Here is a 56,634-nt window from a genome sequence, read left to right as displayed (position 1 = left end):
GGAACTGGAACAACTGACCCGCACCCGCAGCCTGCGGGAGCGCATCATCCAACTGTTGGGACCGTTGCTCAACGGCGGCCGGGAACCCGACCTGGAAGAAGTGGCGGCTCGCCTGAAGCTGCCGACCTGGACCCTGCGTCGCAAGTTGGCCGAGGAAGGCACGCAGTTTCGCGCCATCCTCAACGACACCCGCCGCGACCTGGCCATGACCTACATACGCGATACCGAACTGGCGTTCGGCGAAATCGCTTATCTATTGGGATTCGCCTCAGCCGAGGCATTTCAACGAGCCTTCAAGCGCTGGAACAACCAGACGCCCGGAGAGTTTCGTCGTAGTCACCGAGGGGTTTAAGCTTCAAGCGCCAAGCTTGGCGCTTACCACTTGTAGCGTGTCGCGATCCTCACAACTCCGTCGCATCTTCGGCGGGTTCCAACGGGTCCAGTTCGTACGCCTGGTATTCCAGCAGCTCTTCCTGATAATCATCCATTACGTGTCCTTCCCCTGTCATTGAAACCAATGCCTGATGGCGCTGACTTCAGCATAAAGCTGCTTTATGAACAAAACATGAAGCAAAGGCTTCATGAATTAAACGTAGCACAGGGTCGGGAAATTACCGTGTGAAGTGTGACAGGGCGTAACTCCCTGCCACTGGACCTCAGGATGCCGGCAGCGGCTGAATAGGCTCGGTCGGGGCCGGCAACGAGCTGGGCGGTGGTGGTGTAACGGTTTCCGTCGTCGGTGCAGACTCCGACTCGAACGACTCGGGCGCAATTGGCGTCGGCTCGCTCGGCGGCACGACGGGCTCCGACACCGTGGGGGCAGTTTCGACGGGGGCCGGCGCAGCCTCCTCTACCGGTGGGGCTGCTGCGGGAGCAGGCGCAACAGGCTCTGGCTCTGGCTCTGGCGCTGGAACTGGAACTGGAACCGGCATCAGCGCAGCCGATTCAGCCTTGATTTCCGGAATACCCAGCTCAGCTTTCGGCTTGTCGGTATTCTCAGCCTTCTCGGCAGCCTTCTTCGCTTCGGGTGGCAGGAACAGCTCGACCAACGCAAAGAAACGCTCATAGAACTTGGCCGCCGACACGGTTTCGCTGGCGACTTTGACCATCGAATCATCCGAGGAACCGATCGGCATCGATACCGAACCCAGCACGCCCACGCCCAGGCTGGCGGAGTTGTTGATTTTCTTCAGCGCATAGCGGTCCTGCAGGGCGTTGGCGAACATGGTCGCACGGTGCCCCATCCCACCATCTTCAGCACAGACCAGGTTGAAACTGATCTCCATGTGGGTGTCGCCGGTTTGCTGGAAGCTCTTATGACCGCTGACCAGCTTCGGATCGCTGCTGGTGATGATGTAGCCCTGGCTGAGCAATGCCCGGCGCCCGGCCTCGCAGGTCGCCGCGTCGCTCACTGGATAAGTGCGCGAGAACGTGCCGGAGTCGTCGAAGTTCTCGTGCTCGTAAATGGCGGCCTTCTTCGACGAGCAACCGGCTGCGGCGGCCAGCACCAATGCAAGCCCGACGGTGCGCATGTGAATTGATTTGAACATTGAACATCCTGAGAAAAACGGTCCGGGGCGTATTGTGCAACAGAACGCGACCTGGCAGCGTGGCTAATCTTGTTTCAAGGGGGTTACAAATTTACTGGGGGTTGTTTGCAGGAAAAAGACGCTAATCCGGTAGATCGACGAATACCCGCTTCTGGGCAACACGCATGATTCTGATATTCCGTTCCGAGGGCGTAGTTTTTTACGTAAGGTTGGTGTGTATATCCGTTTCTGCGGTAACGGCCACTGGCGGTTCCGCGCTTACAGCGGCTCACTTTTGGAAGAGCGCCAAAAGTAAGCAAAAGCGCTTTGCCCCACCACTTGGCACCTCGCCTAGGCTCGGTGTGCCCCAGATCAAAAGCCAAAGCGAGGCGGCCTAACAGCCGGCCTGATTTTGACGGAACCGCGTCCCCCTGTGGGCGAGCTTGCTCGCGATGACGTCGGCACAGCCAACATCATCGTTGACTGGAACACCGCCTTCGCGAGCAAGCTTTGCCCCCACAGATCTAATGGGTGTACGACCGGGAGAGCCAGGCCGGCTGTTAGGCCACCTCGCGGTGGACGTTGATCTCGGCGCCCCGTTAACCACGCTGGCTGAACGAAGGTATGCGCAGAGGACAACCCGGCATGGATGCCGAGCCTAGACGAGGCACCGAGTGGTGGGGCAGAAGCGCTTTGGTTACTTTCGCCTGGGCCGGCATTCCGGCTTTTCGAAAGTGACCCGCTGTTAGAGCGGAACCATAAGTAGCCATCACCGAAAAACGCATATGCCCCCCAAAAAAAAGAAGCCAAAAAAAACGACGCTTCCCATTTCTGAAAGAAGCGCCGTTTTTTCTAACTGAACAGCATCACAACCAGGTTTGAAAAAGCATCAAGCAATTAGAAACGCTTGATTTCCGCCTGATTCTCCAACTGCTTGCGATACGCCGCAAAGTCCTGCTGACCAACACGGGACGCTAGGTAGCGGCGATACTCCGCCTTCTCTTCGTCAGTCGGTGCCGCCGCTTCATTCACGCCGTCCAGACGTACGACCATCAGGCTGCCATCAGGCAAGGTCACGCTGGTGAACGTCGGCTGGTCCTTGGACTCAGGCTTGGGCATGCGGAACAGTGCTTGCAACACCGCCGGGTCGATGCCTTCCTGGTTGCGGGTTGCCGCCTGGGTGGCTTTCCAGCCTTGGCCGTCGACCGGCTTGTCCAGTGCAACCTTGCCGTCGCGCAGACTGGCGATCAGCTCGTCGGCCCGGGTCTTGGCTGCCGCGCTGGCGTGCTCCTTGGTCAACTGAGCACGAATCGGTCCTGCCACGCTTTCCAGCGGCAGTTGCTCAGGCTTGTGGTGCTCCTTGGCACGCAGCACCACGACGGTTTCCGGATCCAGCTCGATGGCGGTGCTGTTGGCACCCTCATCCAGCACTTCCGGGCTGAACGCAGCAGTCACTACGGCACGATTGGCCGCAATCCCTTCACCACCTTCACGACCGAACGGGGCCGACGTGTGGACGGTTAGCTTCAGGTCTTGGGCCGGTTGCGCCAAGTCGGACGCTTCGAACGAGTCATCCTCCAGTTGCTTGGTCGCCTCAACGAAACGCTGCTCCACCTGCTGGGTCTTCAGGTCGCGGGTCAGCTTGTCCTTGAGACTGGCAAACGTAGGCACTTCAGGCGCTTCGACACCCAGCAGCTTGATCAGGTGCAGACCGAAATCGGTGCGTATCGGCGCCGAGACCTGGTCCTTGTTCAAGGCGTACAAGGCCTTTTCAAATTCCGGATCGTAGACGCCAGGACCGGCGTAACCCAGGTCGCCGCCGTTGCTAGCCGAACCCGGATCCTGGGAAAACTCCTTCGCCAACGCTTCAAACGACTCGCCTTTGGCCAGGCGAGCCTGGATCTCTTCGATCTTCGCCTTGGCCTGAGCTTCGGTCATCTTGTCGTTCACTTCGATCAAGATGTGCGCTGCCCGACGCTGTTCGGACAGGTTGGCGATTTCTTTCTGATAGGCCGCCTGCAAGTCTTCGTCCTTGACGCTGACCTGATCGAAGAAAGAGGTTTTCTTGAGTTCGAGGTAATCGATGACCACCTGGTCAGGCGTCATAAATTCCTTGGAGTGTTGGTCGTAGTAAGCCTTGACCTCATCATCAGTCAGCTTGACGGAGGCCAGGTCGGCCTTGATGTTCAAGGTGGAGAAATCACGAGTCTGTTTTTCCAGGCGTGCAAATGCCAATACTTGGGCATCAGTGACGAAACCACTGCCTGCCAGACCGGCGCGCAACTGACCGATGAGCATTTCCTGAGCCAGCATCTGACGGAACTGCATACGGCCGTAACCCAGCTGGCGGATCACCTGATCGAAACGCTCAGGGCTGAATTTGCCATCGACCTGAAACTCAGGCGTTTGCAGGATCACTTGATCAAGCGCAGCTTCGGAAAAAGCGAATTTCGCATCGTGTGCGCCTTGCAGCAACAACTTGCGGTCGATCAGGCCCTTGAGCGCCGAATCGCGCAGCATCTTTTCGTCCAGCAGGGAGGCGTCAAAATCCTTGCCCAACTGTTGCATGAGCTGACGACGTTGCATGTCGACCGCCTGGCTCAGCTCGTTCTGGCTGATGTTCTCGCCGTTGACCTTGGCCGCTTCGTTGCTGTTGGTAGTGGCATTGAAAATGGCATCGAAACCAGTCAACGCCATCAATGCGACGATAACCCCGATGATGGTCTTGGCAATCCAGCCTTGTGAATTGTCCCTGATATTCTGCAGCATGCGTCCCCCAGAAACGGTTGAACTTCAAATTTAGGCAACCGTGGAGCGTGGGTAGAATCCGGATAGAAGAAAGGCGCATCCGAGGATGCGCCTTCTCGTAACTGGCGGAGCGGACCGGGCTCTAACCTGCAAGCCCTGGTGTACCAGACCGGTTGCAACCGGCCGTATTATCGCTCCGCTGCCAAGCCAGGCATGACCCCGACCCGGATAAACTCAACGAAACCTTAGTTAACGGCTTCTTTCAGTGCTTTACCAGCTTTGAAGCCTGGCTTTTTGGCAGCAGCGATTTCCAGCGTCTTACCGGTCTGCGGGTTGCGACCGATACGAGCAGGGCGATCGGTCACGGAGAAGGTGCCGAAACCCACCAGAACAACGGAGTCGCCAGCCTTCAGAGCGCCAGTGACGGATTCGATTACAGCGTCCAGCGCACGGCCAGCAGCAGCTTTCGGGATATCAGCGGATGCAGCGATAGCATCAATCAGTTCCGACTTGTTCACTCTAAGTCCCCTTATATCTATTTGAGATGATTCTAAGTTTTTTGGTGAAAGCAAAAACGAGTGCTGAATGGCCTGCAGACACTTAAGAGCCGCTTTATAACAAGGGCTCTAAAAAACTGTCAAGAAAGCCCCCCAGCCAAATGCGTATTAATGCGTGCTAATTCTTTCCTTAGAGTCAGACTCTCGCTTTTCTTCCTTCGCGACAATCTCCGGAGCCACATCCGGCAAGGGCTCCGGCGCGTATTGCAGCGCAATTTGCAGGACCTCGTCAATCCATTTAACGGGTTTGATCTGAAGATCTTGCTTAATGTTGTCAGGAATTTCCTTCAGGTCGCGGACATTCTCTTCGGGAATGATCACGATCTTGATCCCGCCACGGTGTGCCGCCAGCAGTTTTTCCTTCAGACCGCCAATCGCCAGGACCTGGCCGCGCAGCGTGATTTCACCCGTCATGGCAACGTCGGCGCGCACAGGAATACCGGTCAATGCCGAAACCAGGGCCGTGCACATGCCTACACCAGCGCTTGGGCCGTCCTTGGGCGTAGCCCCTTCAGGCATGTGGATATGCGTGTCGCGCTTCTCATGGAAGTCCAGGGGTATGCCCAGGCTCCGGGCGCGGCTGCGAACCACCGTCAGCGCAGCGGTGATCGATTCGACCATTACGTCGCCCAGGGAACCGGTCTTGATCAGTTGACCCTTGCCCGGCACCACGGCCGCTTCGATGGTCAGCAACTCACCACCGACCTGGGTCCAGGCCAGGCCAGTCACCTGGCCGATCTGGTCCTGTTGCTCGGCGAGACCGTAGCGGAACTTGCGCACGCCCAGGAAGTGCTCCAGCAGGTCCGAAGTGACCTTGACCGCGAAGCGCTTCTCCAGCGCATGTTCCTTGACCGCCTTGCGGCAGACCTTGGCAATCTGCCGTTCCAGGCCACGTACACCGGCTTCGCGGGTGTAGTAGCGGATGATGTCGCGAATCGCTTCCTCGTCGAATTCCAGCTCGCCTTTTTTCAGGCCGTTGGCCTGGATCTGCTTAGACGAAAGGTATTTCACCGCGATGTTGATCTTCTCGTCCTCGGTATAGCCCGGCAGACGAATCACCTCCATCCGGTCCAGCAACGCTGGCGGAATATTCATGGAGTTGGAGGTGCAGAGGAACATCACGTCCGACAGGTCGTAATCGACCTCCAGGTAGTGATCGTTGAAATTATGATTCTGCTCAGGATCAAGGACTTCGAGCAACGCAGAGGCGGGATCCCCGCGCATGTCGCTACCCATCTTGTCTATTTCGTCCAAAAGGAACAGCGGATTACGCACGCCGACCTTTGTCATCTTTTGAATCAATCTTCCTGGCATCGAACCAATGTAGGTCCGGCGATGGCCCCGAATTTCCGCCTCGTCGCGCACACCGCCAAGGGCCATGCGTACGAATTTTCGGTTGGTGGCGTGGGCAATCGACTCCGCAAGGGAGGTTTTACCGACCCCAGGAGGACCGACCAGGCACAGGACCGGGCCACGAATCTTCTTCACGCGCTTCTGCACGGCGAGGTATTCAAGGATGCGTTCCTTGACCTCTTCCAGGCCGTAGTGGTCGGCGTCGAGGATGTCTTCGGCACGCGCCAAGTCCAGACGCACCTTGCTCTGGGCTTTCCACGGCACCTGGACCAGCCAGTCGATGTAGGTGCGCACCACGGTGGCCTCAGCAGACATCGGTGACATTTGCTTAAGCTTGTTCAGCTCGGCCTGGGCCTTGACCAGTGCATCCTTAGGCAAGCCGGCGGCATCGATGCGCTTTTTCAGCTCTTCGATTTCGTTGTGACCTTCGTCACCATCGCCCAGCTCTTTCTGAATGGCCTTCATCTGCTCATTCAGGTAGTACTCGCGCTGGCTGCGCTCCATCTGCTTCTTGACGCGACCGCGAATGCGTTTCTCGACCTGCAGCAGATCGATTTCGCCGTCGAGCAATGCCAGTACGTGCTCGACACGGGCCGACAAATCAATGATTTCGAGAATTTCCTGCTTCTGCTCGATCTTGAGGGCCATGTGGGCCGCCATCGTATCGACCAGCCGCCCAGGTTCATCGATGCTGTTAAGCGACGACAGGACCTCCGCAGGCACCTTCTTGCCCAGTTGCACGTATTGTTCGAACTGCGACAGCAGACTGCGGACAAACACCTCTGACTCACGCTCGGGCGCATCGACCTCTTCGATCAGCGACACCTCGGCCCGGCAATGGCCGTCCACTTCGCTGAAACGCTCGATAGCACCGCGCTGCTCGCCTTCGACCAGAACCTTGACGGTGCCGTCGGGCAGTTTGAGCAATTGCAGAACCGTTGCAATCGTACCTACGCGATACAGTGCGTCTTCGCCGGGATCATCGTCGGCCGGGTTTCTCTGAGCCAGCAGAAGAATCTGCTTGTCACCCGTCATCGCAGCCTCAAGGGCTTCGATGGACTTCTCGCGCCCCACGAACAGCGGGATAACCATGTGCGGATACACCACGACATCGCGCAATGGCAGGAGAGGCAATTCGATGGTTGTCTTCATGATTTCGCCTCTACGGCGGCCCTAGGGCCGGAAACAGATGGAAGTAAGCTTGAAACCAAGATGGGGGCAGCCTTGAAAAAAAACAAGCGCTAAGGCACGTCTAAAATGCGCTAAAAGCAAAGGGGCCCGAAGGCCCCTTCTTTATTCCGGCAGCGGGACGCTTAAGCGTCCGGTGCGGCCTTGGCAGCCGGCTCACTGTTTTCATAGATATACAGTGGCTTGGACTTGCCTTCTATAACGCTTTCATCGATCACGACTTTACTCACCTCGGACTGCGAGGGGATCTCATACATCGTGTCGAGCAATACACCTTCGAGAATCGAACGCAGTCCACGGGCACCGGTCTTACGCTCCAGGGCACGTTTTGCAACCGATTTCAGCGCATCGGAACGGAACTCCAGGTCTACACCTTCCATTTCGAACAGCTTGGCATACTGCTTGGTCAGGGCGTTTTTCGGCTCGGTCAGGATCTGCATCAACGCCGCTTCATCCAACTCGTCCAGCGTCGCCAGGACCGGCAGACGACCGACAAATTCCGGGATCAGACCGAACTTGACCAAATCGTCAGGCTCGACTTCACGCAGGGATTCACCGACTTTCTTGCCTTCTTCCTTGCTGCGCACTTCGGCGTTGAAACCAATGCCACCACGGGTGGAACGGTTTTGAATAACCTTTTCCAGGCCGGAGAACGCACCACCGCAGATGAACAGAATGTTACGGGTATCGACTTGCAGGAATTCCTGCTGCGGATGCTTGCGACCACCTTGAGGTGGAACGGAAGCGACCGTACCTTCAATCAACTTGAGCAAGGCCTGTTGCACACCCTCACCGGAAACATCCCGAGTGATGGATGGGTTGTCGGACTTGCGGGAAATCTTGTCGATTTCGTCGATGTAGACAATGCCCATCTGGGCCTTTTCCACATCGTAGTCGCACTTCTGCAACAACTTCTGAATGATGTTCTCGACGTCTTCACCTACATAACCAGCCTCAGTGAGGGTGGTTGCGTCGGCGATGGTGAACGGAACGTTCAGCAAGCGGGCCAGCGTCTCGGCAAGCAGGGTCTTACCCGAGCCTGTCGGGCCGATCAGCAAGATGTTGCTCTTGCCGAGTTCGACTTCGTCATTCTTCTTGTCACGTTGGTTCAGGCGCTTGTAGTGGTTGTACACCGCTACGGCCAGTACCTTTTTCGCACGTTCCTGACCAATCACATACTGATCAAGGATGCCGCTGATTTCTTTAGGCGAAGGCAATTTATGCGCGCTGCTCTCGGCCTGGGCTTCCTGCACCTCCTCGCGGATGATGTCATTGCACAGGTCGACGCACTCGTCGCAAATGAAGACCGAGGGGCCGGCAATCAATTTGCGCACTTCATGCTGGCTTTTGCCACAGAAGGAGCAATAAAGCAGTTTGCCGTTGTCCTCGCCGTTGCGGGTGTCAGTCATTCGATCGATCCAAATCCGATAGGCTTGCAACACAAGATGAAGGCAATTGCGGGCTTTTTCAAGCCCGCAGGCGGCCGGTCATCCCAACCACCTGCATTTTGAGCGGCTTAAGCAGGCATTTGACGCTTGTTGATCACGGAGTCGATCAAGCCGTATTCGGCTGCACGCTCGGCGCTCATGAAGTTGTCACGCTCGGTGTCACGCTCAATGGTTTCGAGGCTTTGGCCGGTATGATGGGCCAGCAACGAGTTCAGGCGCGAACGAATGTGGAGGATTTCCTTGGCATGGATGTCGATATCCGACGCCTGGCCCTGGAAGCCGCCCAATGGCTGGTGAATCATCATCCGAGAGTTAGGCAGGCAGTGACGCTTGCCCGCTGCGCCGCCGGCGAGCAGGAAAGCGCCCATGCTGCAGGCCTGGCCGATGCAGATGGTGGAAACGTCGGGCTTGATGAACTGCATGGTGTCGTAGATCGACATGCCCGCAGTCACCGAACCACCAGGTGAGTTGATGTACAGATGGATATCCTTGTCCGGGTTTTCCGCTTCCAGGAACAACAGCTGCGCCGCGACCAGGTTGGCCATGTAGTCTTCAACGGGGCCGATCAGGAAGATGACGCGTTCCTTGAGCAGACGCGAGTAGATGTCATAGGCACGTTCGCCGCGGGCGGACTGCTCGATAACCATCGGGACCAGGCCGCCTGCGGCCTGGATGTCAGAGCTCTGCTGATAAAAAGAATTGCGGGACATGTCTCGCAGTCACTCCCAAATAGTTATGTCTTGAATACGCATAAGCCAGCGCGAAGGCTGGCTTATGGGTGTTTATTTCTTACCGCAGAACCATCAATCGGCTTGTGGAGCTTCCACCGGCTTGACCGCTTCTTCGTAAGAGACCGCTTTATCGGTCACGCTAGCTTTCTGCAGAACAGTATCCACAACTTGTTCTTCCAGCACAACCGAACGGACTTCGTTCAGTTGCTGGTCGTTCTTGTAGTACCAGGACACAACTTGCTCAGGCTCTTGGTAGGCCGAGGCCATTTCCTGGATCAGCTCGCGAACACGGGCTTCGTCAGGCTTGAGCTCAAACTGCTTAACCACTTCGGCAACGATCAGGCCCAGCACGACGCGGCGCTTGGCTTGCTCTTCGAACAGTTCGGCAGGCAGCTGGTCCGGCTTGATGTTGCCGCCGAACTGCTGAACAGCCTGCACGCGCAGACGGTTCACTTCGTTGTCCAGCAGAGCCTTTGGCACTTCGATCGGGTTGGAGGCCAGCAGACCATCCATGACCTGGTTCTTGACCTTCGACTTGATGGCCTGGCGCAGCTCACGCTCCATGTTCTTGCGAACTTCGGTGCGGAAACCTTCCAGACCGGTTTCCTTGATGCCGAACTGGGTGAAGAACTCTTCGTTCAGCTCAGGCAGCTTTGGCTCGGAAACAGTGTTGACGGTCACGGTGAACTCGGCGGCTTTGCCAGCCAGGTCCAGGTTCTGATAGTCCTCAGGGAAGGTCACGTTCAGAACGCGCTCTTCACCAGCCTTGGCGCCAACCAGGCCATCTTCGAAGCCAGGAATCATGCGACCGGAACCCAGTACCAACTGGGAGGCCTTGGCGGAACCGCCCGCGAACACTTCACCGTCGACCTTGCCGACGAAATCGATGTTCAGTTGGTCTTCGTTCTGTGCAGCACGCTCAGTCACTTCGAAACGGGTGTTCTGCTTGCGCAGGATGTCCAGCATCTTGTCCAGGTCGGCATCCGACACGTCAGCGCTCAGGCGCTCGACAGCGATGGATTCGAAACCGGCAACCGTGAACTCAGGGAACACTTCGAACGTGGCGACGAACTCCAGATCCTTGCCTTTTTCCAGCACTTTAGGCTCGACAGACGGAGCGCCGGCCGGGTTTAGCTTCTGCTCGACGACCGCTTCGTAGAACGAAGACTGGATCACGTCGCCCACGGCTTCCTGACGCGCATCAGCCTCGTAACGCTGACGGATCACGCTCATTGGCACTTTGCCTGGGCGGAAACCTGGGATTTTGGCCTTTTGGGCAGTCTGCTGCAGACGCTTGTTGACCTGAGTCTCGATGCGCTCAGCCGGCACCGTGATGCTCATGCGGCGCTCAAGAACAGAAGTATTTTCAACAGAAACTTGCATGGATATTCCTCGTTGCACAGACGTTGGCCGGGCGTTTCCGACCCCAGAATCAAGGGCATGCATTCTAGTAGGTCAAACTCAAGAAGTCACCCTACTGAAAACGCGCTGGAAACAGGCGCCGGATTTAGGACGGGACAAACGGTCATGCCCCACCCGGATTGCAAATACAGTCGATTCAGCCCAGGGCTCTGCGCCAACGCCTCTATATATAGAAGCGTCATGTCCGATCGCGCGATGCCCACCCCAAAAGGAGACCGACGGACATGTCGCGCATCATCACGAAACATATTCGCAACGAACCGACCGCCGCGCGCAGCGCCAAAACCGTACCGACGCCAAACACAGAACCACCGAAAACAAAAACGGCGCAGCCCCTTTCAGGTACTGCGCCGTTTTCTGCTATTTAAATAGCGACTTGTATGGTGCGGACGGAGAGACTCGAACTCTCACACCTTGCGGCGCTGGAACCTAAATCCAGTGTGTCTACCAATTCCACCACATCCGCGTATCAAGCTTTTAAAGCAAAGGCGCCAGATTGTTAGATCTGGCGCCTTTCTAGAATATGGGGTGGACGATGGGGATCGAACCCACGACAACGGGAGTCACAATCCCGTGCTCTACCAACTGAGCTACGCCCACCATATTGCCTTGTTGCCTTACTTGTGCCAAAGCTGCCTAATTGGCGCACCCGGCAGGACTCGAACCTGCGACCATCCGCTTAGAAGGCGGATGCTCTATCCAGCTGAGCTACGGGCGCCTTTTTAATCTGTATTCTTGGACGATTACAAACTAAGTGCTTTCAGTTTTGCCGAATTGAAACAACCAACTCTGCTCCACCTTCTTAACCAGTGCTAGGCTGTGCCCGACAAGTGCGACGAATGTTATAGACGGCTTGATAGGTCGTCAACTCTTTTTTAAAAAAAATTCATTTAATTAAAGGGGTTAGGGGAATTTGCAGACCAAGCGCCTTTGCCCTCACGCCCCGGCATGCGAGAATGCGCTCTCTTTTTTTCCCCTCTCGATGGTTAACCACGCGCAATGACTGCACAACTTATCGACGGCAAATCGATCGCCGCCAGCCTGCGCCAGCAGATCGCCCAACGAGTCACCGAGCGCCGCCAGCAAGGCCTGCGCACGCCCGGCCTTGCGGTGATCCTGGTCGGCAGCGATCCCGCCTCTCAGGTTTATGTCTCGCACAAGCGTAAAGACTGTGAAGAGGTCGGCTTCCTTTCCCAGGCCTACGACCTGCCTTCCGAAACCACCCAGCAAGCGTTGGCCGATCTGATCGATCGCCTGAACGACGACCCGAACATCGACGGCGTTCTGCTCCAACTGCCACTGCCTGAGCACCTCGACGCCTCCAAACTGTTGGAGCGCATCCGCCCGGACAAAGACGTCGATGGCTTCCATCCTTATAACGTCGGTCGCCTGGCCCAGCGTATCCCGTTGCTTCGTCCCTGCACCCCGAAAGGCATCATGACGCTACTGGAAAGCACTGGCGTGGATCTCTATGGCCTCGACGCCGTAGTGGTGGGTGCGTCCAACATCGTTGGCCGGCCGATGGCCATGGAACTGCTACTGGCCGGCTGCACCGTGACCGTGACCCATCGCTTCACCAAGGACCTGGCCGGCCATGTTGGCCGTGCCGACCTGGTGGTGGTGGCCGCCGGCAAACCCGGCCTGGTACGGGGTGAGTGGATCAAGGAAGGTGCCATCGTCATCGACGTGGGCATCAATCGCCAGGAAGATGGCAAGCTGGTGGGCGATGTGGTCTACGAGACCGCCCTGCCCCGCGCTGGCTGGATCACGCCGGTACCTGGCGGCGTAGGCCCGATGACCCGCGCCTGCCTACTGGAAAACACGTTGTATGCGGCCGAAACGCTGCACAGCTGATACGCATCAATCAAAACCCTGTGGGAGCGCGCTTGCTCGCGATCGCTGTGAACCGGTCAACCTCCAAGTTGACTGACACACTGCCATCGCGAGCAAGCGCGCTCCCACAGGCGTTTCTGGCGACCGGACTTTAGCCGTCAAATTACGATTTTTTCAGATTCGTATCGCCAAAATCCCCCTCTATGAAACTTTATTTATTCACAAGCCCCAGCGGTACAGGCGTATAGCGCTGCTGTCGCCCATACTCCTAAAATGCGACGTTTTTTTTGAAAGTCGTTGCTCAACGACACCTTCAACTCTATCGAGCCTACTCGCGTGAAAATCCGTCTTTCGATCATCAGCCTGTTCATCGCTTTCACAGGCAGCTTTATCACGCAAAATGTCGCTGCACAGGAAACCATCGCGCCCCCACGGGATACGGCCAAGCTGCAAGTCGCGTCGGGTAGCGCGATGTTGCTGGACCTGCAGACGGATAAAGTCGTCTATTCAAGCAACCCGGATGTGGTGGTCCCCATCGCATCGGTGACCAAAATGATGACCGGGCTGATCGTGCTGGATGCCAAACAGAACCTGGATGAGTACATCACCATCACCATCGCCAACACCCCAGAGATGAAGGGCGTGTTTTCCCGGGTCAAGCTCAACAGCGAGCTGTCGCGCCGGGACGTGCTGCTGATCGCCCTGATGTCTTCGGAAAACCGCGCCGCCGCCAGCCTCGCCCACCACTATCCAGGAGGCTATGCGGCGTTCATTGCCGCCATGAACGCCAAGGCGAAGGCGCTGGGCATGACCAGCACGCATTACGTCGAACCGACGGGCCTGTCGATCCACAACGTCTCGACCGCCAGGGACCTGACCAAGCTACTGATCGCCGCTCGCAAGTATCCACTGCTGAGCGAACTGAGCACCACCAAGGAAAAGACCGTTACCTTCCGCAAGCCTGCGTATAGCCTGGGTTTTCGCAACACTGACCACTTGGTCCACAAGGCCAACTGGGATATCCAGCTGACCAAGACCGGTTTCACCAACGAGGCCGGCCACTGCCTGGTGCTGGTGACGAAGATGGGCAATCGCCCGATGGCACTGGTGATCCTCGATGCATTCGGCAAGTACACACACTTCGCCGATGCCAGCCGGATTCGTAGCTGGGTGGAAACCGGAAAAAGCGCCGCAGTGCCGGCGGCGGCCCTGCAATACAAGGCTGCCAAGAATCTCAAGAGCCGCCAGAGTGGTGTGGTGGAAGCTTCCAAGTAATCCGCGAACCCTAAAAGCCCTGACTCGTCGAAATGCTGTTCACTTAGAAAAAGCGGCGTTTCTTTCAGAAATGGGAAGCGCCGTTTTTTTGGCTTTTTTGCGGTACTTGTTTTGGTGTGTATATCCGTTACCGCAGAAACGGATATACACACCAACCCACGGTAATCTCTAGACCTTCAGGTCACCCAGCGGATCATAAGGCTTGGGCTTGCGCTCATCCTTCTTGTCCAGAGGCGCCTTGGCCGGCCCTATCGGATCAACCTGAGGATCCTCAAGGTCCGGCGAATCCGGATCAAACCCCAGGTCATCACCACTGGAATGCTCTGACGAATGTGGCCCCGTAGGTGTTTTCGACTGTGCCATGCCTGCCCTCCTCCAATCACGGTCAGAAATGCCCAACCCTGATGATAAGAGCCTCAGGCCTGCCAGATTGTGCCCGGCAAGTGACGAACGGGGTGAACGATCAATGCGCCGCTTCCAAGGTCTTGGTGGCCCGTGCCGCAGCTCGTTCCTGCCCTGCCCCGGCCAATTCGTCCGCTGCTTTGAGCCACCGCGGCGAGTCGACATTGGCCGGAAGCTGCGTGGGTCGCTGGAGCAGCACAGCCCAGCCGCCCGCGCTCTTGAAGGCCGATTCGAAGGCACTGAAGCTCATCAACTGCCGCCGACTCATGCCTGAGCGCAGCAATACCGTCTGCTTCTGACGATTGTAGCCGGCGAGAATCCCATACCGAGGCTCGGCCCAGAACGCCGAACCGTCGATATAGCGCACCAGCACCGGGTAGCCTGCCGCGACCTGCTCCAACAACGCGGGCAGCTTGGCGTCGAGCGGATACACCAGCAACCCGTATTCGCGCGCCAGGGTTTGCATATTCTGCTGCAAACCGGCTTCGCCACCCGGCAGGTGCAACGGTTTCTCCAGCAGCCCCGGCGTGATCACCGTGCCTTGCAACGTCAGCAGGGCCGCTAGAGACTGTGGGGCGCCCTGGTACGTTTCGCCGCGAAAGAACGGCACGCTGTTGAGCCCCACCCGTTCGGGCAGGCGCTGGATCTGTGGCGAAACAATGCCCGCACACCCCACCACGGCAACGAGGCAGGAGACCGTCAGGACCAGTGATCGAAAAGATGAAATGACCGGCGACATGATGACTCTCCTGTTCAGGCACCCGACATCCGGGCCAGGCTTGGGTCGACGATCATAAGGTGCGCACAGTCCTGGGTATAGCCATAACGGCAGTTTTACGAGCGCGATAGAACGAACCGATCCGGGCCCAACCGTCACGGATCGATTACCTGCAACACTTGAGCGACTAGACTGTCCATGTACTAGGTGCGTTATCCCGGACCAGGGGTAAGAGGAGGCACAGATGAGCCTGACCACGACAATTCTGATGCTGATATTTGGCTGGCTGAGCGTAGCCACGGCCATGCTGTGGGGCGTACTTCGGATCACTCGGCGCCATCATCACGCGCCAGCTGCGCAATCGGAAAAAACCACAAAATCCGCGCGACGCCACGCCACCGCACACTGAGCATTCGCTTTTCACTCCCCTCAAAAAAAGCCACCCGGACCTGGACCCGGGTGGCCTCTGCCTGCCTGGAATCAGGCGTTGTCGGCCAACGCCCTTTCCCTGGCCCGACGGGACAACATGTTCAACACCTCGATCGCCGCCGAGAACGCCATGGCCGCGTAGATATAGCCCTTGGGCACATGGGCACCGAAACCCTCAGCGATCAGCGTCATGCCGATCATGATCAGGAAGCCCAGGGCCAGCATCACCACGGTCGGGTTGTCATTGATGAACTTGGCCAGCGGTTCGGCCGCCAGCAGCATCACCAATACCGATACGACAACGGCGATGATCATGATCGGCAAATGCTCGGTCATGCCCACGGCGGTGATGATGCTGTCGATGGAGAACACCAAGTCCAACATCAGGATCTGACCGATTGCCGCGGCAAAGCCCAGGGTCACGCCGGACGTGGCCGACTTGGGATCATCCGGTGCTGGGTCCATGCTGTGGTGGATTTCAGTGGTCGCTTTCCACAGCAGGAACAGGCCGCCGGCGATCAGGATCATGTCTTTCCAGGACAACGCCTGGCCCAGGATTTCGATGACGGGTTCGGTCAACTGCACAATGAAGGCAATGGTGCTCAACAAGCCCAGGCGCAGGATCAGCGCCATGCCGATACCGATCCGCCGCGCCTTGGCACGATGCTGTTGGGGCAGCTTGTTGGTCAGAATCGAAATGAAGATCAGGTTATCGATGCCAAGCACGATTTCCATCACGACCAGAGTCGCCAGGGCGATCCACGCGGTGGGGCTGGCGGCGAGCTGTAAAAGATAATCCATGGGGCAGTCCTGACTGATGTGACGCGTTAGATGGTTTTAGTAGGGATTTGGGTTTCGTCAGCTTCGTCCGCCGGCTCTTTCTTCGGGCTGATCAAGCCGCCGGTGGCTTCGCTGATCGCCTGCTCGGCGGCCTTGTGGGTGTCGTCGATGGCCTGCTTGGCGGTTTCTGCAGCCTGCCCCATCAGTTGCTGGGCACTTTTTTCAGCCTGTTCACAACCCGCCAGCGTGGTGGCGGACATCACCAACAGTGCTGCAAGCCCCAGGGATTTGTACGTCATGGAATGAATACCTCTTGAGAAAATAGAAGGCGCACAAAAGTGGCCCGCCAATGGCCAGGCATTCTAGAGACGCGAACACTTCAGGAAAATTCGTATTTTCAGCGGTTATACTTCGATTTTTACGAACATCGGTGAACCCATGCTCAACTACCGACAATTGCATTACTTCTGGGTGGTGGCAAAAACCGGCAGCATCGTGCGAGCGTGCGAGCAGTTGAACCTGACCCCACAGACCATCAGCGGGCAGATCTCCCTGTTCGAGCAGACCTATAACCTCAAGCTGTTTCGCCGTGTCGGGCGACAATTGGAACTGACCGAGGCCGGCCGCCAGACCTTGCCCTACGCCGAACACATGTTCCAGTTGGGCGGTGAACTGGAACTGATGCTGCGGGCCCAGCCCAACGAACAGCAAACCCTGTTTCGGGTCGGGGTGGCGGATGTGGTGCCCAAATCCATCGTCTATCGGCTGCTGGCGCCGACCATGGAGTTGAACGAGCCGCTGCGCATCACCTGTCGCGAGGACAAGCTCGAACGACTGCTGGCGGACCTGGCGATCCAGCGCCTGGACCTGGTGATTTCCGACAGCCCGATGCCGACCCACCTGGACATCAAGGGCTACAGCCAGAAACTGGGGGAATGCGGGATCAGCTTTTTCGCCACCGCCGCGCTGGCCGAACGCTACGGGCAGGACTTCCCCCACGGCCTGCATGACGCTCCGCTGCTGATTCCCGGGCCGGAAACCGTGGTACGCAGCCGCTTGCAGCGCTGGTTCGCCGAGCAACAGATCCAGCCGCGTATCGTCGGCGAGTTCGACGACAGCGCATTGATGCAGGCCTTCGGCCAATCAGGCAGCGGGATTTTCATCGGCCCGAGCGTGATCGCCGAAGAGGTCAAGCGCCAGTACGGCGTAGAAGTGATCGGCCAAACCGATGCGGTGAGCGAATCCTTCTATGCCATTTCCGTGGAGCGCAAGGTCAGCCACCCCGGCATTGTCGCGATTGCCGAAGGCGCGCGTCGCGAGTTGTTCAGCGCTTAGCAGGTGACACGAGGTTTGAAGGTCATCAGCAGCAACGCCAGCAGGATCGATACGAAGATGAACCCGGCCGCCGCAAACCCGACACTGCCCAAGCCCAGGGTATCGATGACCCGGCCACCGACCATCGCCCCCAGGCCAATCCCCAGGTTGGCCCCGGCAATGTTCAACGATGCGGCAAAGGCTGGGGCCTGCGGGGCCGCCTTCATCAGCCGCACATGGCTGACCAGGAACAAGGCCGCCTGGGTCACGCCCCAGATGCCCATCGCCGCCGCCAGCGCGAGGGGCGAATGAATGCTCGGCACCAACGCCACCATGCCGCCGATCAGGAACAGGCAGAAAACCATCGATGCGATCAAAGGATGCCGGTCCACCGCCCGACCGCCCAGGGAATTGCCCAGCAGCCCGACGGCGCCGAAGCCCATCAGGCACCAGCCCACCAGAGTGCCATCGAACCCAGCGAGGCGTTCGAGGATATCCGCCAGATAGGTGTAGGCGGTGAACATGCCGCTGAACACCAGGATCGACAACAGCACATGCCCTTGCATCAACGGGCTGCGCAGGATCTTGAATTGCGAACGAAAGCTCACCTGATGCTGGTGCAGGTTGGTTTTCGGCAAGTAGATAAACAGCAGCAACGCCTTGGCAAAAGCAATGACCGCCAGGATCGCGAATGCGCTGCGCCAGCCAAACGCATCGGAAATCAACGCGCCCACGGGAATGCCGAACACCGTGGCACAGACGATGCCAAAGCCGATCCGGGCAATGGCTCGCCCGGCCAACTGTGGCCCGACAATGTCCACCGCCGTTTCACTGGCCAGCGCCCAGAACACCGGCAGGCCCAGGGCCGGGATCAACCGGGCAACGGCCATCACCCAGATGTTGGGGGCGACGGCGGCGAGCATGTTGGCCAGGCCGAACATCACCAACACGCTGATAAACAACTTGCGCCGTTCGAAGCGGGCGAACCAGGCCGTCAGGAATGGCCCGAACGCCGCCACCGTAAACGCGAACAACGTCACCAGCAGCCCGGCCTGGGGAATGCTGACGTGCAGGTCGCGGGCGATGGAGGGCAACAGGCCAACGATGACGAATTCCGTGGTCAGCACGGTAAAACCGGCGGCCGACAACAGGAAAATGGGTAACAACATGCAGAACTCCAGCGAAACGACGACACCAGCGTTAGCCGAAAGGCCCGCTGGCGGTAAGAAAGTGAGAACGACAAAGCCTAACAGAATGCACGCGGCATACAACCGCACGCCATGACCCAGATAAGGATGACGGATCGTCACAGGTCCGTCAGATTTTTCATCGGGCTGTGATAGAGTCCGCGGCCTGAAAACGCCGTACTTTCTCTCGGTCCGCTCATGTGGTCTGCCCGCTTGTTGCCCTGACTCGTCGACCGTCGTACACAATAAAATCAGAGATGCCGCTATGACAGCTTCGTCCGCTACCCCTATGCAACGCCTCAAACGCACCAGCCTGGTGACGCAAATCATCATCGGTCTGATCGCCGGTATCGTCCTGGCATGGCTGGCGCCCGACCTGGCTAAGCCCACCGAGTTCATCGGCAAGGTCTTCGTGTCCGCGCTCAAGGCCGTGGCGCCGATCCTGGTGTTCGTGCTGGTCATGGCCTCGATCGCCAACCACAAGCATGGCCAGCAAACCCATATCCGGCCGATTCTGTTCCTGTACCTGCTGGGCACTTTCGCCGCAGCGGCGGTCGCGGTGGTTGCCAGTACGCTGTTTCCGTCCAGCCTGGTGCTGACGACACATGATGTGGCCGTTACTGCGCCCGGGGGCATCGGCGAGGTGCTGCAGAGCCTGTTGCTCAACGTGGTCGACAACCCGGTCCGAGCACTGCTCAACGGCAATTTCATCGGCATTCTGGCCTGGGCCATCGGCATGGGCATCGCCATTCGTCATGCTGGCCAGACCACCCGTACCGTGCTCGAAGACCTGTCCAACGGCGTGACTGCCATCGTGCGCGTGGTGATCCGCTTCGCCCCGCTGGGTATCTTCGGACTGGTGGCCTCGACGCTGGCCACCTCCGGCTTCGGTGCGCTGCTCGGCTACCTGCACCTGCTCACCGTACTGATCGGCTGCATGCTGTTCGTGGCATTGGTGGTCAACCCACTCATTGTGTTCTGGAAACTGCGTCGCAACCCCTACCCGCTGGTATTCACCTGCCTGCGCGAGAGCGGCATCACGGCGTTTTTCACGCGCAGCTCGGCGGCGAACATTCCGGTGAACCTGGAACTGAGCAAACGCCTGGGCCTGCACGAAGACACCTATTCGGTGTCGATCCCACTGGGCGCCACCATCAACATGGCGGGCGCCGCCATTACCATCACCGTTTTGGCCCTGGCGGCCGTGCATACAGTGGGTGTCGTAGTGGACATGCCTACGGCGGTGCTGCTGAGTGTTGTCGCGGCCATTTGCGCGTGTGGCGCATCCGGGGTGGCGGGCGGTTCGCTGCTGCTGATTCCCCTGGCGTGCAGCCTGTTTGGCATTCCCAACGAAATCGCCATGCAAGTGGTCGCGGTGGGTTTCATCATTGGCGTCCTGCAGGACTCGGCGGAGACGGCGCTGAACTCGTCTACGGATGTGCTGTTCACGGCGGCGGCATGCCTGGGCGAGGAAGAGAAGCTCGCGCGTACGGCGTAGTGGATTGGGGCAGACTCAACCCTATGTGACAGCTGATCCACTGCCGTCGCGAGCAAGCCCGTTCCCACATTGGTTTGTATTCACCACATAACCTTTGTGGGAGCGGGCTTGCTCGCGAAGCAGTCGCCTCGGTCAATCAGAACTACCCCAAATCCCAAGGCCAAAAAAAGCCCGGGAACGGCCCACACCGTCCCGGGCTTTTTCATGCCTGCGGGGTTAGAACGCGCCCATGTAGTCGCGCTTGCCCACTTCCACGCCATTGTGGCGCAGCAATGCGTAAGTGGTGGTGACGTGGAAGAAGAACTGCGGCAGGCCGTAGGTCAGCAGGTAATTCTGGCCGCTGAAGCGCTTTTCCTTCGGCGTACCCGGACGGGTGACGATTTCGATGCCTTCGTTGCCATCGATCTGCTCTGGGCGGATGCCGTCGATAAAGGCCAAGACTTTGGCGATCAAGGCTTGCAGCTCGGCGAAAGTGGTCTCGCTGTCCTCATATTTCGGCACGTCGATCTCGGCCAGGCGTGCAGACACACCTTTGGCGAAGTCCACCGCGATCTGCACCTGACGCACCAACGGGAACATGTCCGGGTACAGGCGGGCTTGCAAAAAGGCGTTCGGGTCGATGTTCTTCGCGGTGGCGTGGGCTTCGGCCTTGTTCAGAACGTCGCTCAACGCGTTGAGCATCTGCTTGAAAACCGGGACGGAAGCGGCGTACAGGGAAATAGTCATGGCGATCTCATGCAGGTGACAGGAAAGAATGAATCAAACGGCTGCGATTATAGCCACGGCTGGTTGCACAGCTTGTCTTTTATTGCGCAAGGATTAGGCTAGGCGGCTTCCACTGCATAGGGAACGCGCGATGAGCATCGAAGAACAACGCCAGGCTGAAGAACCACGGCTCAATAGCACGGAAATTCGCATCCTCGGCGCGCTGGTCGAGAAGCAGGCCACTAACCCCGAGACCTACCCGCTGACCCTCAACGCCCTGGTACTGGCCTGCAACCAGAAAACCAGCCGCGAACCGGTGATGAATCTCAATCCAGGTCAGGTCGGCCAGAGCCTGCGGGCGCTGGAAGGCCGCGGCTTTACCAAACTGGTAATGGGCAGCCGCGCCGACCGCTGGGAGCATCGGGTCGACAAAGCCCTGGAGCTGGTACCGGCCCAGGTGGTCCTGATGGGCCTGCTGTTCCTGCGTGGCCCGCAAACCGTCAATGAGCTACTGACCCGCAGCGGACGGATGCATGACTTCGAAGACGCCGAACAAGTGGTGCACCAGCTTGAACGCCTGATTGCCCGTGGGTTGGCGCTGCTGGTGCCACGCCAGGCCGGCCAGCGCGAAGACCGCTATGTGCACGCCATGGGCGACCCGGCGGACATCGAAGCGATTCTCGCCGCCCGCCAGCACCCGGTGGAGCGTGGTGCCGGCGGCGGTGTCTCGCTGGAGCGCATCGAAGAGCTCGAAGCGCGGATCGCGGCGCTGGAAGAACGCCTGGCAAGACTGGAGTCATTGCCAGGCGCTGTGTAGGAGCTGTCGAGTGCAACGAGGCTGCGATCTTTCCCCGAAAAATTGAATCTCAGGTGAAAAAGAAAGATCAAAAGATCACATCCTTCGAACGCGCCTACATGGACCGGGCGAAGGCCACGGCTTTTTCAAATTGCTCCGGATTGGGCCGCACGCCGGTGTACAGCACGAACTGTTCCAGGGCCTGGATCGCAATGACTTCCAGCCCCGTGATGACTCGCTTGCCTTCGGCCCGGGCGCGCACGATCAGTGGCGTTTGCGACGGGATCGCCACGACATCGAACACCGTCTCGGCCGCGACGATGGTTTCGGGCTTAAACGCCAACTGGTCGGCCTCCGGGCCGCCGGTCATGCCGATCGGCGTGACATTGATCAGCATCTGTGGCCGTCGGGTACCCAGGTCAGCTTGCCATTCATACCCCAGGGACTCGGCCAGAGCTCGCCCGGCGGCCTCATTGCGAGCAACGATCAGCCCATTCTTGTACCCCCCATCCCGCAAGGCACTGGCCACAGCCTTGGCCATGCCGCCGCTGCCACGCAAGGCAAAGGTCGAGTCCTTGGGCACCGCGTGGCTTTGCAACAACTGGGCGATGGCGATGTAGTCAGTGTTGTAGGCCTTCAGATGACCGTTGGTATTGACGATGGTGTTGATGGACTGGATCGCGGCAGCGGAAGGATCCAGCTCGTCCACCAAGGCAATGCAGGCTTCCTTGAACGGCATCGACACACCGCATCCACGAATCCCCAGGGCACGGATACCGCCCACAGCTCCAGGCAGGTCCTGGCTGCTGAACGCCTTGTAATAGAAATTCAGGCCCAATTGTTCATACAGGTGATTATGAAAGCGCAGGCCGAAGTTTCCGGGACGCCCCGATAGCGACATGCACAGCTGGGTGTCTTTGTTGGGATTGATCTGCATGCGTGTCTCCTTGCCATTCACTTTCGGACAGACGGAATCACCGCTGCGAAAGGTTTTATTCGATGAGGATACCGCCAGCCCCAGCCCGGTCTCAGGCTCCTGGATGACGCCGCGCGGTCAAGAAAAGCGCCACAGACCTTACACAATATTTACCCAACGGCGTCACAAATCCTGAGAAAATCGTTGTCAGAGCAAGTATCCCCGCGACCCTCATCGGGTCTGTTGCAGACCACAGGCGTTGGGGCCGAAACGAGGAATAGCCATGAATCGTAAACTTCCCATCATCGCCCTGCTCATGGGGGCACTCGCGGTCACCGGCCAGGCATCCGCCCACGGTCGTGGTGGTTGGGAGGGGCCCGCAGTGTTTGGCGCAATCGTCGGTTCGGCCATCGTTGGCTCGGCCCTCATCAATCGTGATCGGCCGGTGTATGTGCAGCAACCGGTCTACCTCCAGCCACAGCCGGTCTACTACCAGGCACCACCACCGGTCTACTACCAGCCGCAGCCGGTGTATGTAGAGCGACCGATCTACTATCGCCCGGCACCGGTGCATTACGGGCCACCACGGGGCCACTACTATGGCCCGCCTCGTGGTCATTACGGTCGCTGGTAACCAGCCACCCGCGTGGTACAAAAAAGCCTGTGATCAATGATCACAGGCTTTTTCATATTCGCTGGTTAACCGCTCCCACTGTGTAGGAGCTGTCGAGTGCAACGAGGCTGCGATCTTTCCCCAATCACTTGAATCTCAAGCGAAGGACCAAATCGTCCGAACGCGGCCCGAGCCGTCGCCAGCGCCTACAGAGCCCTGCGGGAGCAAGCTCTCTCGGCACAGAGGGTAATCGTCAGACGTGCTCACCGCTTTTCAGACGAATCGGCGCATGCTCCGGCGCCCCGTGAACAGGCTCCGCCACCACGGGAATCTCGTTGCCATCGCAGTCGTGCAGCTTGCCATCGCAGAAGTAATCACCTTCACGTAGCGCTGCCAGGTCCTGATAGCGCAACACCCGCTCAGTGCCGGCGGCAAAAACCGATTGCTGGTCGGAGTTACCCGCAGTGAAGTGGTTGAACGCCAGGTTCAGCGCGATCGCCATGATAGCCGAAGAACTGATGCCCGAATGAAAGATGGTCGCGAACCAGCTCGGGAAATGGTCATAGAAGTTCGGAGCGGCGATAGGAATCATGCCAAAACCAATGGAGGTGGCGACGATGATCAGGTTGACGTTGTTGCGGTAATCGACTTTGGACAGCGTGCGGATGCCACTGGCAGCCACCGTGCCAAACAGCACGATACCGGCACCGCCCAGTACCGAGGTCGGCACCGCAGCGATCACCCGGCCCATGAACGGCAGCAAACCGAGCACCACCAGGAACACCCCGCCGGTCGCCACCACGAAACGGCTCTTGATCCCGGTCACCGCCACCAGCCCGACGTTCTGGGCAAAGGCACTCTGGGTGAAGGAGCCGAAGATCGGCGCGATCATGCTCGACAGCATGTCGGCCCGCAAGCCGTTGCCCAGGCGCCTGGAGTCGACTTTGGTATCGATGATCTCGCCCACGGCCAGGATGTCGGCGGAGGTTTCCACCAGGGTCACCATGATCACAATGCACATCGACAGGATCGCGGCGATGTGGAAAGTCGGCATGCCGAAATGGAACGGTGTCGGGAAGCCGAACATCGGCCCCTGGCTGACCGATGAAAAGTCCGCCATGCCGAGGAACACGGCGATGACGGTACCAATGACCATCGCCAACAGAATCGACAACCGCGAGATGGTTGCACTGCCCATTTTGCTCAGCAATAGCACCAGCACCAGAGTCACTGCGGCCAGGCCAATGTTGGCCATGCTGCCGAAATCAGCGGCGTGGCTGTTTCCCCCCATGGCCCAACGTGCCGCTACCGGCATCAGAGTCAGGCCGATGGTGGTGATCACGATGCCGGTGACCAGTGGCGGAAAGAACCGGGTGATGCGCGAAAATACCGGGGTAATCAGCAGACCAATTAGGGACGCGGCGATCACCGCGCCAAGGATGGCTTGAAAGCCGCCTTCCCCGCCGCTGCCGACAATCGCCACCATGGTCGCCACGCCCGAGAACGATACACCCTGCACCAAGGGCAGTTGGCAGCCGAAGAACGGCAGGCCGAGGGTTTGCAGCAACGTTGCCAAGCCCCCCGCGAACAATGAAGCGGCAATCAACAGGCCGATGTCCGCGGGCGAGAGCCCGGCCGCCTGGCCGATGATCAACGGCACGGCGACGATACCACCGTACATGGTCAACACATGTTGCAGGCCGTAAGCCATATTCGCGCCGACGCCAAGGTTTTCGTCCTCGGGCCGTGGGAGTGAAACATGGGGCGTTTTCATGGTTCGGGGATTCCCTGTTTTTTGTTATGGGCACACTGTATTCAAAACTTAGAACAAATGTCCATAGAGTTGTATACAACTTATCACCATGCGCAGGAACAGGATTTCCCGGTCAACAGCCTTTTTATGACTGGAGCAACCCCACGACAGCCGGCCGCAACAGCTCGCGCGGCGGCACCCGCAGGCCAAACTCTTGCTCCAGCAAGTCGATCAACTCATCGGCATCGACGATCACGCGTCGCTCGCTCTCCTGCCCTATTCGGTGCACGGCATAGCTGTTGCCGTTGAGGGTCTTGCGCAACCCGTCACCGGTGCGGGCGACCATCAACCGGCCCATGAACGGGGATTCAGGGTGGCTGCTGACGTACCAATTACCGAGGGTGTAGTCGATGTCTTCCTGGCGTTGCAGATCGAACAGGTACATCGGCCGCCATTCGTCGGCAATGTTGGCGCGCAGCAGGTAACCGTCCGCATGGGTATCGATGCGGTACGGCTCATGGGGGGTGACTTGTGCCTCATGGCTGTCCAGCAGCAACGGCGCAGTGGGCACCATGCCACCAAAGCCGACGTCGGAGATGTAGCGCACGCCGTCGAACGTCACCAGGCTCAGCCGGTGGGTCCGGGCCGCCCAGGTGCCTTCAGGCGCATTCATCACCACGCGCCCGGTAATGCCGCGGGCATCGAAACCCAGTTCCAGCAACAACGCCAGGAACAATTGGTTGAGTTCATAGCAGTAGCCGCCGCGCCCTTGTTCGAACACTTTTCGCTCGACCGATTCAAGGTCGATGGGCACGGGTTGACGCAGTAACGTCGACAGAGTTTCAAAGGGGAATTCGGTTGTATGGCGCCCTTGCAGTCGACGCAACGTGTCGAGGCTCGGCGCAGGGGGCGCGTCGAAACCCAGGCGCCGCAGATAGCGGGCCGTGTCGCTCAGTTGGGGGTGACTCATGTGGGGTGTCCTTTTCCAGGGTCGGCGCTGCGCTCACAACAAGCGCACAGCTATTGGGCGCCAGATATAAGGCATTCCCCTCACAGAGACAACAATCGACCGGATGCCTCGGGTCACCGCCGTTTGCGGGAAGCCAGGCGGATCCAGGTGGGGGCATGGTCGCTGGGGTGGGGCTGGTTCCGGACCCAGGCGTCCACGCCGGCTTCGCTCAGGGAGGCGCTGGCCACCGGATTGAGCAGCAGGTGATCGATGCGCAGACCAGAGTTCTTCTGCCAGTGCTGGCGGAAATAATCCCAGAAGGTGTAGATCCGCTCGCCTGGATACAGGTGGCGCAACGAATCGGTCCAGCCCTGATCCAGCAGCCGCTGGTAGCACGCCCGGCTTTCGGGCTGCAACAGCGCATCCTTGAGCCAGGAGCGCGGGTTGTAGATGTCCATGTCCGTGGGGACCACATTGTAGTCGCCGGCCAGCACCACGGGATGACCGCTGGCCTGCAACCCTTGGGCGTATTCGATGAGCCGTTCGAACCAGGCCAGCTTGTAGTCGAACTTCGGACCTGGTTGCGGATTGCCGTTGGGCAGGTACAGGCAGCCCACCAGCACGCCATGCACCGCCGCCTCCAGATAGCGACTGTGACTGTCGTCATTCCCGCCGGGCAGGCCTCGGCGGCTCTCCAGTGGCTGCGCGTCACGGGCCAGGATCGCGACACCGTTCCAAGACGCCTGCCCATGCCAGATCGCCCCGTACCCCACCGATTCCAGCTCCGCCGCCGGGAAATCCTTGTCCACGGCCTTGAGCCCCTGCAAACAAACAATGTCGGGGTTTTCCCGCTCCAGCCATTCCAGCAGGTTGGGCAGCCGGGCCCGGATACCATTGATGTTGAAGGTCGCAATCCGAAGGTTTTTCATAGAACCAGAACTCGACATACCAAGTCACCGTTGTGACCGACAACCGGACTTGATGGTTGCAACAGGTTTTCAGGAACCCGTTTTCGGTAAGGGCGGGCCTTTCTCCAACAAGTGCGCAAAGGCTTGTTTGTCGATCGGCCGGCTGAGGAAATAACCCTGCACCTCATGGCATTGGTCCGAGCCCAATGAACCGAGCTGGGCCAGGGTTTCCACGCCCTCGGCAGTCACAGTCAGCCCCATGGCCTTGCCCAGGTTGATGATCGCCTGCACCACGGCGCGGTCATTGCTGCTGCTGCTCATGGAGGCAATGAAGCGCTTGTCGATCTTGATGCCATCGAATGGATAGGTGCGCAGATAACCGAGGGACGAATAACCGGTACCGAAATCGTCCATGTTCAAGCGCACGCCCAGTTCCTTCAGGGCATTCATAACCTGCAGTGCACCATCAACGTCGTTGAGCATCACGCTTTCAGTGATCTCGAGTTCCAGCCGACTCGCCGGGAAACGGGTTTCGATCAACACCTGTCGCACGTCCTCCACCACATCGCTGCGCTGGAACTGCGCCGGTGACAGGTTGACCGAGACCATCAGCTCCCCCGGCCAGGTCAGTGCGGTTTCGCAGGCCTCGCGCAATACCCAACGCGAAAGCGGGACAATCAGGTCAGTTTGCTCGGCCAAGGGAATAAAGGCGTCGGGGCTCAACAAGCCTTGGGTCGGATGCTGCCAGCGAACCAACGCCTCGACCGCCACGATCTCCCGACCATCGACGGTGTAGCGTGGCTGGAAATGCAGGACGAACTCGTTTTTTTTCACGGCCAGACGCAGGTCGCTTTCCAGTTGGCGACGATGCTGGATCTGATCGTTCATTTGCGTGGCGAAATAGCACCAGGTTTTCTTGCCCTCGGACTTGGCCTGGTACAAGGCGATGTCGGCACAGCGGATCAGTTCACCGGGGACATAACCCTGGCGGCGGCTGACAGCGATGCCAATGCTCGCACCGATGTGCAGCGAATGGGTTTCGTAAAGGATCGGTTGTTGCAAGCTGTCGATCAGCCGCTTACAGAAGCGATCGATCTCAGTGGTATGCTCCATCCCATTGAGCACCACCACAAACTCATCGCCCCCCAGGCGTGCCACCAGGTCATGCTCGCGGGTGCTGTCGCGCAGTCGCTGGGCCACTTCCAACAACACCGCGTCGCCGGCCGGGTGGCCGAGGGAGTCGTTGATCGGCTTGAAGTTGTCCAGGTCGACCATCAGCAACGTCAGCGGTGTCGAATGCTCCTTGGCCACCAGCGCATCATCAAGGTGCCGCGCCAGCTTGTTACGGTTCGGCAGGCCGGTCAGCGCATCGTGCATCGACAGATGCTGGACCTGGGCATGGGCCGCCACTTCATCGGTGATGTCACTGGCGGTGCCGCGATAGCCCACCACCTCGGCCTTACTGTGGATCGGGCGTGCCGACACACGACAGAAGCGCAATTGCCCGGAATAATCGCGATAGGAACAGCGCAAGTGGCTGGCGTTCTGTTCCTCCGTCAACTTGCCTAGCCATAGGGCAATCGGCGTGGTGTCGCAATACAGCAGTTGCTCAACATCCTGCCCCAGCCATTGTTGTTCGGAAAACCCGGTGACCGTATTGAAACGCCCCGACAGATAGGTGATGCGTTGCTGCCCGTCGATTTCCCAAATCCAGTCGGAAGCCGCCTCGGCCACGGCCCGGAAGCGCTCTTCGCTGGCCTCGAGGGCATGCGCCGACTGTTCCAGGCTGTCGTAACTGGCGTCCACATGCCGCGCCGTGCGCAACGCATAGCGAAAAAAGTAAGCGGTCAGCAGGGCCAGGATCAGCAACGCACCACCCAGCGGCGGCACCAGGGACCAAAGCAATTGCTGGCCCGGCCGCTCCAAGCGAGACACCAGGCTGAAGCCGGTACTGTCCAGCGGCACGGCCGGCTGGCCGGGCTCAAGCTCGGTGTCTTTCTTGAGGTTCAAGTCGGTGAGGCCATAACTCTTGCCCAGCTTGCGCAGCTTGACGGGCGTCAGTTGGTCGACGAACAGCAAAACCGAGGTGCCTTTGGATTCGACCTGGGGCCGCTCGTCATTGGGCACAATCACCGAGGCCGTGACGATGGCCGGCCAGCCCTCGAACAATGTGTAGCGGATCATCGACGTCGTCAGGTCGAGCTGTGCCTGGAGTTGGTCCACCAACTCTGCCAGCGGCGTGTCTATATAAACCGAGGCGTCACCCTGGACATTGCGCCCACGCACCACGGCATATTTGGTGCGTTGTCGATCGATGACAAACAGACCTTCGTATTCGTCATTGGTGAACAGGGTCTTGCCCATGTTCTGTTCGGCGTAGGCCCATTGCACGTCGACCTCGCCGTTGAGGTGGTCGTAGGCGGTGGTCCAGTAGGCGTAACTGGCGATGTAGTTTTTCGAGGCGGTGACGCGATTTTCGAGGGCGCGCTCGATATAGAAATGCGTCTTGCGCACATCCTCCGCGTCCAGCTTTTGCGCGATGTTGAACAGCGCGGCAATCGCCATCAGGACGCCCAGGACAAACAGCCCCCCGACTGCCACGACCAGGCGACGGGTAATTGGGGTGTGCCGCGCGATGCTCGAAGGGGTATCGGCAGTGGAATCCATTGGCCTGCTCCTGTCCTGTCAACGCTGGCTGCGGTGTCGAGAACGGCGAGGATCCGGGGCCAGTCGTGTTCCCAACCTTAGCGCCCACTGCCTGATCGGTTGGCGAGCCCAGGGTTTTTAGCGAAAAAGCCGACACACCTCGTGTACGTCGCCAGCGCAGTGTCTGAACAATGGACCTGACACGTTGCCGATGATTCCACCCGATCTCAACGATCCGAGCGCGCCAGCGTATCGAGCCCACCTTCCGTCGATAACACCGCCACACGGTTGCGGCCGCTGTGCTTGGCCTGGTAAAGCGCCGCATCGGCCCGCTGGATGAGGACTTCGATGCTGTCCAGGCTGCTGGGCACAAAGGCATAGCAGCCCAGGCTCACCGTGAGGTGGCCGGTCGGGGAGCCGGAATGGGTGATGTGCTTGTCAATGACGCTGTGGCGGATCTGCTCGGCCAACGCCATGGCCCCCAAAAGATTGGTGTCGGGCAACAGGACCGCGAACTCTTCACCGCCATAACGCACCGCCAGATCGGCCTTGCGATGGCAACAGTCCTTGAGCACCTTGGCCACTTCCGCCAGGCAATGATCCCCGGCCACGTGCCCATAGGCGTCGTTGTAGCGCTTGAAAAAATCAATATCGAGCATGATCAGGCTCAAGGGGCTGTGCTGACGGGCGCCCCGACCGAACTCGACGTACAGGGCCCGTTCGAACAGGCGCCGGTTCGCCAGCCCGGTGAGGCTGTCATGGGTGGCAATCTGCTCCAACGCTTCCTGAGCCTTGCGCAAGTCCGCTTCGATCCGTTCGCTGTTACGTACCTGGCGCACGAATACCCAGCCGAACAAGCAAATGCCCAGCACCACCAGGCCGACAATGAGGCTGGATTGGAAAGCCCTGTCATGCCACCCCGACAGAATCGCTTCTTCAGACATCGCAGCAGTGACCACCAACGGATAAGCCTGTAGATGTTGGTGCCCATACAGCCTGACGACACCGTCGATGGCCGAACGGATGAGTGCATCGCCAGACATCCCGCCGGCCAGAGCATGGTTGTAGATGTGTTCCTCGGCCAGCGGCTGACCGATCCGCCCCTCATCGAAAGGGCGCCGGGCCAGGAGTGTCCCATCAGACAAAGCCAGGGCCATCTCGCCTTGCTCATCCAGGCTGAAGCTTTTGAAGAATCGGTCGAAGTACGACATTTTGATGCCGGCCATCAACACGCCTTGGAAGTTGCCATCCTGGTCGTTCAAACGCCGGGAAACGGGAATGATCCATTCGCCGTTTTGTCGGCTGCGGATCGCCGGGCCGATATGAGCGATCAAAGAGGCATTCTGTTGGTGAAACACAAAATACTCCCGATCCGCCACCCCTGCTCCCCTGTGCAGGTTTTCAAAGGAGGTCACGATCCAATGACCGTGTTTGTCGAACAGGAACAGGCCATGCAATTGCTCAAGCGATTGCACACGTCGGGCAAAGGTTTGCTGCAAGCGTGGCTGTACGGCGCGGCCGTAGCCATCGACCTGAATCCAATCCGCCAGACTGGCCAACACCAGATCAGCCTGGAGAAAGGTGTCCTGGGCCTGTTGGGCCATGGCCCGGGTAAGCGTCGCAGAAGCGACGCGGGCCGACTCCTGGTCGTGGCTGCGCGACTGCTCCAGTTGCAGGTAAAGCAAACCGCAGAGGCACAGGCACACCGCCGCGATAAACGTAACCGCTGCCTTGAGCAACGGCAGGCGCTTCAAGGCACCGCCAGGGGGGTGGAAAGGATCGAGAATAGGGATAGACAAGCGAATTCCTGAAGGGGGCACAACATGAGCGAATTCGCTCAGAGTTTCTAATATTCGTGAGCTTAGCCTACCGCTTGTGAGGCGGCAATTTACCCGTGCAGCAGAGCCGATGGGTGGCTGCACTGGATCCAAAAAACCGCCTGCCAGCCGATAAAAATGCCCTCTTCAGAACGGTGAAATTCCCCGTGTAGGAGCTGCCGAAGGCTGCGATCTTTTGATTTTGATTTTTCACTTGGGATTCAAGTGTATTGGGGAAGATCGCAGCCTCGTTGCACTCGACAGTTCCTACACAGCTTCTACAGCCGGGAGCAACCTCCCTTCGCCACGGGTCAGGGTTGCCGCTCTCACCGTACCGGCGGCACCCGGATCTCCCCGGCCCGGCATTGGGTTCTGACGCCCCTGCCACACGCGGCGAACGCCAAATCCTTGTCCATGCACACCCGCACTTCCGACAGTTGCGGCCCGTTGCAAATCACCGCAATGCCGTCGGACGCGATGCCTGGATTGCTTTGGCGGAACAGCCGGACGATTTCATCAGCCTCAAAATAATACGAGGAATTGAACGGTTGCAGCTGCGGTGGGATTTTCACCGCGCCCAAGGCTTTGTCGGCAACCTCCAGGTAGCCCATGGCACCCAGGCCACTGCAAGTGCCGTGCTTGGACCATTCATGCGCCATCAACTTGCCAGAGGGAAACAAAGTCAGGCCCTTCTTCTGCTCCGCCACCGTCAACGGCACCTGGGGCACACAGGATTGCGGCCAGCCGCCCCGGGTGTATTGCGGCCAGAGACCATGGAGCACAAAGCCGTAGCCCTTGCCGGAACACTGCGCATCCTTCTGGTGAGTCAGGCAGAACGTCGGTGACCAGGACAGCGCCAGCAGGTAGTAATCGAACACCCCGGCCACGGATTGCGCCCGTGCATTGCCGGATTCGCGGGCATTGGCCGCGCCCGTGGAACCCAGTGTCAGTACGATCAGCATGACAATGGCAAGATGTTGTTTCATTGACCCACTCCTTGGGGCGATTGTGCGAAAGCGGGATGATTGGGCGATGACTGCTTCAACCTTGTGTTTCAAATCTCTGAAGGGTTGTTTTTTACAAGCAAACCTTGCCGGGGGGCTATCTAAATTGCGTAACGCCCCATAACGTAGATCGCCTTTGACTTTTACGTGCCCCGTCGCCCATGAGCAAACCGACCCGAACCGATGACGAACAGCCCCTGACCAGACCCGACGCCGTCAGCCTGCGAACGGCCTTCTGGTTCTGGCTCAAACTGGGCTTCATCAGCTTTGGCGGCCCTGCGGGGCAGATATCGATCATGCATCAGGAGTTGGTGGAGCGCCGTCGCTGGATTTCCGAGCGACGATTCCTGCATGCCCTAAATTACTGCATGTTGCTGCCGGGGCCCGAGGCTCAGCAACTGGCCACGTACCTGGGCTGGCTAATGCACCGAAGCTGGGGCGGGGTGATCGCCGGGGCGCTGTTCGTGCTGCCTTCGTTGTTCATCCTCATCGCGTTGTCCTGGCTGTACGTCGCCTTTGGCGAGGTGCCGATAGTGGCGGGCATTTTCTATGGCATCAAGCCGGCCGTGACGGCAATCGTCGTACATGCCGCCCACCGGATCGGCTCCCGCGCGCTCAAGAACAATTGGCTGTGGGCGATCGCTGCGGCGTCGTTCACCGCGATATTCGCCTTCAACGTGCCCTTTCCACTGATCGTGCTGGGTGCCGCCCTCATCGGTTACCTGGGCGGTCGCTGGATGCCGGAAAAATTCAGCCTGGGCGGCCACGATGACAAGCACCAATCCTTCGGCCCGGCATTGATCGACGATGACACCCCGCCCCCGGAGCACGTCCGGTTCAGCGCCTTCAGGCTCGCCGGGCTAGCGATCATCGGTGCCCTATTGTGGGCATTGCCAATGGGCCTGCTGACCGCGGTGTTCGGCTGGGAAGGCACGCTGACGCAAATGGCCTGGTTCTTCACCAAGGCCGCATTGCTGACGTTCGGCGGCGCCTATGCGGTTTTGCCCTACGTGTACCAGGGCGCCGTTGGACACTTCGGCTGGCTGACGCCGACACAAATGATCGATGGCCTGGCCCTGGGCGAAACCACGCCCGGGCCGCTGATCATGGTCGTGGCCTTCGTTGGTTTCGTCGGAGGCTACGTGATGCAGGTATTCGGTCCCGAACAGGCGTTTCTCGCCGGGGCCGTCGCGGCCACGCTAGTGACCTGGTTCACGTTCCTGCCCTCGTTCCTGTTCATCCTGGCCGGCGGCCCGCTGGTGGAATCGACCCACAACGCGCTGAAGTTCACCGCGCCGCTGACTGCGATTACCGCAGCGGTGGTCGGGGTGATCCTCAACCTGGCGTGCTTCTTCGGTTACCACGTACTCTGGCCCAACAGCTTTACAGGTGCCTTGGACTGGCGGTCGGCACTCATCGCAATCGCAGCGGCCATTGCGCTGTTTCGCTACAAGCTGGGGGTGATCCAGGTGTTGATGGCGTGCGGGCTGGCCGGGCTGGCGGTGCACTTGCTGCGCTAGACGAGGCGCCAGCGAGCGGTCCCGGGTCATCATTGCTCAGTGCTCTCATGTGCATGATTTGCTCCCCGTAAATGTCCGGCTGATCGCTATCGCAGCGACACTCAATAACAAGCCACCCCATGACCCAGCGCAAATGAACACCCCAGCCCATCAGCTAAGCTCAACCTATCATCACGACAGGGAATCGACATGAGCAAGGCAGACGAGCTAGCGGCCAAACTGAGGAAAACCCAGCAAACCCGCGCCGATACCGACAATTGCGCTGACCTGGCGATCGAGCACTGGCCCGCCCAGGTCTACGAACTGTATCGCCAGATCGAAACCTGGCTGGCGCCCGTGTGCGAGGCGGGCCTGGATATTCGGCGCAACCCCACCCATGTATTTGAAAGCCATACCAGCGGTTCGACGTACAGCTACGCCATCGATCAACTGGTGATCGAAGGCAATCATCACCGCATTTCATTCGACCCGATTGCGCGCTTCTCGTCCAAGGGAGAGGGATGCATTGAAGTCCATATGAAAGGGCAGGAACACTGCATCGTGCGCACACTCGGCGAACATGGTGAATCGCTCTGGCATATCCAGGTACTGCGTCTGACCGGACAACCGCGTCCTGGACCCGCCATGCTGGACGAGGACACCTTGCTCGCGCTGGTAGAGGAAGGCCTAGGGCTTTAACGCAAATGGGCGACCCTTGAGGTCGCCCATTTCGTTGGAGAACCCACTAGAACAGTGGCGCTGATTCGAGGGTTGGAGCGCTCCCAGGTACCGGTAGCGTCAGTTCCTCCAGCTGTCTTCCCACGAGTTTATGCAAGGCATTGTCGATTTCGTCAGCCACGTCTTGCGCGTATCGGGTATCCGCCCAGCTCCAGTACGGATCGGAAAAGACGCCCAACACCACCGCGCTGATTTCGACGGTCGCACGATAGCCTCCCAGATCAAACAGCAGGCCGCCGCCGGCTTCGGCATCTTCCGGCAGCGTTCACGACAGCCAGGTCCACCAACCAGTGTCTGCGGAACCTGATCCTCCGGCACAAGCCACATGGCGGTGGCCGCCGACAGCGACCAGAAGCCACCCTTCCGCCCCCTTAGGGAAGAGGTGGATTCGCCGCAAAATCCGTAGGGATATTGAGAAAGGAATGCCAAGCATCTACAGCGTCATGATGCCGCTGGGCAGCATCCTCCCAAAAAGGACCGGATACCTCTTTCGCAGAAACCAGCATCATCATTTTTATCGTCGCAGCGTCCAGCTCTTTGAGAAGTTCATGGGATGTGGCCCTGAATTCTTCGAACGACGTTATTCCATTTACCTCGTGCGGTGTTCACCGCCATTGAGAAATACATATTTCTCTATGAGTGGAGTCCCCCGGGTGGCAGCAATTCCAAACAGTCGGAGCGCCGGTAAATCCATTTCGAAGCCAGCCTTTTTCCGGTACCAATCCTGGCTGTTATGCGTCAAGTGCAACGCCGCTGGATTCCTGCCTGCCCTTCCGCTCCTGGAGCGTTCCCACATTTGTCGATGCCGCTGGCGCAGCGACGCTACTCAACGAACAGGAATCGGTCGATGATCATCGAGACCGCTTGCACCGCAGAGGTCGAGGCTGTGTCTATGCAAAACAGAGCTTCATCCCACGGCTCATACTCATGATCCAGTACCGACTGCCAAGTGGGTGGGGCCAGCCCTGGAATATCAACCTTCCTTGTTTCGACCCGGCGCCGATGTTCATGTTTATCGGAACAAATCACTTGGATATTGGCCAATCGACTACCCGCCTGTGAGGCGACTTCGCTCCACGCGATTCGGCTTTCGAGGACGGGATTGACACAATCGACGATGACCGTGCGGCCTAAACGAAGGTTGCTCAGGGCAAGCTCATTAGCCACCCTGTAACCACTGCGTCCCACATCTTGCGCAAGAGCGCCCGAGTTTCGAATCGCCTGCTCAATCGTATCGATCCGCAGGTACACGGCGCCTGTTGTAGCGGCGAGATCATTGGCGATAGTCGTTTTTCCGGTGCCGGGAAGGCCGCTGAAGACGATGAGCATTCCATGTCCTTCGCTGAGTGAAAAATCCAGTGTAGCCAGTTATACGACAGCAGAAAGCAGAAACCGCAAGAGCGATCAAATGCTGTCTCCATTCATTTGATAACGTCGCTTCAGCATTCATGGAGATCGTCATGCTGAATATCGAAAGGGCCCTGTGGTACATCGAGCTGGAGCTGGGATCCCAACTCGATCTGGGACGTGTCGCGCGCCATTGCAACATGTCTCCCTTTGCCTTGGCCCGCTTGTTTGCACTGTCGACGGGCTGGTCGGTGATGCGTTACATCCGCGCACGGCGTTTGAGCCAAGCGGCATTGACCTTGCGTCGAGGTGCGCCAGATATCCTGCAAGTAGCGCTGGATGCTGGCTACGGCTCCCATGAAGCCTTTACACGCGCCTTCTGCGATCTGTTTGGGTTCACTCCAAAGCAGGTGCGTGGGCACGAGGATGAACCTCTCTCGCTGGTGGAGCCTTTACGTATGAAAGAAAGGAAGCTCATAACACTCTCTGAACCTCGCTTTGAAACTAGGGCAGAGTTTTTCATCGCGGGCCTGGGGGATCGTTTTACCTTCGATAAGAACGAAGGCATCGTCGGCCTGTGGCAAGCGTTCTCCCCCTACCTGGGACAGGTACCCAATCAGGTCAACAACGGGAGCTATGGCCTGTGCTGTAATCCTGAACCGGATGGTAGTTTTGAGTACATTGCCGGCACCGAGGTGTCCAGCATCGACGGTCTTGCTCCGGCTTTTCGATATTTCAGGGTGCCGCAGCAAAACTATGCCGTGTTTCGACACCAAGGCCATATCTCGACGATCCATCAGACGTTCTTCACCATTTTCACTCACTGGTTGCCTGAATCCGAATACGAGCTTGCCGACGCGCCTGAGTTCGAAGAGTACAGTCCTGATTTCGAACCCTCCCGAGGGAAGGGTTACGTGGACGTGTGGATACCGCTTGCAAGACGCCAAGCCTCCCATGCCATGAATTGATAAATCAGACCACCCAGCATGGAGCCCGCCCCATGAGTTTTAATTGGCACAGTGATCCGCTCACAAGAGATACAACCGTTTGCAAGCATTACCGAAACACACAGAATGTCCGCAGATTCATGGTGGAGCACTGCGGCGCGAGCTTTAAATTTGATAGAGGCTTTATGGCCTGGATACGTAATGGTGTACCTAAAACGCTCGGAGAAGCCGTCGATGAGTGGCTGCAGCACAATCGCGATACCCCACTGAACGCCCCACGGGCATCAGGCCCGACACTCTGGATGTTCAAATGGGCGCGCCCATGCAAGGTGACTTCGCAGGACGTTATTTTGATCAAGGTGACGAGCTCGCCGAATTTAAACCTACTATGCCCCTGAAGAATCATACCGTTTGACAAACCGGCGTTCGTCGACCACGTAACCCTGCTGCTGATAAAAAATGTGAGCCTGTATTCGATGATCACTGCTAGTCACCTCAGCTCGGACGCAAAGTTGCTCTGTAAAAAACGCGTCAGCAGCGAAAACAAGCATTGCCCCTACTCCTTGTCCTCGGAAGTTTTCATCAATGACAAGGGAGGTAATGCGTCCGAGCCGACCCGGCTGATGAAACAGTTCAAGTACGTGCAGGCTTATGACACCGATAATATTTTTACCGTCTTGTGCCAGCAGCACGGTATCGCGAGCGCTAAGCTCTAAAGCCTCAAGCTTATCTCGGATTAGCTTTGGCGAGGCTTGGTAGCCTAACTGGCTTAGGAGTTTGGACACCGATTCTGCATCGGTAAGTAAGGCTTTTCGAACGTTCATATTGTTCTCAACTGGGTATTGCATAGGCTCGCCCACCATTTGTATCCGAGCGGCGCAGGCATGGACGGGGTCTCTATCGTCGGTTTCGTTAGCCAAGCAGGCGCTTGAGTTGACCAGCCTGACAAAAGGTAACGAAGCGTTCGCGTCACACCTTGCTACCTTGGACTTAGCCGACGCTACTCACTGGGCAGAAATCGGTCGATGATCATCGAGACCGCTTGCACCGGAGAGGTCAAGGCTGTGTCTATGCAAAACGTAGTTTCATCCCACAGCTCATATTCGTGATCCAGTACCGACTGCCAGGTGGGCGGCGTCAGCTCGGGAATATCAACCCTCCTTGCTTCGACCCGGCGCCGATGCTCATCTTTATCGGAGCAAATCACTTGGATGTTTGCCAATCGGCTACTCGCCTGTGAGGCGATTTCGCTCCACGCGATTCGGCTTTCGAGGACGGGATTGACACAATCAACGATGACTGTGCGACCCAACCGAAGATTGCTCAGGGCAAGCTCATTAGCCACCATGTAACCACTGCGTCCCACATCTTGCGCAAGAGCGCCCGAGTTTCGAATCGCCTGCTCAATCGTATCGATCCGCAGGTACACGGCGCCTGTCGTAGCGGCGAGATCATTGGCGATAGTCGTTTTTCCGGTGCCGGGAAGGCCGCTGAAGACGATGAGCATTCCATGTCCTTCGATTAGAGAGCTAGCCCAGTGTAGGCCGCATGCGGTAGAGATTGCTCGATTTCAGAAACCAGAGAAACCAGAGAAACCAGGGGCAGACCACGATTTTAAAACTCGTACTGAACGCAATCTTTCACATTCCTTTCACAGCCGAGCGCCTATGGTTATCTTAGCTCCTAGTGAAACCCTTTTAGCCCGGCCTCCCCAGTCGGGCTTTTCTTTGCGCGCCAAAGGTACGCCGACGCCTAGAAATCGGCGACAATCCACAATGTTGAGTTTATCCGTAATCAGCCCGCCCCATAATCGTGGTTTGTCCCCGTTTCCCCCGTCCCGTTTCCCCCTGGGGCTAGAGCACTGCCACTTCCAGCTTTGGCCAGTTAAATTTGTAGTTGAGAGGAGGCAGCTCGAAATGCTGGGCCAAATAGAGGGCTAACATTTCACCTTCTTTTGCATAGGCGGCTGTCTTATCGAGAGTCGGACACCAGCTAACCCAAAGTGTGTCCAAAGGGAAAACGGTTTCGAAAGAGGCGTAATTAAACCGCCAGCCCGCCATATGCCCTGAGACTCCGGGATTCCTTGCGCAGCGCACAAACGCAGCAAGACGCCGCCGTAAATTGTCCGATTCGCCAATAGTCAAGATACCGTGCTCGTCGGAACCGACAGCTCGGCGAATCTCGTGGTCTGCACAGATTATGTAGGCGCCGGGTGCCGCCGGTGCATTAAGGAAATGCTCAGTCAGCCTAAGCCACTCGGGTTCCCAGCCTTGCCAATTATCGACTTTCATCGCCTGCCTCCATTGCTAAGTGGCAGAACGATATCACGACTTGCATGGGCTTGATGAAACGCCAACAGACTGGCCAGGCATCCACCAAGGACAAAAACCCAGTGGCTGGAGGGGATGGAACTGGGGACAGACTACGATTCTAGCCCCTTGCAATCGACCCGTTTCATATCGTGTCTGTCCCATTTTCCTTCGCACTTCAATGAAGAACCCTGCGGCTCTCCCCAATCCTGATCCTATCGAGCGCCCTGTTTAAAGCATCCAAGGCATCGAGCAAGGCTTTCGCCTCAGCCTCCCGACCATCGCCCCAGAGGCGTTCAGCCATCTTGTTCAGTGTCTGGATAGAGCGCTCAATGTCAGCAGCCGTCACTGCTTTGCTTTCCTGATGTTTCTTTGGCATTGATTCCCTCTTCTTCAGGGCGTGCTTCATCAGCTTCAGAGAAAACTGGGGAAAACTGAGTACAGACCACTGTGCGAGCTCAATTGTAATCGCTCCGTCTCATGATCGTAGTCTGTCCCCGTCTTTCCCCGTCTTACCTATAGAAATCATACGACAGAAGCATGAAAAGCCATCAAGCGGAGCCCATATACCTGATAAAGGTATCACCGTACCCCCAAACTAAAGCCCCCATTAATGCCACCACCATCGCAGAGGCACGCGCCTGATATATTTTTTTCAGATAAGCATCAACAGCTTCTTGTGTATGAGTACGAAAGTCTTCACTAGGCTTGGGTATCAAACGAACAGCAGTGTCGGCGAGCGCAATACAGACCAATGAAAACACAGTAGTTATGCAGCCTGTGCGTTGAAACCAGAAGACAGGGTTTTCAAAAGTAGGACGGATATCAAAAAAAGACATAAACGGAATAGATGTCGCAATGAACAGGAGGAGATAACACGTCCAAAGGCACATTCTAGCTTTCATCCAAGACGCTGGTCCCACATTAGATCGGAAACTCTTCGCAGCATTATCCATTACGTCCACTCACAAAAAGAAACCAACTACCCACAGGCAATTCATGCCCACACAAAATCTATAATCCAGGTCACGTCATATGCAGCCTTCTGGCGTGGATGGGAATTGGTGAAAACTGGGAACAGATCACAATTTTTGGTTAATTTTCAATCAGCCGTCTCATAATCGTGGCCTGTCCCGGTTGCCCCCAATTCTTTCTGCCCTCACCTCATCCGCTCACACCATAAAAGTGGTTCAGCGCCATCAGTTCAAACACCGCCACCAGCGCGCAGAACGCGATGAAACCGGGGCTGAAGACCCGCTTGCGTTTGGATGGGCCGTCGCCCAACCAGGGCGCGTCGGAGTAACAGGAAAACACTACGAGAAATACCAACACCACATAGGTCCACGCCTTACTCCAGAATCCCTGTGTTTTCCATTGAGTCATCCGCGCTCTTCCGCAACCCGCTTCATTCGTCCGTTCATGAGCTCATCCGCATAGCGACCAAACCGATCGTCGACTTCCTGAAGTTTCACACAGCGTGAATCAGATCGACGGCCCGGTCGCCGACGCTCATTAGCCAGAATCGCATTACTTGGCTTTTGCGCTCTTGATGTCACTTATGATTTTCTGAGAAATAGCCTGGACCTGCTCTTGAGTCATAGCCGACATGACACCTTCCCAGGCCGACGACGACGTGTCATAGGTGCGAGTTCCAATCAGACGACCTGATTTCAAGTCCGAGTAGTCTGCACTGGAATTGACCCACGCATTTCCCACCATGACCCCGGCTCCGTAGCGCGCGCCAGGGGTCAGGTAACGGAAATTGGTCACGTTGATCTTGATACCGACACCGTCCTTGCCCTCGAGGCTTGATGCCTGAGCCTCTGTAAGGCTGTAGCCGGCGCGAGTCGCTTCGACTTGCAGGGCGTCATTCCACTCTTGCTTCAAGCGAGGCCAGTCCTCGTTTTTTTGAACCTTGCTATTGCCTTGAAAGTTTACGATCAAGTTCTGCTTGGCTGACTCCTGAATGACGAGCGTTTCAGTCCCGCCGCTTTTCACAGAGGCAGCGCATCCGCTCAACATCAAAACAGCAACAGCGCAGGACAGCGCAATCGAAAGCTTGGGTGTGTTCATTGAATTTCCATATCCACAAAATCGGTTGAGAGAGGAGTTAAATATCCCGCCGAGCCAGATGGGCCCACATGCTGGACGCGCAGAATTTAGCACCATTACTTCGCTGCTACGAGCCAAGGACGGGCCAGCAAAGACTGGGACAGACCAGGTGCGTGCATTAATCTGGCGGCCTCAGAATCGTGGTTTGTCACTTCTTATCGGCGCGAAACCAGCCCTTACACAGGCGCCTATGGGCAGGTAACAGCCTTTCGAGACTGCTTCTTGGTCCACAGCAGGCGACCATTGATTCTTCCCTCAGACCATGACTCGGTAACCAGAGCGCAATTGCCACTTAGGTTCTCAACAAACGTCCTTGGATAACCTTCAGGCTCATCTCCACCCAGACGCATCCAATTTGGATCTGGCGAGGTCACTGATTGATAAGGCATGCAGGCTGCCAGTGTGACCAGCGAGAGAGCCAAAACTACCTTTTTCATTTAAGTCCCAATCAATTAACGAGTATCTGGGCAAAACGCGGAGTGTAGATTGACTGGATGTTTTCCCAACGCGAGCTACGACGGGGACTTGCTGCAAGTGCCGCTATGGAATCCACCTCGATCGGCGGAAACCAGAAAGCTGGGGACAGGCCGCGATTTGAGTTCAAGTCTAATCGGGCCGCTTCATAATCCTGGTCTGCCCGCATTTTTCTTGCATCCGCAGCCCACAAGACCATTGTCGCGATTGATGATGAGGAGATGGAGACAGACTCCGATTTGAACTCATGATCACTTTCCAACCCACTGTAACGCCACCCTAATGCTCGCCCCCTTCGGGCTCGGCTCGTGAAGATGGCACGGAAACGACGGCAAGGGTTTAAATTGGACCAGGCCATATCCAATCGTGCCTGCACCATCTCATTCTTCGCCTGAACGATCTGCCCTGCCAAACTTAGCGCCCTCCTTTTGAACTCCCTGTGAAGCGCCTGCTCCTCGGTCTCGTTTCCCAGTGGCTTAACCGTCATCTCGGAAAATGTGAAAAGAACTTTGTCGCTGAGCACATAAAACGTGCCGCGACATTTTTGTATACCGCCCTGAAAAATAAAATCGACCGAACTGAACGCATGTTCGTCCATGTTTATGTAGTACAGCGGCTCACCCAGGAGGTTTCGAACTATTCCGTCCTGGTGAATCCGGCCCAAGGGTGCCCCATCGCTGCCCCGGCCTTTGAAGACCAAGTACCGACCGTTCGTGTAGTTGTACGGCATTAACGGTCCTCATCCCGAATAGACATCGGAACACATGGTTTGGCCATTCGCGGCCCCCACCCATGACCCGTCCACAACGCTATCAGGTCAGGACTCCCCATGCTCATTTCTTCTCATGCCTAAGCCGCCACGGTGGAAGAACCCCTTCGAAAAGTGAAAAGGCTCGATGCACGAAACGGTTGAAGCGAGCGGCATCACGCCGCAGCCCTGCCTGTTGACCCCCAATCAGGCACAGGTGGGCCACCTGCCCCATCACTTCTGCTTCGCCTGGCCTATGGGCCAAGCGACGACACGTCCGTACCGCGAAGTCCAACCGTCGTGTGTCAACACGCTGCTGAAACTCGCCTACCAACGGATCGTGCAGCGACCAGGCTCGGATGGAAACTTCCCGTCCGGGTTGTTTCTCAGCGGCAATACTCAAGTAGCGTTTCAAGATTTCGCCCGCGCTACGACCTTGCGCCGCAAAAGCGAGCATGCGCTCCGTGTAGTCTTCTTCCCAAGCGGCCAACAAGGTGCGGACAAAATCTTCGCGATTGCGGAAATGGTGATAGAACGATCCGCGGGTCACATTCAATCGGCGCGATAGACTCTCGGCTGACACGCCAATATGCCCTGTCTGGTCGAGGGCCTCAAAACCAGCCGCGATCCAATGGTGACGCGTTAGTTTTTCCATCCGTTATTTCGCTCCCTATTTGGCGCCATACAGACTGTGTATGGCGCGCAACCGATCGATATGCTGCGAACACCAGCAAAGATGGCCGTTGCGTTTTGCACCCCAGCACTTTTCATGGAGCTCGCCTTGAAGAAAATCGTTCTGGTTGCTTTCGACCAATTCACTGATATCGACCTATTCCTGATGTGGGACATCTTAGGCCGCAACACCGAGGACTGGCACGTCCGAATATTGGGTTCCAGCCCTGTCGTACGATCGGCCCACGGCCTGCCTGTTTCGGTACACGGTCCGCTTTCCGAGGCCAATAGTGCCGACGCGGTATTGTTCGTCAGCGGCAAGGAAGGAGTACCCGCTGCACTGGCCGCCCCGGATTTCCTGCCGTCGTTTGAACTTGACCCCAGACGCCAGCGAATCGGCTCCCTATGCGCCGGCGCTTTCATCCTTCAACGGCTTGGGCTGCTCAGCGGCCGAGCAACGACACACCCCGATGCACGATCGGGCTTGCAAGCGCTGGGACTTGAGCCCGTGGACCAGCCTCTCGTATGCCAGGGCAACGTTGCAACTGCTGGCGGGTGCCTTTCGGCGCTCTATCTGGTGGGATGGTTGGTTGAATCCTGGTTCGATGCCGACAAGCGCCGTGCTACGTTGCTCCCTGTTCTGCCGGCTGGACAGCAAGCGCTGTATGATGTGCTGATCGGGCTCAGTATCCGACAAGGAGAAGTTGGCGCCGCCCAACAAGAAACGCGACATGGCATGTCATCTAATTGGTAGTTAGAACTCAGGAAGAGATCCCCGATGCCCCGAGAATTTGAGCTCATTAAGTCCGTGCCGGTCCCCTCGAGGTCCGGCATCACCCACCTCTACAAGTCGACGAACCTGGCGGACGCTTTTGCGATTCAGCTCCCTGCGGGCACATCCAGCGACCCAGACTTGCTTGCGCGATTCATCCTTTCCCACCAGCCATCCTGGATCGGATGGCTCATGAAAGTCCGAGACACTGTCGTTGCCTGTTTTGGTCTCAAGACAGCCAGACATCTGGCGACACTTGCTCATCGGATTCAAATCTTCAAGGTCTACAGCACGAACCAGACTGAAATCGTGTTGGGAGAGGACGACAAGCACCTCGACTTCCGGATATCGATCCTGTGTTCTGAAGAGGCTGAGCCAGAAGGCAGTCGCCAACTGGTTTTTTCAACCGTGGTCCAGTGCCACAACCGTCTGGGCCGGGCCTACATTTTCGTTATTGCCCCGTTTCACCGCTTGGTTGTTAAGGCGAGCCTGCGCCGTGCAGCGCGCATTGGTTGGCCTTTGGCTGCCTGAGCCGCGACGCCACAAACCCCGTGGCGAGGGAGCTTGCTCCCGCTGGGTGGCGAAGCCGCCCCAAAAAGGGATGGCGCCGTTTTACAGACAAACCGCATCAACCGGTTTACGACGGCTGCGCCGCCGAAAGGGAGCAAGCTCCCACTCGGCGATAAAGCCACCCTCGCTTGTTGAAGCACCGGGGACAAACCACGAACCGTCTCTTAATCGTAGTCTGTCCCCCGCTCTCCTCTTATGAACGGGCGGCTTATAGGTCGCCCGTCTTCATTACTCCGCCGCCTGCGCCCGCAATCGTCTTCCAATCACATCCATGACATCACAGCCATCGCGTAACGATGTGGTCAACAATTTACAAAAATCAGTGAGCACCACGGTGTCTGAGCTGATGTCCGAGCGAAACGCGATATTTTCCAAGACTTGGGTCACCGTGCGGATGCGGTAATCGGCGGTTTCGAACAGGACGTCTAGAGGGGCCTCAGTGTCGATGAGCAGGGTTGCGGGGATGCAGTCGATGCCGGTGATGGGCATGTATCGGGTCATGAGCAGTACCTTCATTCAATTGATAAGGACTACCACTCAAACGTCGCCAAACGAAAGGGTGGCAGCTGTGCTCGGGTTGGCGAACCGGGAATGAAAGCGAACCGGCAGACTCGAAAGTCTCCCGCACACAGCTGCCATAAAGCAGTCTGCAACTGCAAAAAAGCCCCGCAGTGTAGCAGGAGCTTTTGCGCTTCATTCAATCGAGTCGCCAAACCCGAATCGCCATCTGGGCGACAGAGGGACAATAAGTTGCATATCCAGATGCTGCAATGCGCTGGTTTCCGAGGTTTGTGTAGGAATTTGCGTCAATGCCTCTCGCGGTGCTCGTTTGAGCCCTCATAAGCCACAGCGAAGGGACATTATGAGTTGATGTCCTGACATCAGATCGAGGAAGTCAGCGAGGCGGTGCAGCTGTTGGTTCTGAATAGCCGCGCCGAGGATCTGCCGCAGGCACAGCCGAAAGTCAAAGGGCCGTCCGACATTATCCGCCACTATTTCCGCCAGGGAATGCATGACCGGTTGACGGCTCTCACAGCAGATCTGAGCGAGAAGAAGGACCGCACCACTATCTAGCGATTGATCGCATGCTCACTCGTTGAGCTATGAGAAGTCGGCTCCGCTCCTCAAAGTAAAGCGCCACGGTTACGAGATAACTGAAAACGTGGCGCGCAAATTACGGCAAGCAGGATTCGCCGAATCGCTACAGATGAACACTGAAGATGGAGAGTAGGATTAATCTTCGGCGCTCAGCAGGCTTGAATTCCGAGCGGATGTGTTAAGTACGCGATTGACGATGGCGATCATGAATCTAAAGCTGAAGCTTGGCGCATTCCCATCAATAATCAAATCTCCGCTTGCCGCAAGGATTGATCCGTCAGGCGCAACGAGAAAGCGGCTGATCACAACCGGCTCGCCAGCTACTAGACTATAAATCAACAACACTGCTTCCAGCACACCGTTTTCTTCTCGACCTAGAGGACCGTACTGGATAGCGAATTTTTTTCCAAGAACTTGACCATCTATCCGGTTCTGCCCAGCCAAAGACGACACTGAAATTGCGCCACCCAAAAATTGGTTTCCGAGCTCTTCCCAATGCTCCACACGCTCCAGCAACCTCGTTTGAGCGCCTTTTACGGCCCACCGTGTCTTGCCGATTTTATTGGCGAAGAGGTCCGCGTCGTATTCAAAATCCGTCTTATTCATTTCAAAAAAATCCAAATAGCCGGCCCCATGCCAGTCACCCGTAATACCTTAACCCAAACCAAATTGCCACCGCCGGGCGCGGAGGGTGGGTGCCTGACCGGAACATTGCTATCAGTAATTTATGGGGCGCGAAGGCACTCCTCATCAAGCGTACTCAGTGTCGGAATGTCGCCGGTCCTGGGAATGTTCGCTAAGAAATATCGAGTCTTCTCAACGTCAAATACCCTGTTGTAGATAACCGCAATCAGGCTTCGAGAAATTCGAAACACGCCACAATCCCGGCAGTCGATTTCCAGATAATCGCCGCTCGAAGGGTTTTGATTCGCTGCTGTACCGCATACCAAACAATTCATTGCCGCTCCTTGATCCGGCCTCATGCCGGGCCATCAACCAATAGCCCACAAACTCGAATCACGCCAACCAGCGAGGATCTTCTATGTATTGTTCAGAAATGGCAGCAGATCACCGTAACCCCAAATGACGGTGCCCAATATGACCTGCAAAGCAAGCAGCTTGCGCTGAAAAGACATCCAAGGCTCGAACTTGATGAGAGTGTTTGGTAGGCGCTGTAGCCCCTCAGCGAGCAGACGATCCGCAAGTATCGCGAAAACTGTCACAAGTGCTCCCGACCGCATAACCCATACACCAATCGGTTCCGAAGCTGGTTTCCATATCCCTTGAATGGAAACTACTACAGCAATTATGGACATGCAGGTAAGCAGCGCTGCTACACCAATGCGCCTTCTAACGTCTGATATTGAATCCGCATGAGTGCCCATTGGCTCGAAACCGACCACATCGTCCTCCTAAAACATATACCGGCGAGTAGCCATTATGCCCATTACTTACGGAAGCGTGTGCAGCCGTATCGAAGCGGCAACGCTTGCATGGAGGCCGCTCGGCATGCGGGCCGCCCGGTTCGCTGAGATCGAAGCATTTCCGTCGGCAATCCTGGTCCACCACTACCCAGCCACTCCGAACCTTGGCGACATGACGAAGCTCGGGGCCCTGGTGCTGGCAGGGAAGATCCCCGCACCAGACGTGCTGGTCGGAGGCACCCCGTGCCAGGCCTTCTCGGTCGCCGACATGCGCAAAGGCCTAACCGACCCTCGCGGCGCCCTCACAATCAAATACGTGGAGCTTGCAGATGCAATTGACTATGTTCGCGCCGGCCAGCGAAAGCCCGCCAGCGTAATCGTCTGGGAAAACGTCCCCGGCGTCCTCAATGACAAAGGGAACGCCTTCGGATGCTTTCTTGGCGCGCTTGCTGGGGAAGACTGCGAACTGCAGCCTTCAGGGAAGAAATGGTCGAACGCTGGTTGTGTGTATGGACCCAAAAGAACAATCATGTGCCGGGTTCTGGACGCCCACTATTTCGGACTGTCCCAGCGACGCCGCCGTGTGTTCGTTGTCGCAAGTGCTCGAGACGGGTTCGATCCCACCGAGGTACTTTTTGAGCGAGAAGGCGTGCGCCGGGATACTGCGCCGCGCCGAGGCCAGGGGCAAGACGTTACAGCTCCTTTCGGCCCTGCGCTCCAGTGCGGATGCGGGTACGTCTTCCCTGAATCCCTAGGGCATTACGGCTGTCCGAACTGCGAGGGCGACGAAGGCCCGGCGGTGATCATATTCGGCGGCATCCCGGTCTTCGTCGGCCACGGCCTGGACGGATCGATCGAGCGCGCCGCGACACTCACGGCCAAGGACAGCCGTCTCGACATCGAAAGCGAGACGTTCTTCGTGGTGCCGCCAATTGATACGAGTTACGGACGGCTCCATGGATGCACCCATCAGGACGCCAACCACGGCCACAGCCATCTGGTGGTGCATGGCACGCAAGATCCCGATATTCGGATCAACCAGGCCCACACGTTGGGAAGGAACAATGGCAGCGAGAACGCTTTCCTCGATCGCTCATTACTGCAGCGATTCACCCCAAGAGAGTTTGAGCGCCTTCAGGGCATGCCCGACGACTACACGCTGATCCCGTGGCGCAGCAAGCCCGCCGAGGACTGCCCGGACGGTCCACGCTACAAGGCTATCGGCAACAGCAAGGCGGTCCCCGTCGTCCGCTGGATCGGTCGGCGCCTTCTGATAGAACTTAAAACCAGCCCGTACGGCTGATCACATCAGCCAGGTGCCTAATGTGATTCTGGATTTTGTGTCGGATAGCAGGGAAACATAGCAAAACTATGGGCTACGCTTAACAGGCCTCATCCCGAGCCAAGGAGATTCATTCTGAATGCCGTCTTCGCCGAGCAATACAGGCTTATCTTAATAGGACGTCAAGAAAATGAGCAAAAAACTTTCGATATTTTTTTCAATCGTGCTGTTCACTCTAGCTTGCGAGAAAAGCAGCGGAGACACGACAGTCGAGGATGACAGGCTCTGCTCTGATGCGGGCACCAGAATATTCAGAACCTGTAAACAAAACGGAAACACTGATTCCGCTTGCTTTTACGAATCGGGAAAAGAAATAAATAACTGTTTGAAAAATCGTAGTATCCGCAATGCTGCAAAACTACCGCCGCCCTCAACATCTACCGAACTAATAAACTACGGTTCTCCGTCCAACAAAAGTGGGAGTGGATTAAAATGTGGCTATTGGAACTGCGAACCAAAGTGATAGCAGGTGCTATGGCATTAATTTTTTGCGGCTCATCACTCGCTAAAGCCCCCAGCGAAGAGGAGACCTATCAGTATATTCAGGACTACCTTGTGGGATGCTCATACGTTTCCAAGGTGGAGCATGCAAATAGCAATTTCCGGGTATATAGAGCACATGGATCAATACGAACCTATTACGAGTTTGATATTCTAGATTTTGAGATGCCGGCAGAGTTCAATCCTGGCTCAGTTTATCAATGCGCCAATGGGGCATGCATTAAAGTTTATACTGCAACACCTCCAAGTGAGTGGCATCCGCAACCAAGTGAAACTTTGTTCGGCTTATTTTGCAGCCCACACTCAGAGGAAAGGATAGTTAAGGCAGTTCGTTACATACTCAAGCTCAAACAACCAAACCAATTAGAATTCCCTGACTAAGGTAAAATCCTCTAAAACTATATGGCAGCGGAGCGCATGTGCGGCAACAGCGCCAACCCGCCGCCGATGGCAGCACTGGCGCGAGCCAACGATCCATGGCGGCAGACTGAAGTTAGAGCGGTAGCGGCTTAGCTGTTGCTGTCGGCAATGGCGTGGAGAGCGGATTCGATCTTTGACGATGCCTCTTGGATGGCAACAGCAAGGATTGCGGCATTGAAATCCTGACCCGCTGTCTTGATGAACGCAGCTACAAGCTCAGGGTTCTTTGCTGCATATCCCTCCCCAAAGATCCGATCAATCTTCTCCTTCGCGGCGAATAGATAGTCATTTGCCGTCATCGACGCCTGATCCATCAACGTTGTGTAGTCAGCGGTGATTGCCATCGAACGATCCTCATTTATGGATCCAAGACTGTCGCACGGCCAGCCGAACCTTTCAATCCACCCTCCATCGCCCGGGCATGCCCCGGCAAGGACATAGCCATGCCCGCAGAAAAGATGAAGGCCTATCACGTCGACACCGGCTGACCATGCACATGACCGACGCAGTACCGCCGCTGGCGGGCAAGCGAATCATCGAAGCCCTAATGACTGCCGCCTAGGTAGACATAGCCAACTTTGATACTTTGATATTTATTCCTCCACCGCCCCCACTAATTGCAAGTACCTCAAAGCTCTGTTGAGATTCTGTTCCGGTACCCTTAATGTAACTAAGGGAAATCTCGACAGCCTCATTTGCGCTCAAGCGGCCATAGGGAATTAGAAGCGCCTCTTCAAAAGAAATGAAACTGTCCAAGCGGAAAACCTCGCTAAAGCTTCCGTCGGGATTAACAACATTCACCTTCAAAAATTCACACTTTGGCCCCTGATTCGACAAGTGGAAGCGAGCATTGGTTTGATCACCGATATATAGCGTATCCTTATAATAGAATCTAATGTCGGGCTCAGCACTCCTTTCAAGCTGCATCGAATGCTGAAACACGGAAGCAATTTCCGCCTCTAGTTGTCGCTTAGACACTTCAACTAAAGCTGACTGCTGTTCAACCGATTGCTTAAGCTCATCAGCCTGCATTAAAAGTGCTTTGGTTCCCTGCCGTAACTCAATACCTTGTTGGAAAAACCCAAGAACGAGCCAGAGGATAGCAATCGGACCAAAAGCCCCCGCAAGAAAGTCTCCCACTTCATTTAGTGGCATCCCCTGTAACGTCTCGATGCGATCACCGATCAGCCACCAAGAAAAAATTGCGTATCCGATAGTAAGAACGATCCCAATTATTGCTAATGCCCTGCCCATAACCCACTCCTTTTGATAATGCCTGAGCTTACTTGAACAGGCATCAAGGTGCCCCCATGCCCAAAGAAAACAGCTTCGACCTGAACACTCCAGATGGCGGTCGCGGGTACATCGCTGAAAGGTTTAAGACCGTGCTGAAGCGTCACGACTACCGTCAGTACATTACTGAGCGGCTAGCCGACGACTTTGCGCGCACGCTGGCGCAGCACTTCGAACGCAACACCGCCCAGTGTGACGCCCTGCAGCTGCGCCTGAACGCAGCGGATCTGCAGAACGATGAGCTGAAGGCGCGCTGAAGGATCTGATCAGCGCCGTCCGGTCAAACAATCGCAGCCCGGCATACAAGGTCACGGTTATTGGCGACGACGAGCCGCAATATCGGCAGCGAAAGGAGGGGAAAAGGGGACACCCATTAGCCGGTCTCAAGTCAAGGCTAAAAGCCAACTCGCCCTGCAGCTTTTAACTGTAGGGTTTCCCTTTGTCTCAACCTGCTCGGTTGAACCCGTCGTACCCGTTTTCTCATCAATGGCTACGACCGAGTCGTGCCTGACACCCATATGGATCAAGCGGTAGCAACACAACACGCACCGCCCTGGCAGTGAACTGCCCCAGAGAAACGTTGGTACCGCCAATGTGTCCAAAACGTGTCACAGAACTGTGGCTCGTGCGCAAAGCGCACGTCCAGTCTCTACTGGCTCACTTAGCGGACGACCCGGTTACAACGCACTCAAGCGGTGATGATCGGACGCCACTCGGATTTTTGGCTCACGTCCAGTCCCCTTTCGGTTGCCCGATCATCACCTGACTCGCCCTTCAGGCGAAACAGCGTTTAGCGTCAAAAGGCTGCTTCTCCTTAAGGATGTGGTAGGTCGCTCGCGCTAGCTTGTGAGCCAGTGCTTTAGTCGCCACCACGCCATTGGTCTTGGCTTTCTTTTTCTCAAAAAATCGTTTGGCATCGTCACTGAATTGCCGCGCAAAATTGGCCGCTTCAATAAAGGCCCAGATCAGGTACGCGTTACCGTTTTTGGCGTTGCCTTCACCCTTCTTTTTGCCGTTGGAGTAGCGCGCTCTTTTTACGCACCGAGCATAGGAGGCAAAGTGACCGACCTTTGCAAAACGTTCTATGTCACCGGTTTCCAACATGATGACTGTTGCCAGTACTTCACCGACGCCTGGCATCGTTTTTAGCAACAAATACTCAGGTCGTAATTTGGCCTGTTGAAGCAGTCGCGCTTCAAGCGCGGCGATCTGCGCTTCAAGCGCCCGGATGACCGCCACATTGGCATTCATTGCCAAAGCCACATCTGTTGGCAGGCCCAGCCTGTCAACGGATGCGGCAGAAAAGCCTTTGATTTCATTACAGCTAAAACCATGGCCGAACTGGCGCGCGGCAATGTTCTCGACAGCCAGGATATGCTGGGTTCTTGTGCGCACCAGTTGAATGCGTTTACGCGCCAAGTCTCTCAACGCACGCTCCTGAGGCGGATGAATATAGCCCGTCGGTAGAATCCCGAGTCGCAGCAAATGCGCGAGAAATACCGCATCATCCTTGTCGTCTGAATGCTTCAAACCGTCGTAGCGCTTCATCGCCACCGGGTTTGCCAGTTTGACGTCCATGCCCGCGGCCATAAGGCCATCGACCAGCCAATGCCAGTTGTACGTCGACTCGACCACCACACCGACCAACTCGTCACGGTGTGGTTCGAACAGTGAGAGGATCGGCGTGAGCTCATTGGGACAGCGTCGGCTCACCAAGACTCTGTCCGTTTCGTCGGTTACCACGACAACGCTGTTGTTCGAATGCAGGTCTATGCCACAGAATTTCATCACGGCCTCCTCAGCAAAAGTCTAAGTTCGCACCTTGAATTTTGCGCCACCTCCGTGAGGTGGGGAGGCCGGCCAGATGATTCTCAGATTTATTTTCTAGCCGCCTGCCAGTTGATCCAAACGAATCCATTCGATGAACTCAGCGCAGCGAAGCAAAAATAAATCTGCCCCCTTTTCTGGCCCCCTTTTCTGCCTTTTCTGCGTGTTACGGTTTTCGCACCGCTTCAATGAGTGCAGAGATCGGATTGGGCTTGTCATTCATACGTGTATCGGAGCCTGCCTCAAATACGACCTCAGCACTTATGAGTAGCTGATCGTTGAGTGTGAGCTTGCAAAAAGTGACACGGGGCTTAGAGCTAGAGGTTTGATTTAGCGGGTCGCATTTGAGAAAGCCCACATGGCCCTTAAGAGGCACCTTCGTTCCCGCGATAGCGTCACTGAGCTGAAACTGGGGCGGCATCCGATTTCCTAGACCTGCCCATATTTGAGGTTGATCATCAAAGGAAAAGCCCGAATGGGATCTTCCGCACAGATTCACGCCGGTACGCTTACCGTCAATGATCTGCGCGTCCCAGTAGCAAACATACTGTCTGCTCACGACGACGATCTTTCCTGGGCCGTAATTGACCTTTGTCTCTTCTGGATAGCTGGCGCACCCACTCAGAGCTAATGCGGCAAAGACGGATACTGCTGTGAGACGGTTACGAACGAATTTCACTGGCCAGCTACCTTGCTATTAAATGGCGCCAGTAATACCGGCAAACCGCCACTATTTCAAGCTTGAGAAGGAAAAAGGAAAAAGGAAAAAGGAAAAAGGAAAAAGGTACAGATTTATTTTCTAGCCGGCTGCCATTTGATCCAAGCGAATCCATTCGATAAAAATTCTCAGCGCAGCGAAGCAAAAAAAACCCCTTTTTTCGTCCTTTTTCCCCTTCTCATTCGACTTAACCAGTACACGAGTAGTGAACACCAGCAGAGAACGGCCAGAAGTGGTCACCTGAAATGCCCCCGACCTTCATATCACCGTGGAAGAGATCGCATGTGCCAACCCAAAACGTGCTTTGAGCAAACGCGGCTAGGCGCGTTCATGTCGCTATAGTCGACTCTATTGCCGACCGTACTTCCAGGAGCCTTTTCCCAGTGTCTGACATGTCGACCAACTTCGCTTACACAAAACGCTTCAACGCCGTCCTCGCCTACATTAACGAGAATCTCGAAGGTGATCTGTCGGTGAATACGTTGAGCCATGTGGCGAACTTTTCGGCATTTCACTTCCATCGACAATTCACCGCGTTCGTAGGCGTGCCTGTTTCACGTTATGTGCAACTGATGCGATTACGACGCGCGGCGCATCGCCTTGCCGCCGTCGCTGATCACTCGGTACTGGAGGCCGCACTCGGTGCCGGCTTCGAAAGTCCGGAGGCATTTTGCAGGGCGTTCAGGCGAGCGTTCGGTATGACGCCGAGTGCGTTCAGGAAAGAACCGAATTGGCAGGTCTGGAATGCGGTGTTCGCAATCCCTCATTTTTCCAGGAAAATCATCATGCAAATACGAATCGTGCAATTCCCTGAAGTCAGGGTCGCTGCATTTGAACACTGCGGGCCCGCCGGGCTCGTCAATGAGAGCGTGCGCAAGTTCATCGAGTGGCGTAAGCAGAGCGGACAGTCGCCGGTGGCGTCGAGTCGCAGCTTTGGCATTCCCTATGGCAACCCCGATACGACACCTGCGCAAGCATTCCGCTTCGCAATCTGCGGCGAGATTCACGAAGCCGTGGCGCCGAATGAGTTCGGCGTGCGCGAAATCGTCATTCCCGGCGGTCGCTGCGTCGTGGTACGACATGTGGGGTCACCGGATCACATCGGCGAAACGATCTATCCGATTTACCGCGATTGGCTTCCTGCCAGTGGAGAGGAACTTCGTGACCAGCCGCTGTTCTTCCATTACCTGAGCATCTACCCCGAGACACCGCAGGATCACTGGCAAACTGATGTGTATGTTCCGCTGCAATAGCGGGGCAAGCAGTTTTCGATCCTGAACTGACGTCGATGAATGTCCATTCAGACAGGCCAGCGAACCCGGGACAGCCCATGACGTTGAGTTTACTCATCATCAGATCGTGGCCTGCCCTGTTTTCCGGCGGCAATCAGCCGCTAGCACAGGATTTACAGACGCGCAGATTCCCTGTCTCGGGCGCTTTGCCCGGCCGGATAGCCGGCATTGGTACCACCTTCGTCTCTTTGCTGCAGTTATCACAAAAGATGCCGCCGCACGCTCGACAGTGGTGCTTACGGGTAAAGACGCCAAAGGCAGTATTGCAGCCGGGGCAGCGTTGGACGCTGTCGTCTGGTTTCCAGAGGCTGGGGCGGCTTTGCAACTGGCGAAACACGTCCTGCCCACCGGGAACTTCCGCAGCCTTGTAGAACGTTTCGATTCCTTTATGCACGCTCGTCGCGCCGGTCATGACCTCGTGGTAGGTGTGGGTCGAACTCTGGCTGGTCGGCATGAAATGAAAGAAGGCGACAATACAGAACGCCAGCGCGGCAAGGCTATCATCGTCCTCGATACCCATTTGCGTGGCGGCGTAAACCATATCCATCGCCGAGCCGGATTTACCTGCCCAGATGGAGTTGTTCAGGCTGCGCTGGTTGGCGATCCAGGGGTTGTCCTCCGCAAGGCTGTATTTCTCGTTCTCGATGCGCATACCTCGGGTAGTGCCTCGATTTGGCGTCTCGAATCTGTTGCAGCGGCAGAAGTCGTGGATAGCGGCGACCTTTTTATACAGCCGGGTCAGCGGCAACTCGGTTGCGAGGGCGTCGACAATGTCCCGGGTCCAATCCAGTGTCGCGCCGGGGCCGTAGTACGACTCGCCCTCAGGGCAGTTGCGTCGTCTGCTGGTGATAGCCTGCTGGATATTCCCTATTAATCGGTCCAGCACATAACGTTCGAACATCTTGACGTTGGCGAGGACATCGAGCGCCAGGCGCTCTTCTTTTTGCCTGTTATCCGTGGCTGCAACATGCCCTCGTAGCGCGATGATCAGTGTGTCAATCGACGTGAATGTTTTTTCCTGTGTGCTTTGCAATGCCAGACTGGTAGGTTCACCGTCCAGGCGCCCGGCAGGCCCGAACGGACTGTTCGAAGACACGGAGACGAATTGCCCGCGGGCATTGCCGCTCGCAATGGGTGCTGCTACCCAATCGTTGAACGTTGGCAGGAACAGCGCCGATTCGTCGGCGGCGAGCCGTGGCGCCACCTGCGTGCTCCAGAATGTCGTCTTGAGCTGTTTGCTGCGGAAAGGCCGGATCTTTCTCTCCCGCACCAGTTGCTCCACGCCCTCATCGGTGCAGTCGAAAACAAGGATCTCGTTGACCGTTAACATGGCTCGTCCTTGAGAGAAGAAATTGGCGGGGGGATCGCTTGGCCGCTTAGCAACACGTGGCTGCGCTAGCCATCAGTGATGGCCTGCGACTGTCGAAAATCTCGTATGCCGCAATGCTCACTTCGCTCGATTTGATGATCGAGAGCAAGTGTTCCAAGGCATCAACTTACGCTTGATTGCTCATGACTCGCGCCTTGACCTGACCCAATGTCGGAACACCAAGGAATAGCCCACAAACTCGAATCACGCCAACCGGCGAATAAAAGCCGGGGACGGCCCCCGATTTGAGCTCACTTGTAATCGGCCCATCTAATAATCGTGGCCTGTCCCCCTGCTCGCTCGCGCAGTGGCGGGCCTTGCGGCTGGTTCTGCACTCTGGTGGCCTCAGGACGTGTTCGCGCACAACCTGAGGTCGCCCTCTCTTTATCCGGCGCAACGCAAAAGTCCCGATCCAAGTCGGGAAAAGGGGACAGATTTATTTTCTAGCTCGCTGCCAGCTGATCCAAGCGAATCCATTCGATAAAACTCTCAGCGCAGCGACGCAAAAATAAATCTGTCCCGAATGGCACTTACTTAACGGCTAACTAACTGATACGGCTGCAAAAAATGAAAAAAGGCTGGCCTTGGTCTACGGTGATAGTTGCGAACACACACCGATCAAGCAAGGACACAGCCCGAGTGA

At 57.0% G+C, this 56,634-nt stretch carries 56 protein-coding genes, 3 tRNA genes and 3 pseudogenes (1 of these 62 only partly in view); 21 read left to right on the top strand and 41 right to left on the bottom strand.

The features are described from left to right. Positions 1-352, top strand: partial view of an AraC family transcriptional regulator gene (locus tag AACY31_RS24740; RefSeq protein WP_339479993.1) — the end only. 686 nt of this gene lie to the left of the window's left edge; only the last 352 of its 1,038 coding nucleotides appear in the window; its start codon lies off the left edge, out of view; the stop codon is at positions 350-352. Positions 353-656: 304 nt separating this feature from the next. Here AACY31_RS24740 and AACY31_RS24735 read toward each other — a convergent pair whose 3' ends face one another. The 7 genes from AACY31_RS24735 to tig all read right to left on the bottom strand — a co-directional run bounded on the left by AACY31_RS24735 (position 657) and on the right by tig (position 10,937). Beyond that, complete coding sequence (locus tag AACY31_RS24735; protein ID WP_339505213.1) at positions 657-1,550, bottom strand: DUF2242 domain-containing protein; 894 nt, start codon at positions 1,548-1,550, stop codon at positions 657-659. Positions 1,551-2,426: 876 nt separating this feature from the next. Then, positions 2,427-4,298 carry a SurA N-terminal domain-containing protein gene (locus tag AACY31_RS24730; RefSeq protein ID WP_339505211.1) on the bottom strand — a complete coding sequence of 624 codons (1,872 nt, stop codon included), beginning with the start codon at positions 4,296-4,298 and terminating at the stop codon, positions 2,427-2,429. Positions 4,299-4,522: 224 nt separating this feature from the next. Beyond that, complete coding sequence (locus AACY31_RS24725; protein WP_002552737.1) at positions 4,523-4,795, bottom strand: HU family DNA-binding protein; 273 nt, start codon at positions 4,793-4,795, stop codon at positions 4,523-4,525. A gap of 147 nt (positions 4,796-4,942) precedes the next feature. Then, the gene (gene lon, locus AACY31_RS24720) at positions 4,943-7,339 is read right to left on the bottom strand and encodes an endopeptidase La (RefSeq protein ID WP_339479990.1); all 2,397 of its coding nucleotides are present in this window, start codon (positions 7,337-7,339) and stop codon (positions 4,943-4,945) included. A 161-nt stretch (positions 7,340-7,500) separates the two neighbouring features. Next, the gene (gene clpX, locus AACY31_RS24715; RefSeq protein WP_024778305.1) at positions 7,501-8,784 is read right to left on the bottom strand and encodes an ATP-dependent Clp protease ATP-binding subunit ClpX; all 1,284 of its coding nucleotides are present in this window, start codon (positions 8,782-8,784) and stop codon (positions 7,501-7,503) included. A gap of 107 nt (positions 8,785-8,891) precedes the next feature. Next, a complete protein-coding gene (gene clpP, locus AACY31_RS24710; protein WP_003183177.1) occupies positions 8,892-9,533 on the bottom strand; it encodes an ATP-dependent Clp endopeptidase proteolytic subunit ClpP in 642 nt (213 codons plus the stop codon). 93 nt (positions 9,534-9,626) lie between these two features. Then, positions 9,627-10,937, bottom strand: coding sequence for a trigger factor (gene tig / locus AACY31_RS24705; protein WP_339479988.1), 1,311 nt, complete (start codon positions 10,935-10,937; stop codon positions 9,627-9,629). 263 nt (positions 10,938-11,200) lie between these two features. On the opposite strand from tig, the gene AACY31_RS24700 reads away from it, so the two are divergent. Next, positions 11,201-11,344, top strand: a complete 144-nt coding sequence (locus AACY31_RS24700; protein ID WP_339479986.1) for a hypothetical protein — start codon at positions 11,201-11,203, stop codon at positions 11,342-11,344. Between the two features lie 13 nt (positions 11,345-11,357). Here AACY31_RS24700 and AACY31_RS24695 read toward each other — a convergent pair. From AACY31_RS24695 to AACY31_RS24685, 3 genes are all read right to left on the bottom strand, one after another. Then, positions 11,358-11,442, bottom strand: a tRNA-Leu gene (locus AACY31_RS24695). Between the two features lie 58 nt (positions 11,443-11,500). Further along, positions 11,501-11,576: transfer RNA gene (locus tag AACY31_RS24690), tRNA-His, on the bottom strand. 41 nt (positions 11,577-11,617) lie between these two features. Next, positions 11,618-11,694, bottom strand: a tRNA-Arg gene (locus tag AACY31_RS24685). Between the two features lie 281 nt (positions 11,695-11,975). Between AACY31_RS24685 and folD the strand changes: the two genes are divergently transcribed. Beyond that, positions 11,976-12,830 carry a bifunctional methylenetetrahydrofolate dehydrogenase/methenyltetrahydrofolate cyclohydrolase FolD gene (gene folD, locus AACY31_RS24680; protein WP_092326854.1) on the top strand — a complete coding sequence of 285 codons (855 nt, stop codon included), beginning with the start codon at positions 11,976-11,978 and terminating at the stop codon, positions 12,828-12,830. Between the two features lie 315 nt (positions 12,831-13,145). After that, a complete protein-coding gene (gene pbpG / locus AACY31_RS24675; protein WP_339479983.1) occupies positions 13,146-14,084 on the top strand; it encodes a D-alanyl-D-alanine endopeptidase in 939 nt (312 codons plus the stop codon). 168 nt (positions 14,085-14,252) lie between these two features. Here pbpG and AACY31_RS24670 read toward each other — a convergent pair whose 3' ends face one another. Further along, a complete protein-coding gene (locus AACY31_RS24670; RefSeq protein WP_339479981.1) occupies positions 14,253-14,447 on the bottom strand; it encodes a DUF6021 family protein in 195 nt (64 codons plus the stop codon). Between the two features lie 100 nt (positions 14,448-14,547). Continuing rightward, positions 14,548-15,225 carry a peptidase C39 family protein gene (locus AACY31_RS24665; protein WP_339479979.1) on the bottom strand — a complete coding sequence of 226 codons (678 nt, stop codon included), beginning with the start codon at positions 15,223-15,225 and terminating at the stop codon, positions 14,548-14,550. 223 nt (positions 15,226-15,448) lie between these two features. Between AACY31_RS24665 and AACY31_RS24660 the strand changes: the two genes are divergently transcribed. Further along, a complete protein-coding gene (locus AACY31_RS24660; RefSeq protein WP_339479978.1) occupies positions 15,449-15,613 on the top strand; it encodes a hypothetical protein in 165 nt (54 codons plus the stop codon). A gap of 71 nt (positions 15,614-15,684) precedes the next feature. Here the strand turns inward: AACY31_RS24660 and AACY31_RS24655 are convergent, their stop codons facing one another. Both AACY31_RS24655 and AACY31_RS24650 read right to left on the bottom strand, forming a co-directional pair. After that, positions 15,685-16,434, bottom strand: a complete 750-nt coding sequence (locus AACY31_RS24655) for a TerC family protein (protein ID WP_339479977.1) — start codon at positions 16,432-16,434, stop codon at positions 15,685-15,687. Positions 16,435-16,460: 26 nt separating this feature from the next. After that, the gene (locus AACY31_RS24650) at positions 16,461-16,712 is read right to left on the bottom strand and encodes a hypothetical protein (protein WP_339479975.1); all 252 of its coding nucleotides are present in this window, start codon (positions 16,710-16,712) and stop codon (positions 16,461-16,463) included. Positions 16,713-16,851: 139 nt separating this feature from the next. Here AACY31_RS24650 and nhaR point away from each other — a divergent pair, with 139 nt between their 5' ends. Further along, entirely contained in the window at positions 16,852-17,748 is an 897-nt protein-coding gene (gene nhaR, locus AACY31_RS24645; RefSeq protein WP_014339312.1) for a transcriptional activator NhaR, read from the top strand. Here the strand turns inward: nhaR and AACY31_RS24640 are convergent. After that, positions 17,745-18,896, bottom strand: a complete 1,152-nt coding sequence (locus AACY31_RS24640; RefSeq protein ID WP_339479974.1) for an MFS transporter — start codon at positions 18,894-18,896, stop codon at positions 17,745-17,747. The genes nhaR and AACY31_RS24640 overlap by 4 nt on opposite strands. Before the next feature lie 283 nt (positions 18,897-19,179). On the opposite strand from AACY31_RS24640, the gene sstT reads away from it, so the two are divergent. After that, positions 19,180-20,412, top strand: a complete 1,233-nt coding sequence (gene sstT / locus AACY31_RS24635; protein ID WP_339479973.1) for a serine/threonine transporter SstT — start codon at positions 19,180-19,182, stop codon at positions 20,410-20,412. Between the two features lie 216 nt (positions 20,413-20,628). Here sstT and AACY31_RS24630 read toward each other — a convergent pair whose 3' ends face one another. Continuing rightward, positions 20,629-21,138, bottom strand: a complete 510-nt coding sequence (locus tag AACY31_RS24630; RefSeq protein ID WP_339505209.1) for a DUF1993 domain-containing protein — start codon at positions 21,136-21,138, stop codon at positions 20,629-20,631. Between the two features lie 130 nt (positions 21,139-21,268). Here AACY31_RS24630 and AACY31_RS24625 point away from each other — a divergent pair, with 130 nt between their 5' ends. Next, positions 21,269-21,934 carry a YceH family protein gene (locus tag AACY31_RS24625; RefSeq protein ID WP_339479970.1) on the top strand — a complete coding sequence of 222 codons (666 nt, stop codon included), beginning with the start codon at positions 21,269-21,271 and terminating at the stop codon, positions 21,932-21,934. A gap of 94 nt (positions 21,935-22,028) precedes the next feature. On the opposite strand, the gene AACY31_RS24620 is transcribed toward AACY31_RS24625, so the two are convergent. Continuing rightward, entirely contained in the window at positions 22,029-22,850 is an 822-nt protein-coding gene (locus AACY31_RS24620; protein ID WP_339505208.1) for a shikimate 5-dehydrogenase, read from the bottom strand. Positions 22,851-23,112: 262 nt separating this feature from the next. Here AACY31_RS24620 and AACY31_RS24615 point away from each other — a divergent pair, with 262 nt between their 5' ends. Then, positions 23,113-23,463: a hypothetical protein gene (locus AACY31_RS24615; protein ID WP_339479968.1), complete on the top strand. Its 351-nt coding sequence runs from the start codon at positions 23,113-23,115 to the stop codon at positions 23,461-23,463. A gap of 232 nt (positions 23,464-23,695) precedes the next feature. On the opposite strand, the gene AACY31_RS24610 is transcribed toward AACY31_RS24615, so the two are convergent. From AACY31_RS24610 to AACY31_RS24585, 6 genes are all read right to left on the bottom strand, one after another. Then, a complete protein-coding gene (locus AACY31_RS24610) occupies positions 23,696-25,216 on the bottom strand; it encodes a nucleobase:cation symporter-2 family protein (RefSeq protein ID WP_339479967.1) in 1,521 nt (506 codons plus the stop codon). Between the two features lie 124 nt (positions 25,217-25,340). Next, a complete protein-coding gene (locus tag AACY31_RS24605; protein WP_339479966.1) occupies positions 25,341-26,165 on the bottom strand; it encodes an arylamine N-acetyltransferase family protein in 825 nt (274 codons plus the stop codon). A gap of 113 nt (positions 26,166-26,278) precedes the next feature. Then, positions 26,279-27,073, bottom strand: coding sequence for an exodeoxyribonuclease III (gene xth / locus AACY31_RS24600; RefSeq protein ID WP_339505207.1), 795 nt, complete (start codon positions 27,071-27,073; stop codon positions 26,279-26,281). A 69-nt stretch (positions 27,074-27,142) separates the two neighbouring features. Further along, positions 27,143-29,719, bottom strand: coding sequence for a bifunctional diguanylate cyclase/phosphodiesterase (locus tag AACY31_RS24595; protein WP_339492890.1), 2,577 nt, complete (start codon positions 29,717-29,719; stop codon positions 27,143-27,145). 206 nt (positions 29,720-29,925) lie between these two features. Further along, positions 29,926-31,497: a sensor domain-containing diguanylate cyclase gene (locus tag AACY31_RS24590; protein ID WP_339479963.1), complete on the bottom strand. Its 1,572-nt coding sequence runs from the start codon at positions 31,495-31,497 to the stop codon at positions 29,926-29,928. Between the two features lie 344 nt (positions 31,498-31,841). Beyond that, positions 31,842-32,501 carry a ribonuclease T2 gene (locus tag AACY31_RS24585; protein ID WP_339505206.1) on the bottom strand — a complete coding sequence of 220 codons (660 nt, stop codon included), beginning with the start codon at positions 32,499-32,501 and terminating at the stop codon, positions 31,842-31,844. Between the two features lie 179 nt (positions 32,502-32,680). On the opposite strand from AACY31_RS24585, the gene chrA reads away from it, so the two are divergent. Both chrA and AACY31_RS24575 read left to right on the top strand, forming a co-directional pair. Continuing rightward, complete coding sequence (gene chrA, locus AACY31_RS24580; RefSeq protein WP_339492891.1) at positions 32,681-34,039, top strand: chromate efflux transporter; 1,359 nt, start codon at positions 32,681-32,683, stop codon at positions 34,037-34,039. 189 nt (positions 34,040-34,228) lie between these two features. Next, on the top strand, positions 34,229-34,717 hold the full coding sequence (locus AACY31_RS24575; protein WP_339492892.1) for a hypothetical protein: 489 nt from the start codon (positions 34,229-34,231) through the stop codon (positions 34,715-34,717). A 46-nt stretch (positions 34,718-34,763) separates the two neighbouring features. Here AACY31_RS24575 and AACY31_RS24570 read toward each other — a convergent pair. Both AACY31_RS24570 and AACY31_RS24565 read right to left on the bottom strand, forming a co-directional pair. Further along, positions 34,764-35,057: pseudogene (locus tag AACY31_RS24570) on the bottom strand (hypothetical protein); the annotation flags it as partial. Positions 35,058-35,578: 521 nt separating this feature from the next. Further along, positions 35,579-36,085, bottom strand: a complete 507-nt coding sequence (locus tag AACY31_RS24565) for an AAA family ATPase (RefSeq protein ID WP_339479959.1) — start codon at positions 36,083-36,085, stop codon at positions 35,579-35,581. Positions 36,086-36,216: 131 nt separating this feature from the next. On the opposite strand from AACY31_RS24565, the gene AACY31_RS24560 reads away from it, so the two are divergent. Continuing rightward, entirely contained in the window at positions 36,217-37,071 is an 855-nt protein-coding gene (locus AACY31_RS24560) for an AraC family transcriptional regulator (protein WP_339505205.1), read from the top strand. A 32-nt stretch (positions 37,072-37,103) separates the two neighbouring features. Continuing rightward, positions 37,104-37,298: pseudogene (locus tag AACY31_RS24555) on the top strand (DUF6434 domain-containing protein); the annotation flags it as partial. Positions 37,299-37,436: 138 nt separating this feature from the next. On the opposite strand, the gene AACY31_RS24550 reads toward AACY31_RS24555, so the two are convergent. From AACY31_RS24550 to AACY31_RS24510, 9 genes are all read right to left on the bottom strand, one after another. Further along, on the bottom strand, positions 37,437-37,970 hold the full coding sequence (locus tag AACY31_RS24550) for a GNAT family N-acetyltransferase (RefSeq protein WP_235868028.1): 534 nt from the start codon (positions 37,968-37,970) through the stop codon (positions 37,437-37,439). A gap of 80 nt (positions 37,971-38,050) precedes the next feature. Further along, on the bottom strand, positions 38,051-38,557 hold the full coding sequence (locus AACY31_RS24545; protein WP_079304523.1) for an AAA family ATPase: 507 nt from the start codon (positions 38,555-38,557) through the stop codon (positions 38,051-38,053). Between the two features lie 346 nt (positions 38,558-38,903). Further along, positions 38,904-39,341, bottom strand: coding sequence for a hypothetical protein (locus AACY31_RS24540; protein WP_063320330.1), 438 nt, complete (start codon positions 39,339-39,341; stop codon positions 38,904-38,906). 196 nt (positions 39,342-39,537) lie between these two features. Then, positions 39,538-39,738, bottom strand: coding sequence for a hypothetical protein (locus AACY31_RS24535; protein ID WP_079302043.1), 201 nt, complete (start codon positions 39,736-39,738; stop codon positions 39,538-39,540). A 172-nt stretch (positions 39,739-39,910) separates the two neighbouring features. Beyond that, complete coding sequence (locus AACY31_RS24530) at positions 39,911-40,264, bottom strand: hypothetical protein (RefSeq protein WP_139381066.1); 354 nt, start codon at positions 40,262-40,264, stop codon at positions 39,911-39,913. Between the two features lie 259 nt (positions 40,265-40,523). After that, positions 40,524-40,742 carry a hypothetical protein gene (locus AACY31_RS24525; RefSeq protein ID WP_079302042.1) on the bottom strand — a complete coding sequence of 73 codons (219 nt, stop codon included), beginning with the start codon at positions 40,740-40,742 and terminating at the stop codon, positions 40,524-40,526. 144 nt (positions 40,743-40,886) lie between these two features. Continuing rightward, a complete protein-coding gene (locus AACY31_RS24520; RefSeq protein WP_079302041.1) occupies positions 40,887-41,432 on the bottom strand; it encodes a DUF4410 domain-containing protein in 546 nt (181 codons plus the stop codon). A 487-nt stretch (positions 41,433-41,919) separates the two neighbouring features. Beyond that, positions 41,920-42,675 (bottom strand): hypothetical protein, encoded by a 756-nt coding sequence (locus AACY31_RS24515; RefSeq protein ID WP_079302039.1) that lies wholly within the window; start codon positions 42,673-42,675, stop codon positions 41,920-41,922. A gap of 103 nt (positions 42,676-42,778) precedes the next feature. Further along, a complete protein-coding gene (locus tag AACY31_RS24510) occupies positions 42,779-43,348 on the bottom strand; it encodes a TetR/AcrR family transcriptional regulator (protein ID WP_079302038.1) in 570 nt (189 codons plus the stop codon). A gap of 126 nt (positions 43,349-43,474) precedes the next feature. On the opposite strand from AACY31_RS24510, the gene AACY31_RS24505 reads away from it, so the two are divergent. After that, the gene (locus AACY31_RS24505) at positions 43,475-44,119 is read left to right on the top strand and encodes a DJ-1/PfpI family protein (RefSeq protein WP_339505200.1); all 645 of its coding nucleotides are present in this window, start codon (positions 43,475-43,477) and stop codon (positions 44,117-44,119) included. Positions 44,120-44,143: 24 nt separating this feature from the next. After that, complete coding sequence (locus AACY31_RS24500) at positions 44,144-44,668, top strand: DUF2867 domain-containing protein (RefSeq protein WP_046063484.1); 525 nt, start codon at positions 44,144-44,146, stop codon at positions 44,666-44,668. A 267-nt stretch (positions 44,669-44,935) separates the two neighbouring features. On the opposite strand, the gene AACY31_RS24495 is transcribed toward AACY31_RS24500, so the two are convergent. Beyond that, the gene (locus AACY31_RS24495) at positions 44,936-45,208 is read right to left on the bottom strand and encodes a hypothetical protein (protein WP_003203821.1); all 273 of its coding nucleotides are present in this window, start codon (positions 45,206-45,208) and stop codon (positions 44,936-44,938) included. 405 nt (positions 45,209-45,613) lie between these two features. Between AACY31_RS24495 and AACY31_RS24490 the strand changes: the two genes are divergently transcribed. Next, positions 45,614-45,781, top strand: a complete 168-nt coding sequence (locus tag AACY31_RS24490; RefSeq protein WP_339505199.1) for a hypothetical protein — start codon at positions 45,614-45,616, stop codon at positions 45,779-45,781. A gap of 159 nt (positions 45,782-45,940) precedes the next feature. On the opposite strand, the gene AACY31_RS24485 is transcribed toward AACY31_RS24490, so the two are convergent. Further along, positions 45,941-46,411 carry a hypothetical protein gene (locus AACY31_RS24485; RefSeq protein WP_339505198.1) on the bottom strand — a complete coding sequence of 157 codons (471 nt, stop codon included), beginning with the start codon at positions 46,409-46,411 and terminating at the stop codon, positions 45,941-45,943. An 834-nt stretch (positions 46,412-47,245) separates the two neighbouring features. Between AACY31_RS24485 and AACY31_RS24480 the strand changes: the two genes are divergently transcribed. Together AACY31_RS24480 and AACY31_RS24475 are read left to right on the top strand one after the other, a co-directional pair. Then, complete coding sequence (locus AACY31_RS24480) at positions 47,246-48,532, top strand: DNA cytosine methyltransferase (protein ID WP_339505197.1); 1,287 nt, start codon at positions 47,246-47,248, stop codon at positions 48,530-48,532. A gap of 471 nt (positions 48,533-49,003) precedes the next feature. Further along, positions 49,004-49,453 (top strand): hypothetical protein, encoded by a 450-nt coding sequence (locus tag AACY31_RS24475; RefSeq protein ID WP_339505195.1) that lies wholly within the window; start codon positions 49,004-49,006, stop codon positions 49,451-49,453. Positions 49,454-49,581: 128 nt separating this feature from the next. On the opposite strand, the gene AACY31_RS24470 is transcribed toward AACY31_RS24475, so the two are convergent. After that, the gene (locus AACY31_RS24470) at positions 49,582-49,836 is read right to left on the bottom strand and encodes a hypothetical protein (protein ID WP_339505194.1); all 255 of its coding nucleotides are present in this window, start codon (positions 49,834-49,836) and stop codon (positions 49,582-49,584) included. Positions 49,837-49,970: 134 nt separating this feature from the next. Between AACY31_RS24470 and AACY31_RS24465 the strand changes: the two are divergent. Beyond that, positions 49,971-50,054: pseudogene (locus AACY31_RS24465) on the top strand (DNA cytosine methyltransferase); the annotation flags it as partial. Here AACY31_RS24465 and AACY31_RS24460 read toward each other — a convergent pair. After that, a complete protein-coding gene (locus AACY31_RS24460) occupies positions 50,051-50,746 on the bottom strand; it encodes a hypothetical protein (protein WP_339505192.1) in 696 nt (231 codons plus the stop codon). The pseudogene AACY31_RS24465 and the gene AACY31_RS24460 overlap by 4 nt on opposite strands. Before the next feature lie 56 nt (positions 50,747-50,802). Between AACY31_RS24460 and AACY31_RS24455 the strand changes: the two genes are divergently transcribed. Continuing rightward, positions 50,803-51,042 carry a hypothetical protein gene (locus AACY31_RS24455; protein ID WP_339505191.1) on the top strand — a complete coding sequence of 80 codons (240 nt, stop codon included), beginning with the start codon at positions 50,803-50,805 and terminating at the stop codon, positions 51,040-51,042. A 517-nt stretch (positions 51,043-51,559) separates the two neighbouring features. Here AACY31_RS24455 and AACY31_RS24450 read toward each other — a convergent pair. Next, complete coding sequence (locus AACY31_RS24450; protein WP_339505190.1) at positions 51,560-52,573, bottom strand: IS110 family transposase; 1,014 nt, start codon at positions 52,571-52,573, stop codon at positions 51,560-51,562. Positions 52,574-52,778: 205 nt separating this feature from the next. Beyond that, positions 52,779-53,291 carry a hypothetical protein gene (locus AACY31_RS24445; RefSeq protein ID WP_079302034.1) on the bottom strand — a complete coding sequence of 171 codons (513 nt, stop codon included), beginning with the start codon at positions 53,289-53,291 and terminating at the stop codon, positions 52,779-52,781. Between the two features lie 422 nt (positions 53,292-53,713). Here AACY31_RS24445 and AACY31_RS24440 point away from each other — a divergent pair, with 422 nt between their 5' ends. Then, the gene (locus AACY31_RS24440; protein WP_046063517.1) at positions 53,714-54,583 is read left to right on the top strand and encodes an AraC family transcriptional regulator; all 870 of its coding nucleotides are present in this window, start codon (positions 53,714-53,716) and stop codon (positions 54,581-54,583) included. A 133-nt stretch (positions 54,584-54,716) separates the two neighbouring features. Here the strand turns inward: AACY31_RS24440 and AACY31_RS24435 are convergent, their stop codons facing one another. Beyond that, on the bottom strand, positions 54,717-55,952 hold the full coding sequence (locus AACY31_RS24435; RefSeq protein WP_339505188.1) for an FYVE zinc finger domain-containing protein: 1,236 nt from the start codon (positions 55,950-55,952) through the stop codon (positions 54,717-54,719). Between the last annotated feature and the right edge of the window lie 682 nt (positions 55,953-56,634).

Origin of the sequence: Pseudomonas sp. RL_105y_Pfl2_101 (assembly GCF_963970585.1) — a bacterium.
Classification (GTDB): Bacteria; Pseudomonadota; Gammaproteobacteria; order Pseudomonadales; family Pseudomonadaceae; genus Aquipseudomonas.
This window is presented reverse-complemented; position numbering and strand designations above follow the sequence as displayed.

Coding starts and splice junctions, on each gene's coding strand:
- AACY31_RS24735 (WP_339505213.1), bottom strand. CDS start 1,550: ATGTTCAAATCAATTCACATGCGCACCGTCGGGCTTGCATTGGTGCTG.
- AACY31_RS24730 (WP_339505211.1), bottom strand. CDS start 4,298: ATGCTGCAGAATATCAGGGACAATTCACAAGGCTGGATTGCCAAGACC.
- lon (WP_339479990.1), bottom strand. CDS start 7,339: ATGAAGACAACCATCGAATTGCCTCTCCTGCCATTGCGCGATGTCGTG.
- clpX (WP_024778305.1), bottom strand. CDS start 8,784: ATGACTGACACCCGCAACGGCGAGGACAACGGCAAACTGCTTTATTGC.
- clpP (WP_003183177.1), bottom strand. CDS start 9,533: ATGTCCCGCAATTCTTTTTATCAGCAGAGCTCTGACATCCAGGCCGCA.
- tig (WP_339479988.1), bottom strand. CDS start 10,937: ATGCAAGTTTCTGTTGAAAATACTTCTGTTCTTGAGCGCCGCATGAGC.
- AACY31_RS24700 (WP_339479986.1), top strand. CDS start 11,201: ATGTCGCGCATCATCACGAAACATATTCGCAACGAACCGACCGCCGCG.
- folD (WP_092326854.1), top strand. CDS start 11,976: ATGACTGCACAACTTATCGACGGCAAATCGATCGCCGCCAGCCTGCGC.
- AACY31_RS24670 (WP_339479981.1), bottom strand. CDS start 14,447: ATGGCACAGTCGAAAACACCTACGGGGCCACATTCGTCAGAGCATTCC.
- AACY31_RS24665 (WP_339479979.1), bottom strand. CDS start 15,225: ATGTCGCCGGTCATTTCATCTTTTCGATCACTGGTCCTGACGGTCTCC.
- AACY31_RS24660 (WP_339479978.1), top strand. CDS start 15,449: ATGAGCCTGACCACGACAATTCTGATGCTGATATTTGGCTGGCTGAGC.
- AACY31_RS24655 (WP_339479977.1), bottom strand. CDS start 16,434: ATGGATTATCTTTTACAGCTCGCCGCCAGCCCCACCGCGTGGATCGCC.
- AACY31_RS24650 (WP_339479975.1), bottom strand. CDS start 16,712: ATGACGTACAAATCCCTGGGGCTTGCAGCACTGTTGGTGATGTCCGCC.
- nhaR (WP_014339312.1), top strand. CDS start 16,852: ATGCTCAACTACCGACAATTGCATTACTTCTGGGTGGTGGCAAAAACC.
- AACY31_RS24640 (WP_339479974.1), bottom strand. CDS start 18,896: ATGTTGTTACCCATTTTCCTGTTGTCGGCCGCCGGTTTTACCGTGCTG.
- sstT (WP_339479973.1), top strand. CDS start 19,180: ATGACAGCTTCGTCCGCTACCCCTATGCAACGCCTCAAACGCACCAGC.
- AACY31_RS24630 (WP_339505209.1), bottom strand. CDS start 21,138: ATGACTATTTCCCTGTACGCCGCTTCCGTCCCGGTTTTCAAGCAGATG.
- AACY31_RS24625 (WP_339479970.1), top strand. CDS start 21,269: ATGAGCATCGAAGAACAACGCCAGGCTGAAGAACCACGGCTCAATAGC.
- AACY31_RS24620 (WP_339505208.1), bottom strand. CDS start 22,850: ATGCAGATCAATCCCAACAAAGACACCCAGCTGTGCATGTCGCTATCG.
- AACY31_RS24615 (WP_339479968.1), top strand. CDS start 23,113: ATGAATCGTAAACTTCCCATCATCGCCCTGCTCATGGGGGCACTCGCG.
- AACY31_RS24610 (WP_339479967.1), bottom strand. CDS start 25,216: ATGAAAACGCCCCATGTTTCACTCCCACGGCCCGAGGACGAAAACCTT.
- AACY31_RS24605 (WP_339479966.1), bottom strand. CDS start 26,165: ATGAGTCACCCCCAACTGAGCGACACGGCCCGCTATCTGCGGCGCCTG.
- xth (WP_339505207.1), bottom strand. CDS start 27,073: ATGAAAAACCTTCGGATTGCGACCTTCAACATCAATGGTATCCGGGCC.
- AACY31_RS24595 (WP_339492890.1), bottom strand. CDS start 29,719: ATGGATTCCACTGCCGATACCCCTTCGAGCATCGCGCGGCACACCCCA.
- AACY31_RS24585 (WP_339505206.1), bottom strand. CDS start 32,501: ATGAAACAACATCTTGCCATTGTCATGCTGATCGTACTGACACTGGGT.
- chrA (WP_339492891.1), top strand. CDS start 32,681: ATGAGCAAACCGACCCGAACCGATGACGAACAGCCCCTGACCAGACCC.
- AACY31_RS24575 (WP_339492892.1), top strand. CDS start 34,229: ATGAGCAAGGCAGACGAGCTAGCGGCCAAACTGAGGAAAACCCAGCAA.
- AACY31_RS24565 (WP_339479959.1), bottom strand. CDS start 36,085: ATGCTCATCGTCTTCAGCGGCCTTCCCGGCACCGGAAAAACGACTATC.
- AACY31_RS24560 (WP_339505205.1), top strand. CDS start 36,217: ATGCTGAATATCGAAAGGGCCCTGTGGTACATCGAGCTGGAGCTGGGA.
- AACY31_RS24545 (WP_079304523.1), bottom strand. CDS start 38,557: ATGCTCATCGTCTTCAGCGGCCTTCCCGGCACCGGAAAAACGACTATC.
- AACY31_RS24540 (WP_063320330.1), bottom strand. CDS start 39,341: ATGAAAGTCGATAATTGGCAAGGCTGGGAACCCGAGTGGCTTAGGCTG.
- AACY31_RS24535 (WP_079302043.1), bottom strand. CDS start 39,738: ATGCCAAAGAAACATCAGGAAAGCAAAGCAGTGACGGCTGCTGACATT.
- AACY31_RS24530 (WP_139381066.1), bottom strand. CDS start 40,264: ATGAAAGCTAGAATGTGCCTTTGGACGTGTTATCTCCTCCTGTTCATT.
- AACY31_RS24525 (WP_079302042.1), bottom strand. CDS start 40,742: ATGACTCAATGGAAAACACAGGGATTCTGGAGTAAGGCGTGGACCTAT.
- AACY31_RS24520 (WP_079302041.1), bottom strand. CDS start 41,432: ATGAACACACCCAAGCTTTCGATTGCGCTGTCCTGCGCTGTTGCTGTT.
- AACY31_RS24515 (WP_079302039.1), bottom strand. CDS start 42,675: ATGCCGTACAACTACACGAACGGTCGGTACTTGGTCTTCAAAGGCCGG.
- AACY31_RS24510 (WP_079302038.1), bottom strand. CDS start 43,348: ATGGAAAAACTAACGCGTCACCATTGGATCGCGGCTGGTTTTGAGGCC.
- AACY31_RS24500 (WP_046063484.1), top strand. CDS start 44,144: ATGCCCCGAGAATTTGAGCTCATTAAGTCCGTGCCGGTCCCCTCGAGG.
- AACY31_RS24495 (WP_003203821.1), bottom strand. CDS start 45,208: ATGACCCGATACATGCCCATCACCGGCATCGACTGCATCCCCGCAACC.
- AACY31_RS24485 (WP_339505198.1), bottom strand. CDS start 46,411: ATGAATAAGACGGATTTTGAATACGACGCGGACCTCTTCGCCAATAAA.
- AACY31_RS24480 (WP_339505197.1), top strand. CDS start 47,246: ATGCCCATTACTTACGGAAGCGTGTGCAGCCGTATCGAAGCGGCAACG.
- AACY31_RS24475 (WP_339505195.1), top strand. CDS start 49,004: ATGTGGCTATTGGAACTGCGAACCAAAGTGATAGCAGGTGCTATGGCA.
- AACY31_RS24470 (WP_339505194.1), bottom strand. CDS start 49,836: ATGGCAATCACCGCTGACTACACAACGTTGATGGATCAGGCGTCGATG.
- AACY31_RS24460 (WP_339505192.1), bottom strand. CDS start 50,746: ATGGGCAGGGCATTAGCAATAATTGGGATCGTTCTTACTATCGGATAC.
- AACY31_RS24455 (WP_339505191.1), top strand. CDS start 50,803: ATGCCCAAAGAAAACAGCTTCGACCTGAACACTCCAGATGGCGGTCGC.
- AACY31_RS24450 (WP_339505190.1), bottom strand. CDS start 52,573: ATGAAATTCTGTGGCATAGACCTGCATTCGAACAACAGCGTTGTCGTG.
- AACY31_RS24435 (WP_339505188.1), bottom strand. CDS start 55,952: ATGTTAACGGTCAACGAGATCCTTGTTTTCGACTGCACCGATGAGGGC.